The sequence below is a fragment of the Amycolatopsis sp. NPDC043889 genome (assembly GCF_056435645.1).
In genome coordinates, this window is record NZ_JBWKEC010000016.1 from 1 (window position 1) to 55,709 (window position 55,709).

General features: G+C 69.2%; 54 protein-coding genes and 1 pseudogene (1 of these 55 running past the window's edge). 21 read left to right on the forward strand and 34 right to left on the reverse strand.

What is annotated here, in order from left to right; genetic code table 11:
• Positions 1-298: 298 nt before the first annotated feature.
• Positions 299-682, forward strand: a complete 384-nt coding sequence (locus AC0685_RS26225; protein WP_478227932.1) for a hypothetical protein — start codon at positions 299-301, stop codon at positions 680-682.
• A gap of 64 nt (positions 683-746) precedes the next feature.
• Here AC0685_RS26225 and AC0685_RS26230 read toward each other — a convergent pair whose 3' ends face one another.
• From AC0685_RS26230 to AC0685_RS26250, 5 genes are read right to left on the reverse strand one after another with little or no spacing between them, the layout of a single operon-like run.
• A complete protein-coding gene (locus AC0685_RS26230; RefSeq protein ID WP_478227933.1) occupies positions 747-1,145 on the reverse strand; it encodes a hypothetical protein in 399 nt (132 codons plus the stop codon).
• A gap of 20 nt (positions 1,146-1,165) precedes the next feature.
• Positions 1,166-4,153, reverse strand: a complete 2,988-nt coding sequence (locus AC0685_RS26235; protein WP_478227934.1) for a WXG100 family type VII secretion target — start codon at positions 4,151-4,153, stop codon at positions 1,166-1,168.
• The gene (locus AC0685_RS26240; protein ID WP_340688142.1) at positions 4,153-4,464 is read right to left on the reverse strand and encodes a hypothetical protein; all 312 of its coding nucleotides are present in this window, start codon (positions 4,462-4,464) and stop codon (positions 4,153-4,155) included. The genes AC0685_RS26235 and AC0685_RS26240 overlap by 1 nt, the downstream gene beginning before the upstream one ends.
• A 5-nt stretch (positions 4,465-4,469) precedes the next feature.
• A complete protein-coding gene (locus tag AC0685_RS26245) occupies positions 4,470-4,733 on the reverse strand; it encodes an acyl carrier protein (protein ID WP_478227935.1) in 264 nt (87 codons plus the stop codon).
• On the reverse strand, positions 4,726-6,375 hold the full coding sequence (locus tag AC0685_RS26250; protein ID WP_478227936.1) for a fatty acyl-AMP ligase: 1,650 nt from the start codon (positions 6,373-6,375) through the stop codon (positions 4,726-4,728). The genes AC0685_RS26245 and AC0685_RS26250 overlap by 8 nt, the downstream gene beginning before the upstream one ends.
• A gap of 208 nt (positions 6,376-6,583) precedes the next feature.
• On the opposite strand from AC0685_RS26250, the gene AC0685_RS26255 reads away from it, so the two are divergent.
• Positions 6,584-7,708, forward strand: a complete 1,125-nt coding sequence (locus tag AC0685_RS26255; RefSeq protein ID WP_478227937.1) for a S1 family peptidase — start codon at positions 6,584-6,586, stop codon at positions 7,706-7,708.
• A 58-nt stretch (positions 7,709-7,766) separates the two neighbouring features.
• Here AC0685_RS26255 and AC0685_RS26260 read toward each other — a convergent pair whose 3' ends face one another.
• The 4 genes from AC0685_RS26260 to AC0685_RS26275 form a co-directional block, all read right to left on the reverse strand.
• Positions 7,767-8,492 (reverse strand): hypothetical protein, encoded by a 726-nt coding sequence (locus tag AC0685_RS26260; RefSeq protein WP_478227938.1) that lies wholly within the window; start codon positions 8,490-8,492, stop codon positions 7,767-7,769.
• A 22-nt stretch (positions 8,493-8,514) separates the two neighbouring features.
• Positions 8,515-8,886, reverse strand: a complete 372-nt coding sequence (locus tag AC0685_RS26265; protein WP_125681949.1) for a hypothetical protein — start codon at positions 8,884-8,886, stop codon at positions 8,515-8,517.
• Between the two features lie 25 nt (positions 8,887-8,911).
• Positions 8,912-9,280: a roadblock/LC7 domain-containing protein gene (locus AC0685_RS26270; protein WP_219150733.1), complete on the reverse strand. Its 369-nt coding sequence runs from the start codon at positions 9,278-9,280 to the stop codon at positions 8,912-8,914.
• Positions 9,281-9,552: 272 nt separating this feature from the next.
• A complete protein-coding gene (locus AC0685_RS26275) occupies positions 9,553-10,296 on the reverse strand; it encodes a helix-turn-helix domain-containing GNAT family N-acetyltransferase (protein ID WP_478227939.1) in 744 nt (247 codons plus the stop codon).
• A gap of 101 nt (positions 10,297-10,397) precedes the next feature.
• On the opposite strand from AC0685_RS26275, the gene AC0685_RS26280 reads away from it, so the two are divergent.
• Both AC0685_RS26280 and AC0685_RS26285 read left to right on the forward strand, forming a co-directional pair.
• On the forward strand, positions 10,398-11,732 hold the full coding sequence (locus AC0685_RS26280) for an FAD-dependent oxidoreductase (RefSeq protein WP_478227940.1): 1,335 nt from the start codon (positions 10,398-10,400) through the stop codon (positions 11,730-11,732).
• Positions 11,729-12,805 (forward strand): flavin-containing monooxygenase, encoded by a 1,077-nt coding sequence (locus AC0685_RS26285; protein ID WP_478227941.1) that lies wholly within the window; start codon positions 11,729-11,731, stop codon positions 12,803-12,805. Before AC0685_RS26280 ends, AC0685_RS26285 begins: the two co-directional genes overlap by 4 nt.
• On the opposite strand, the gene AC0685_RS26290 is transcribed toward AC0685_RS26285, so the two are convergent.
• Positions 12,771-12,956, reverse strand: coding sequence for a hypothetical protein (locus tag AC0685_RS26290; RefSeq protein ID WP_478227942.1), 186 nt, complete (start codon positions 12,954-12,956; stop codon positions 12,771-12,773). The two genes, AC0685_RS26285 and AC0685_RS26290, sit on opposite strands and share 35 nt — an antisense overlap.
• A gap of 18 nt (positions 12,957-12,974) precedes the next feature.
• Between AC0685_RS26290 and AC0685_RS26295 the strand changes: the two are divergent.
• Positions 12,975-13,640, forward strand: a pseudogene (locus AC0685_RS26295) (aldo/keto reductase); the annotation flags it as partial.
• 158 nt (positions 13,641-13,798) lie between these two features.
• Here the strand turns inward: AC0685_RS26295 and AC0685_RS26300 are convergent.
• Complete coding sequence (locus tag AC0685_RS26300) at positions 13,799-14,425, reverse strand: response regulator (RefSeq protein WP_478227943.1); 627 nt, start codon at positions 14,423-14,425, stop codon at positions 13,799-13,801.
• Entirely contained in the window at positions 14,422-15,591 is a 1,170-nt protein-coding gene (locus AC0685_RS26305) for a sensor histidine kinase (RefSeq protein WP_478227944.1), read from the reverse strand. The genes AC0685_RS26300 and AC0685_RS26305 overlap by 4 nt, the downstream gene beginning before the upstream one ends.
• A gap of 185 nt (positions 15,592-15,776) precedes the next feature.
• Here AC0685_RS26305 and AC0685_RS26310 point away from each other — a divergent pair, with 185 nt between their 5' ends.
• The 3 genes from AC0685_RS26310 (at position 15,777) to sigJ (ending at position 18,161) form a co-directional block, all read left to right on the forward strand.
• On the forward strand, positions 15,777-16,322 hold the full coding sequence (locus AC0685_RS26310; protein ID WP_478227945.1) for a GlcG/HbpS family heme-binding protein: 546 nt from the start codon (positions 15,777-15,779) through the stop codon (positions 16,320-16,322).
• 146 nt (positions 16,323-16,468) lie between these two features.
• Entirely contained in the window at positions 16,469-17,044 is a 576-nt protein-coding gene (locus tag AC0685_RS26315) for an ankyrin repeat domain-containing protein (RefSeq protein ID WP_478227946.1), read from the forward strand.
• Between the two features lie 196 nt (positions 17,045-17,240).
• Positions 17,241-18,161, forward strand: a complete 921-nt coding sequence (gene sigJ / locus AC0685_RS26320) for an RNA polymerase sigma factor SigJ (RefSeq protein ID WP_478227947.1) — start codon at positions 17,241-17,243, stop codon at positions 18,159-18,161.
• A gap of 3 nt (positions 18,162-18,164) precedes the next feature.
• Here the strand turns inward: sigJ and AC0685_RS26325 are convergent, their stop codons facing one another.
• The 7 genes from AC0685_RS26325 to AC0685_RS26355 form a co-directional block, all read right to left on the reverse strand.
• Positions 18,165-18,599 (reverse strand): ester cyclase, encoded by a 435-nt coding sequence (locus AC0685_RS26325; RefSeq protein ID WP_478227948.1) that lies wholly within the window; start codon positions 18,597-18,599, stop codon positions 18,165-18,167.
• Positions 18,596-19,066: a carboxymuconolactone decarboxylase family protein gene (locus AC0685_RS26330; RefSeq protein ID WP_034311532.1), complete on the reverse strand. Its 471-nt coding sequence runs from the start codon at positions 19,064-19,066 to the stop codon at positions 18,596-18,598. Before AC0685_RS26330 ends, AC0685_RS26325 begins: the two co-directional genes overlap by 4 nt.
• A gap of 258 nt (positions 19,067-19,324) precedes the next feature.
• Positions 19,325-22,351 (reverse strand): NACHT domain-containing protein, encoded by a 3,027-nt coding sequence (locus tag AC0685_RS26335; protein WP_478227949.1) that lies wholly within the window; start codon positions 22,349-22,351, stop codon positions 19,325-19,327.
• A gap of 107 nt (positions 22,352-22,458) precedes the next feature.
• Positions 22,459-23,760 carry an MFS transporter gene (locus AC0685_RS26340; RefSeq protein WP_478227950.1) on the reverse strand — a complete coding sequence of 434 codons (1,302 nt, stop codon included), beginning with the start codon at positions 23,758-23,760 and terminating at the stop codon, positions 22,459-22,461.
• A 5-nt stretch (positions 23,761-23,765) separates the two neighbouring features.
• Entirely contained in the window at positions 23,766-24,914 is a 1,149-nt protein-coding gene (gene dgoD, locus AC0685_RS26345) for a galactonate dehydratase (RefSeq protein WP_478227951.1), read from the reverse strand.
• An 11-nt stretch (positions 24,915-24,925) separates the two neighbouring features.
• Positions 24,926-25,522: a 2-dehydro-3-deoxy-6-phosphogalactonate aldolase gene (locus AC0685_RS26350; RefSeq protein WP_478227952.1), complete on the reverse strand. Its 597-nt coding sequence runs from the start codon at positions 25,520-25,522 to the stop codon at positions 24,926-24,928.
• Complete coding sequence (locus AC0685_RS26355) at positions 25,519-26,499, reverse strand: 2-dehydro-3-deoxygalactonokinase (protein ID WP_478227953.1); 981 nt, start codon at positions 26,497-26,499, stop codon at positions 25,519-25,521. Before AC0685_RS26355 ends, AC0685_RS26350 begins: the two co-directional genes overlap by 4 nt.
• Before the next feature lie 55 nt (positions 26,500-26,554).
• Here AC0685_RS26355 and AC0685_RS26360 point away from each other — a divergent pair, with 55 nt between their 5' ends.
• Positions 26,555-27,316, forward strand: coding sequence for an IclR family transcriptional regulator (locus tag AC0685_RS26360; RefSeq protein ID WP_478227954.1), 762 nt, complete (start codon positions 26,555-26,557; stop codon positions 27,314-27,316).
• A 10-nt stretch (positions 27,317-27,326) separates the two neighbouring features.
• Here AC0685_RS26360 and AC0685_RS26365 read toward each other — a convergent pair whose 3' ends face one another.
• Positions 27,327-28,490, reverse strand: a complete 1,164-nt coding sequence (locus AC0685_RS26365; protein WP_478227955.1) for a TetR/AcrR family transcriptional regulator — start codon at positions 28,488-28,490, stop codon at positions 27,327-27,329.
• 196 nt (positions 28,491-28,686) lie between these two features.
• Here AC0685_RS26365 and AC0685_RS26370 point away from each other — a divergent pair, with 196 nt between their 5' ends.
• From AC0685_RS26370 to AC0685_RS26380, 3 genes are all read left to right on the forward strand, one after another.
• Positions 28,687-30,231, forward strand: a complete 1,545-nt coding sequence (locus tag AC0685_RS26370) for an AMP-binding protein (protein WP_478227956.1) — start codon at positions 28,687-28,689, stop codon at positions 30,229-30,231.
• Between the two features lie 43 nt (positions 30,232-30,274).
• Positions 30,275-31,465 (forward strand): oxygenase MpaB family protein, encoded by a 1,191-nt coding sequence (locus AC0685_RS26375; RefSeq protein WP_478227957.1) that lies wholly within the window; start codon positions 30,275-30,277, stop codon positions 31,463-31,465.
• A 188-nt stretch (positions 31,466-31,653) separates the two neighbouring features.
• Positions 31,654-32,514 carry a dienelactone hydrolase family protein gene (locus tag AC0685_RS26380; protein ID WP_478227958.1) on the forward strand — a complete coding sequence of 287 codons (861 nt, stop codon included), beginning with the start codon at positions 31,654-31,656 and terminating at the stop codon, positions 32,512-32,514.
• Between the two features lie 34 nt (positions 32,515-32,548).
• On the opposite strand, the gene AC0685_RS26385 is transcribed toward AC0685_RS26380, so the two are convergent.
• A complete protein-coding gene (locus tag AC0685_RS26385; RefSeq protein WP_478227959.1) occupies positions 32,549-34,837 on the reverse strand; it encodes an ATP-binding protein in 2,289 nt (762 codons plus the stop codon).
• Between the two features lie 131 nt (positions 34,838-34,968).
• Here AC0685_RS26385 and AC0685_RS26390 point away from each other — a divergent pair, with 131 nt between their 5' ends.
• Positions 34,969-35,478 carry a hypothetical protein gene (locus AC0685_RS26390; RefSeq protein ID WP_478227960.1) on the forward strand — a complete coding sequence of 170 codons (510 nt, stop codon included), beginning with the start codon at positions 34,969-34,971 and terminating at the stop codon, positions 35,476-35,478.
• On the opposite strand, the gene AC0685_RS26395 is transcribed toward AC0685_RS26390, so the two are convergent.
• Positions 35,475-35,939: a cupin domain-containing protein gene (locus AC0685_RS26395; RefSeq protein WP_478227961.1), complete on the reverse strand. Its 465-nt coding sequence runs from the start codon at positions 35,937-35,939 to the stop codon at positions 35,475-35,477. The two genes, AC0685_RS26390 and AC0685_RS26395, sit on opposite strands and share 4 nt — an antisense overlap.
• 79 nt (positions 35,940-36,018) lie before the next feature.
• On the opposite strand from AC0685_RS26395, the gene AC0685_RS26400 reads away from it, so the two are divergent.
• On the forward strand, positions 36,019-36,468 hold the full coding sequence (locus AC0685_RS26400) for a MarR family winged helix-turn-helix transcriptional regulator (protein ID WP_478227962.1): 450 nt from the start codon (positions 36,019-36,021) through the stop codon (positions 36,466-36,468).
• Here AC0685_RS26400 and AC0685_RS26405 read toward each other — a convergent pair.
• Entirely contained in the window at positions 36,462-37,427 is a 966-nt protein-coding gene (locus AC0685_RS26405; RefSeq protein ID WP_478227963.1) for an AraC family transcriptional regulator, read from the reverse strand. The genes AC0685_RS26400 and AC0685_RS26405 overlap by 7 nt on opposite strands.
• A gap of 135 nt (positions 37,428-37,562) precedes the next feature.
• Between AC0685_RS26405 and AC0685_RS26410 the strand changes: the two genes are divergently transcribed.
• Together AC0685_RS26410 and AC0685_RS26415 are read left to right on the forward strand one after the other, a co-directional pair.
• Positions 37,563-38,687, forward strand: coding sequence for an FAD-dependent monooxygenase (locus tag AC0685_RS26410; protein ID WP_478227964.1), 1,125 nt, complete (start codon positions 37,563-37,565; stop codon positions 38,685-38,687).
• Positions 38,688-38,722: 35 nt separating this feature from the next.
• Entirely contained in the window at positions 38,723-39,340 is a 618-nt protein-coding gene (locus AC0685_RS26415; protein ID WP_478227965.1) for a carbonic anhydrase, read from the forward strand.
• Positions 39,341-39,498: 158 nt separating this feature from the next.
• Here the strand turns inward: AC0685_RS26415 and chrA are convergent, their stop codons facing one another.
• From chrA to AC0685_RS26430, 3 genes are read right to left on the reverse strand one after another with little or no spacing between them, the layout of a single operon-like run.
• Positions 39,499-40,683 (reverse strand): chromate efflux transporter, encoded by a 1,185-nt coding sequence (gene chrA, locus AC0685_RS26420; RefSeq protein WP_478227966.1) that lies wholly within the window; start codon positions 40,681-40,683, stop codon positions 39,499-39,501.
• 26 nt (positions 40,684-40,709) lie between these two features.
• Positions 40,710-41,093: a VOC family protein gene (locus tag AC0685_RS26425; protein ID WP_478227967.1), complete on the reverse strand. Its 384-nt coding sequence runs from the start codon at positions 41,091-41,093 to the stop codon at positions 40,710-40,712.
• The gene (locus tag AC0685_RS26430) at positions 41,090-41,842 is read right to left on the reverse strand and encodes an arsenate reductase/protein-tyrosine-phosphatase family protein (RefSeq protein ID WP_478228103.1); all 753 of its coding nucleotides are present in this window, start codon (positions 41,840-41,842) and stop codon (positions 41,090-41,092) included. Before AC0685_RS26430 ends, AC0685_RS26425 begins: the two co-directional genes overlap by 4 nt.
• Positions 41,843-41,955: 113 nt before the next feature.
• Here AC0685_RS26430 and AC0685_RS26435 point away from each other — a divergent pair, with 113 nt between their 5' ends.
• The gene (locus tag AC0685_RS26435; protein WP_478227968.1) at positions 41,956-42,177 is read left to right on the forward strand and encodes a three-helix bundle dimerization domain-containing protein; all 222 of its coding nucleotides are present in this window, start codon (positions 41,956-41,958) and stop codon (positions 42,175-42,177) included.
• Positions 42,178-42,282: 105 nt separating this feature from the next.
• Here the strand turns inward: AC0685_RS26435 and AC0685_RS26440 are convergent, their stop codons facing one another.
• Entirely contained in the window at positions 42,283-42,669 is a 387-nt protein-coding gene (locus AC0685_RS26440) for a DUF6223 family protein (protein ID WP_478227969.1), read from the reverse strand.
• A 193-nt stretch (positions 42,670-42,862) separates the two neighbouring features.
• Here AC0685_RS26440 and AC0685_RS26445 point away from each other — a divergent pair, with 193 nt between their 5' ends.
• Positions 42,863-43,969, forward strand: coding sequence for a sensor histidine kinase (locus tag AC0685_RS26445; RefSeq protein ID WP_478227970.1), 1,107 nt, complete (start codon positions 42,863-42,865; stop codon positions 43,967-43,969).
• Complete coding sequence (locus AC0685_RS26450; RefSeq protein ID WP_478227971.1) at positions 43,966-44,637, forward strand: response regulator; 672 nt, start codon at positions 43,966-43,968, stop codon at positions 44,635-44,637. Before AC0685_RS26445 ends, AC0685_RS26450 begins: the two co-directional genes overlap by 4 nt.
• A gap of 5 nt (positions 44,638-44,642) precedes the next feature.
• On the opposite strand, the gene AC0685_RS26455 is transcribed toward AC0685_RS26450, so the two are convergent.
• On the reverse strand, positions 44,643-45,005 hold the full coding sequence (locus AC0685_RS26455; RefSeq protein WP_478227972.1) for a DUF5313 family protein: 363 nt from the start codon (positions 45,003-45,005) through the stop codon (positions 44,643-44,645).
• Positions 45,006-45,235: 230 nt separating this feature from the next.
• Between AC0685_RS26455 and AC0685_RS26460 the strand changes: the two genes are divergently transcribed.
• The gene (locus AC0685_RS26460; protein WP_478227973.1) at positions 45,236-45,490 is read left to right on the forward strand and encodes a Prokaryotic metallothionein; all 255 of its coding nucleotides are present in this window, start codon (positions 45,236-45,238) and stop codon (positions 45,488-45,490) included.
• Positions 45,491-45,674: 184 nt separating this feature from the next.
• On the opposite strand, the gene AC0685_RS26465 is transcribed toward AC0685_RS26460, so the two are convergent.
• Entirely contained in the window at positions 45,675-46,778 is a 1,104-nt protein-coding gene (locus tag AC0685_RS26465) for an Rv2629 family ribosome hibernation factor (protein WP_478227974.1), read from the reverse strand.
• A 199-nt stretch (positions 46,779-46,977) separates the two neighbouring features.
• On the opposite strand from AC0685_RS26465, the gene AC0685_RS26470 reads away from it, so the two are divergent.
• Positions 46,978-47,565 (forward strand): hypothetical protein, encoded by a 588-nt coding sequence (locus AC0685_RS26470; RefSeq protein ID WP_478227975.1) that lies wholly within the window; start codon positions 46,978-46,980, stop codon positions 47,563-47,565.
• A gap of 69 nt (positions 47,566-47,634) precedes the next feature.
• Here AC0685_RS26470 and AC0685_RS26475 read toward each other — a convergent pair whose 3' ends face one another.
• The 5 genes in view from AC0685_RS26475 to AC0685_RS26495 are tightly spaced (at most 1 nt apart) and all read right to left on the reverse strand, a layout consistent with a single transcriptional unit that may run on beyond the window.
• Positions 47,635-50,946 carry a serine hydrolase gene (locus tag AC0685_RS26475; RefSeq protein WP_478227976.1) on the reverse strand — a complete coding sequence of 1,104 codons (3,312 nt, stop codon included), beginning with the start codon at positions 50,944-50,946 and terminating at the stop codon, positions 47,635-47,637.
• A complete protein-coding gene (locus tag AC0685_RS26480; RefSeq protein WP_478227977.1) occupies positions 50,943-51,926 on the reverse strand; it encodes an ABC transporter ATP-binding protein in 984 nt (327 codons plus the stop codon). The genes AC0685_RS26475 and AC0685_RS26480 overlap by 4 nt, the downstream gene beginning before the upstream one ends.
• The gene (locus tag AC0685_RS26485) at positions 51,923-53,824 is read right to left on the reverse strand and encodes a dipeptide/oligopeptide/nickel ABC transporter permease/ATP-binding protein (RefSeq protein ID WP_478227978.1); all 1,902 of its coding nucleotides are present in this window, start codon (positions 53,822-53,824) and stop codon (positions 51,923-51,925) included. Before AC0685_RS26485 ends, AC0685_RS26480 begins: the two co-directional genes overlap by 4 nt.
• A gap of 1 nt (position 53,825) precedes the next feature.
• Positions 53,826-54,806 (reverse strand): ABC transporter permease, encoded by a 981-nt coding sequence (locus AC0685_RS26490; RefSeq protein ID WP_478227979.1) that lies wholly within the window; start codon positions 54,804-54,806, stop codon positions 53,826-53,828.
• On the reverse strand, positions 54,806-55,709 hold the 3' portion of the coding sequence (locus AC0685_RS26495) for an ABC transporter substrate-binding protein (RefSeq protein ID WP_478227980.1). It continues 695 nt past the right edge of the window; only the last 904 of its 1,599 coding nucleotides appear in the window; the start codon falls outside the window, past its right edge — the gene reads right to left on this strand; its stop codon occupies positions 54,806-54,808. The genes AC0685_RS26490 and AC0685_RS26495 overlap by 1 nt, the downstream gene beginning before the upstream one ends.

The following is a 55,709-nucleotide window of genomic DNA, read 5'->3' on the forward strand; positions in this document are numbered from 1 at the left end:
CGTCGCCCAGGCGACCCACCCACCATTTTCACGCGCTCAGCACGCCCCACCAAGGCCACAAGGACTAACCCGAAACGCCACTCACGACCCCCTCGCGAAATCGCCCACCCGGGCATCAATCAGGGGCGCGGTCGACTCCTGTCGGCCAGGGCAACCGAGTGCTTGACCTGCGGCAATCCTCACCGCTTACGATCAAGACCCCCATCCAAGATCAACTTAAGCCACGTGGCATCGGGTTCGAACCCTCTTTGCCACTCACGACCCCTCGCCACACCGCACAAATCGCTCAACTCGGACAATGACACCGGAAAACGTGATCGGCGACCGGCCGATCGGGTCACTGACCACTGTGGACACCGGACTTCCGGTGGTGCTGGCCGATGGCCTGCTCATGATGGTGATCACCCTGATCGCGCTCGGCCTGGCCACGATGATCAGATCGACCGCGGGAACACTGGTCACCATGGCCGTCCTGCTCTTCGCTCTCCCGATGACACCACGGATGCTGGTACCCGCGCCCTGGGACGAGAGGATCGCCGCGGTCATGCCTTCAGAACTCGCGGGCCAGCTCGCCGGCACGGAATCCCAGTTGTCCGCAGTGGGAGCGCTGTTCGTGATGGCCTTGTGGGTGACAGCGGCGATCTGGGCCGGGCTGGCCGCCATCGGACGGCGAGACGCCTGAATCAGCCGGATTCCCGCAGGCCGAGCGCCGCGGGGGCGCTCGGCCCGGTCGTCTGACGGGGAGTTCAGTCGCGCCAGCGGTTGTTGAGGAAGGCGTCGTCCTCGTCGTCCGCCGGTGCCGGGCGTGCGCGGGGAGCGCGCCGGGGCGTGTCCCGCCCCGTGCGGGCAGGCGGCTCCGAAGCGAACGGAGCAGCCATGTCCACAGGGTCGTCTTCGAAAGGTGACGCCGCCCCCGGCTGCGCGTGCAACCGGTCGGTGCTCCAACCGGACTTCGTCTTGCGCTGCCCCAGCTCCCGCCGGTGCTCGACGTAACGCTGAGCGGTCTGGACCTGCTTGGTCATGAACTCCTGCGAGCTCGCCTTGATCTCGTCGGCGCGTTTGTCCCGCAGCGCCCGGCGCTCCGACTGCTCGCGGACCAGGCCGTCCAGGGTCGCCTTCATGGTGGCGGTGTCATCGGCGCTCATCTGTTCTCCCCTGCCCCGGCTCACCGCTTGCGGGTGACCGACTGATCCTCATCGTCCAGCAACGAACCGGTGATCCGGCCGGTGGGTTCGTTGACCTGGTCGAACACCTCGCCCTCGATCCGGTACGCGCGGTTGGTCCGTTCCTGGTCTCCGCCCTGGCCGCCACCTCCGCCGGCGCCCATGCCCATCGGCGGCATCGCGCCGCCGCCGAACGACTGCCCCGACGGGCTGCCCATCGGAGCGGACGGGGCACCCGAAGCCACGGGCTGCGGCTGCTGTGTCCCACCGCCGCCGGTGTGCAGGCCTTCGCTGAGCGACTGACCTGTCGCGGGGCTCGCGGTTTCGAAGGGCATCGACGGCGCCGAGGCACCACCACCACCGCCACCGAAACCACCACCGCCACCGCCGCTGATGTCACCGGCGGGGACGCCGATCCCATCGGGGACGGTTCCGCCGCCACCGTGGTGCGGGGTGAACGCCGGCTTGGAGTCGGGCTGCGCCGTCCCGGTGACGGGCGTCGCGGGGTGCGCTGCCTTGTCCGTGGCGGGCTTGTCCTCGCCGAGGGTGTACGTGGTCGGCTTGCCGGTGCCGTCGTCGACGGTGACGACCGTCGGCCCGGACGGACCGTCGGGGCGTTCGGCGGTGATCTTCACATCGCCGTCCTGGATGTGGATCTTGCCGTCCGGCCCGGGACGATGGACGCCGTCCTTGTCCGGTTTCCCGTCGTCCGAATCCGGCGTGGACCCCAGCTTGGACTCGTCACCCTCGCCGGTCCAGTCGAGCTTGAAGTCCTTGGCGGGCCCGGAACCGTCCCCGACCTTGATCTCCATCTCGCCGTCTTTGTCCGGCTCGGTCATCTCGAAGGTCGTGTCGCCCTGCTTGACCTTGAGAGTCTCGCGTTCGCCGTCTTCGGCCTTGTCGCCGTCCTCACCGGGTTTGTCACCGGTCAGCTTGTCTTCGCCGGAAAGCTCGTCACCGAGCTTGTCCAAGGCGTCCGACGCCTTCTTCTTCGCCTCGTCGGCGGCCTTCTCGCCGTCCTTCGAGTCGCCGTCCTTCGCGTCGGTGTCGCCCATGCCGCCGGGGGCGTCGCCGAGCTTGTTCAGCGCGTCGGAAGCCTGCTTCTTCGCCTCTTCACCGGCCTTTTCGGCCGCCGCCTTGGCTTCGGCCGCGGCGTCCGTGTTGCCACTGCCACCGGGGCCGCCGCCCGGGCCCGAACCACCCGGCCCAGAGCCCCCGGAACCGCCGAGGTCGGACCCGGCCGGACCGTCGCCCAGCTTGCCCAACGCTTCGGACGCCTGCTTCTTCGCGTTCTCCGCCGCCGCGGCGGCCTGTTTCTTCGCCTCTTCGGCCGCGGCCTTCTGCTCGTCGCCGTTCGACGGCGGCGGAGTCGAACCCGAGGGTGACGTCTGGTCCTTGTTCGCGTCCGGACCACCGCCGAGGCCGCCACCGGGGCCGCCACCGGAACCACCCGGCGATCCGGAACCGCTCTCGGGAATCTTCACGTCCGGGACCGGCGGGGGTTTGACATCGCCCGTCGGACCGGTACCACCGCCGCCCGGACCCGGACCACCCGCGCCGGGACCGCCACCGGGACCGCCACCAGAGCCGCCCTCGGGACCGCCGCCCGGCCCACCGCCGGTACCGCCCGTGAAGTCGGGGCCCTTGCCCGAACCACCCGGTCCATCGCCGGGGCCGCCACCGGGTCCGCCGGTTCCCGAGCCGCCAGGGCCGCCACCCGGACCGCCCTGGCCACCGGTGAAGTCCGGGCCCTGACCGCCGCCGGGCCCGCCGCCCGTACCGCCAGGGCCGCCGCCCGTACCGCCGGCTCCACCCGCGCCGCCCTTGTCACCGGCGCCCTCGAACTCGTTCTTGACCTTGCCCATGACCTTGTCGAGCTCGTCGTAGGCCTGGTTGACGAAATCCTTGGTTTCCTTGCAGGACTTGGCGAATCCCTCGTAGATGATGGTCCACATCTCGGGGATGAACTGGTTCTGGATCCACTGCTTGGCGAGGTCCTGGCCCGCCTTCTTGAACTCGTCGTCGTCGCAGCAGCCGTCGTTGTTCAGCTGCTGGACCAGGTTGGAGCCGAAGTTGACGTCCATCCAGCCCGCGATCGCGCCGAGGTCCTCCTTGCCGCTCTTCTCGCCGGCGGCGATGGCGATGACCTTCTGCGCCATCGCGAAGTCCGCTTTGCCGACGACCTCCTTGTAGAGGTCGACGACCGTGTCCGCCTTGCCCTTGCACAGTTTGAACACCGTGGCGGTGGTGTGCAGTGTCGCTTCGCTCGCGTTGTTCAGCGTCTCGGAGAGCTTTTTGGCCTTGGGGAGGATCTTCTCGTTGTAGTTCTCCGACGAGGCGTCCGCGGCCTTCCCGGTCCAGGTCCCGTAGAGGGTGTTCAGCTGGGAACCGGTGTCGTCGATGGCCTTCTGCACGGTCTTCGAACCGGTCTTGAAGTGGGCGGCGTCGTCGACGAAGTTCTTGAAACTGATCCCGCGCTGCTCGTCGAACGGCTTCTTGATGTCCTTCTCGAAATCGAGCGCGCGAGAGGTTCCACGGCAGTCTTCCGGGACCTTCGCCAGCAGCGAGCCGAAGGTCTGGAAGACCTTGAGCGCGGGCGCGGCGGCGTCGAAGATCTCGTCCGACGTCTTGGTCCCGGCGCCCTCCGCGGTGGGTTCCTTCGCGCCGTCCAGCTTCTTGCCGCCCTCGTCGACGGCCTTCGTCTCTTCGTTCTGGGTGAAGCTGGCCTGATCTCCGGCCTTCTTCGCTTCGCCGTAGATCTTGTCGACGTCGTCCGAGGCCAGAAACGGGATGGCGTTGTAGGACTCCGCGTACTTCTCGGCTTCCTTGCGCTTCTGCTTGATCTCCTCCGGCTCCTGGTCCGCCGACCACGGCGGGGGCGCCGGATGCGTCCGCATCCACGAGCCGATGAGCTTGGTCTTCTGCTCGGCGGGAACGGCCGGGTCGTCGAGAACGGCTTTGACGTCGGTCCAGGTGGTTTTGTCGGCCACTAGCGCATCCCCGTCTTGGTGATCTTGTCCTTCTGCTCGTCCTCGTTGGTGCCGTAGGCGGTGGCGGCGGTACCGAGGTTCGTGCCGAACGAGCCGAGCGTGGTGCTGTACCCCTGGACCGACGCCCACAACGCCGCCACCCCGTCGGTGTACTTCTTCGCGTGGTCGCCGTGCGCCTGGCCGAAGCCTGCCGCGTTCACCGGTGTGCTCGACAGATCCGGGTTGTCTTCGAGCAACTGTTCCGTCAGCTTTCCGATGTTCTTCGATGCCGATGAAAGCGCATCGGTCGCCGCGGTGAAGCCCCCGCTCATTCTTTTCAGCGCCTTTCGTCGGAACCGTCGGCCTTACCGCCGAGTGCCTCTGCGAGCACTTCGGCCACCGACCCGATGTCGGTGAACCGGTCCAGCTGGTCCAGATCAATCCTCACGTCGTGGTAGACCTCCAGCGCCGACAGGAGTCTTATCCGTCCCTTGGAGTCGATACCCAGCTCTTCGAGCGGCGCGTCGGACTCGATTTCGGCGGGATCAAGCCGAAAAGTCTCACTGACGACCTTCACGACCTCCGCGCGGTGATCACCCACGGGGCCGACTATAACGCGCCCTCGCCGCGGCCCGCGCGACCTTGCCACTGGAAGTGCGCGGAAGGTCACCGGAAGGAACCAGACGTACCGATCGCAACGTCAGATCATGTTCGCGGGAAACCGCGCGCAATACCACTCTCGTCACTTCTTTGACATCCGCTTCGGCGTTCTTTGCCCATTCGGCCACCAACATCGCCCCTTCTCCCCTTTCGTCCGTGACACCGAACGCGGCGACGCGGTCGCGGCGGATCGCCGGATGCGCCTCGCCCGCCACCGCCTCGATGTCCTGCGGGTGGAAGTTGCGGCCGTCGATGACGATGAGATCCTTGAGCCTTCCGGTGATGTAGAGGTCTCCGCGATGGACCACGCCGAGGTCGCCGGTGCGCAGCCAGCCGCCGACGCCGTCGAGTTCGCCGCCGAACGCGGCGGCGTCGCCACGGCCCCAGTACCCCGCCGCGACGTTCGGCCCGTGGATCCAGATCTCCCCGGCCAGGCCGTCGGGCCGCACCACTCCGTCCCGGACGATCCGGACCCGTTGGCCGAGCGGACGGCCGACCGAGACGAGTTCCTGACCTTCCGGCACCTCGATCGCCTGGCCCTGCGCGAGGGCTTCGCGGTCGAACACCGCGCTACGCGGTCCTTCCGCGCCCGCGCTCGCGACGTACACGGTGGCCTCGGCAAGGCCATACGACGGACGGTGTGCCTCGGCACGGAATCCACGCGGGCCGAAGGTCGCCAGGAAGCGCGCGACCGTGTCCGGCCGCACCGGCTCGGCGCCGTTCAGCGCGACCCGGACATCGGAGAGGTCGAGGTCGTCTCCCACTTCTCCGGCCGCATCGACGGCCAGGTCGAACGCGAAGTTCGGCGCTGCGGTGAACACGGCCGGGTGATCGGCGAGCTGACGCAGCCATCTCACCGGACGGTGCACGAATTCGGCGGGCGACATGAACACCGATCGCGCCCCCGCGTGGACCGGCAGGCACAGCAGCTGGATCAGGCCCATGTCGTGGAAGAACGGGATCCAGCCGGCGCAGGTCGTGCCCTCGTCGACGGCGTAGGCCCGGCTCGCCTGCCAGCAGGCTGCGGCGACCGCCCGGTGCGGGATCACGGCGCCGGCGGGCTCCCGTGTCGACCCGGACGTGTACTGCAGATAGGCGGGGCTTTCCGGTGCGACCGGAACCGGATCGGCCGGAGGTCCGGAAAGTTCGTCGACCACGATCAGGTGGTCCGGTGTGCCCGCTTCGCGTACCTTCGCGGCGGCGGCCGACGAGGTCACCCACACCCGTGCGCCACTGTCCTCCAGCACACCGGTGAGCCTGGCTCGCTGGGAAGGACTGCCCGGTGCCATCAACGGCACGGCGACGAGCCCGGCGGCGAGCGCTCCGAAGAACGCCAAGGGGTAATTCAGGTCCTGGCCGGTGAGCACGGCGACGCGATCACCCGGCCGGGCGACCAGGCGCAGCGCGCCCGCGACCACTCGCACGCGTGAGACGAACTTCGTCCAGGTGACGGTGCTGTCCACACCGGCACTGTGGTCCTGGTGCGTGAACAGCGGGCGCGAGTCGGCTTCACGAGCGAACAACCGCTCCACGATCGAGGTGTGCAGCACCTGCTCCGGCACTTCCTCCGGCGACGCGGTCATATCCGGCAACGTACTGGAACCCTTGCGAGGGCGCTCGGAGGGCCCGCGCCGCTGTTCGTCCTAAGTAGACGATTCCCGACCCGGTCCGCCGGAATTCGCTCTTGTGAATTCCGGACAGAAGACCGGACATTCCTCGCTCTTTCCCGGACCACGGCCGCACACTCGGCGGGCAGTGTGTTTCTTTCCCCCGGCCTTGGAGGACTAGACCATGCGTCGAAGAATCGCCCTGGCAGTCGGTGGCGCCGCCGTACTGACCGCGAGTCTCACATCCGCCGCCCTCGCCCCGGTCGCGCAGGCTTCCCCCGGATTGCTCGCCGCCATGCAGCGGGATCTGGGGCTCACCGCCGCGCAGGCCTCGACCAGGCTCACCCAGGAGATGACCGCGTCGCGGGTGATGCCCGTCGCCCAGCAGGCCGCCGGTGCGGCGTTCGGCGGCGCCTGGTTCGATCCGGCGCGCGGCAAACTCGTCGTCGGCGTGACCGACCCCGCCGCCGCTTCCGCCGTCCGGCAGGCAGGCGCCGAGCCCACCGCCGTCGCGATCAGCGCGGCCCGGCTCGACGCGGCCAAGGCCGAAATCGACATGTCGGCCAAGACCAAGCCCGCTCCCGCCGCCGTCAGCGGCTGGCGCGCCGACCCGCGCAGCGGCAGCGTCGTGGTCGCGGTGCGGCCGGGCGGGCACGGTTCCGACGTCGACGACTTCCTCGCCAGGGCGAGGAAATCCGGTCCGGTCACGGTGGTCACCGCGCCCAAGGCCGAGCCGTTCGCGGCGGGCACCGTCGGCGGCGACCCGTACTACATCAACGGGAACACCCGCTGCTCCATCGGATTCTCCGTCCACGGCGGTTTCGTCAGCGCCGGCCACTGTGGCGGCACCGGCAGCTCCGTCGTCGGCTGGGACGGCTCGGCGATGGGCAACTTCGCCGGTTCTTCCTTCCCCGGCAACGACTACGCCTTCATCCGGATCGGCAACGGCTGGTGGACCGCGCCGGTCGTCCTCGGCTGGGGCACCGTCAGCGACGCGCTCGTCCGCGGCTCGTGGGTCGCGCCGGTCGGCACCTCGGTGTGCCGGTCCGGTTCGACGACGCACTGGCACTGCGGCACCGTGCTGGGGCACAACGAGACGGTCAACTACTCGCAGGGCGCGGTGCACCAGATGACCCGCACCAACGTCTGCGCGGAACCCGGCGACTCCGGCGGCTCCTTCATCACCGGTGACCAAGCGCAGGGAGTCACCTCCGGCGGCTGGGGCAACTGCGGCTCCGGCGGTGAGACCTGGTTCCAGCCGGTGAACGAGATCCTGCAGAACTACGGCTTGTCCCTCGTCACCGCCTGACACGATCGTGAGCGGCGATCCGGGGCCGCCCCGGATCGCCGCTCACCACCATCCGGGGCTAGCGCCAAGGCCTCGGCGGTAGTTCCACTTCGAGTCCCATGATCCTCGCGGTCGGCTTGCGTCGAAGCCACCGGCCCGCGGTCGTCACATCGATCAAATCGACGGCGAAAGCCTTGCGCTGCGCGGGTGTCACCGCGTGCCAGCGCATCTTGAACGCGGGACGGACGGGGGCGATGAACGGCCTGACCGGACCATGGGCTCGCGCGAACACGGCCTCGAAATCCCGGTCCGGCACATAGTCCAGCTCCAGGTCGATCAGTGGTTCCGGTCCGCCGGCCCGATGGCGGCACCGGGCGAGGATCCGCGCGATCTCGTCCATCGCGAGCCGCACGGATCCGGGAACCTGATGCTGCCAGCACCCGAGATACGGTGCGTTGAGTGACCCGGCCGTAAGCTCGTCCGGCAGCACGATCACCGCCCGCACCGCGAGTCCGGTGAGCTCCACGTGCAACCGCGTCCACCTGTTGGTGGTGTCGAGAAAGAACCGCGGTGGCGGTATGCCGGTGCCGGCACTGAGCCGGATCCGCTCCTTCACCGCGACGAACGGATGGTCCGACGGTGCGGAATCCGTGGCGTGGCGGTCGGTGCCGCCGCCCGGCAGGGCGAACACCAATTCGAGCCGATCGCCGATGAGCTTCAACCCCGCCGGGAACAACGGACCGAGACCGCCCATGAGCGCCGAGCCGGCGACGAGCACGTGGTGACTGGACGCGACTCCGGTCATCGCCGGCTTCCTCCGTTCCTGTTCAGACCTGCAGTTCCGCCTCGATACGCTTGAGGTAGTGCCGAGCCAGCGCGAGATTCGCCTGATCCCGGTCCAGCACCAGGTACAGGAAAAGGGAGCTCCTGGCGTTCATGGAATCCAGCAGCCGGATCAGATGGTATTGGCGATGCAACGTGATGAGGATGTCCTCGATGCTGTCGTTGAGCGACAGCGCGGACATGACCCGCATCTTCGACCTGACGACATCGGTGTTGCCCGCGGCCGCGACCTCCAGGTTGAGCCAATCACCGCCCCCGCTCGTGCCGAGCGACATCCCGCTCTCGTAATCGACCAGCGCGACACCGACCGCTCCGGCGATCGACATGGATTCCTTCAGCGCGTTTTCGATGTTCATCGAACTCACTTTCTTCGTCTGGCTGCTATGCGGCCAATATCGAGCTGATCCGGTCGATGACAGGGCGGCATTCAAAAAGAAGCCGGCCGACATTCAGCTGCCGGTCTCCCATGATCACCATGAGCGCCATCCGGTCGATGGCGTAGACGGCCATGTAGCCGTCGCTGCTGAACACCACGGTCTGCCGGAGTGTCCCCTTCCCGGTCACCTCGGCCGCCTGGCGCGCGATCCCGAGATTCGCGGCGGCCAGCGCGGAGACCTCCGCGGGGTCGATGTTCTTCGCCGCGTCGGCGACTATCGGTATTCCGTCGACCGCGGCTATCACCGTGTCGGTCACCCCGGTGACGTTGTCCCGCAGGTTTCGCAATTCGGCGATCAGTGCGTCGAAATCCACTACTCATACTCTCTTTTTCCGAAGGCCCATCACTGAATGACACGAGGCAATGATCACTCGACGAGGTTCTCGACCGCGATGGACCGTACCACCGAAGTCCGCCGTGACCTACGCGTCCAAGAAACTGGGTATCGGCATCACGCGATCGGCTCAAGCACTTTCCGTGTACGCAGCAGGTCGCCGGAACATTCGCACCGGCGACACCTGATACCGGCACGGTCTGCGACTACCCGACGACTTCGAAATGGGCGATCAGCGACAACGGGCGGACTTCAGTCGACGGAGCTGCGGCGTTCCAGGAAAACGGTGTCGCACCAGACGCCGTCACGCTCGACGATGCGTTCGCGGATGCCGACCGTGCGATAGCCGGCGCTGCGATGCAACGCGATCCCGGCACGGTCGTCGGTGAGGACCGAGGTCTGCAAAGTCCGGATCCCGGCGGCATCGGCCTCCGTGACCTGTTTGTGGATCAGGGCCTTGCCCACCCCGCGACCGCGGTGACCTTCGACGACGTGGACAGAGGTTTCGGCGACGCCTCGATGACCATCGCGGCCCGAGACCGGGGTCGCCGCGCTCCAGCCGACGACTTCGCCATCGACCTCGGCGACCCAGCAGTGCCCCGGCAGCCAGTCCGCGTCGAGCCTTTCGCCGCCGACCGCCGGCCGGACGACGACGTCATCGGGCACGTTGTCCGGACAGCAGGGCCGTGGGGCGAGCAGGCCCATGACGGCGTCGGCCGCGTGCGGGAGCCCGCTGCAGCAGGCCTGGTTGATCGTGACGACCGTGGCGGTGCCCTCTTTCCGCAGGTGCAAGAAACCGACTTCGGCGAGTTTCCGGACGTGGTGCGAGCACGTGGATTGACTCGTTCCGAGGATTTCGGTCAGGGCGCCGACGGTGAGGCCGCCGGACGACGTCGCGACCGCGTGCAGCAGTTTCACCCGCATCGGCTCAGCCAGGCAGGCGAACCAGCCGGCGTACGTCGCGGCTTCGCTTTCGGGCAGGGCGCCAGTGGTCATGCACCCAGTATCGACCAACATCGATGGTTGCGTCAATCGATGCCTGTCGATACAGTCCTCCGCGTCGGTTCAATCGAACCAGATCGATGAAAGGTGCGGGGATGAACGAGTTGCCTGTGGTGGTCGTCGGAGCTGGGCCGGTCGGGTTGGCGGCGGCCGCCGAACTCGCCGAACGGGGCCTCGAGCCGTTGGTGCTGGAACGCGGCACGCACGCGGGTGCCGCGGTGGCGGAGTGGAATCATGTCCGGCTTTTCTCGCCTTGGTCCGAGCTCGTCGCTCCGGCGGCCGGGCGGCTTCTGGCGGCGATCGGCTGGTCCGGCCCTGCCGCCGACACGTACCCGACAGGTTTGGAATGGGCGGAGTCCTACCTGCGCCCGCTGGCGTCAGCACTCGGCGACCGGGTCCGGTTCGGCGCCGAGGTGGTCGGCGTGGCGCGCCGCGGCCGGGACCGTGTCGTGGACAGCGGCCGCGACGACGAGCCGTTCACCGTGCACGTCCGTACCGCCGACGGCACGGAGGAACGGATCACGGCACAGGCGGTGATCGACGCCTCCGGAACATGGCCGACCCCGAATCCTCTTGGCGGGGAAGGACTTCCCGCCATCGGCGAACGAGCGGCGGTAGACCGGATCGGCTACCGCGTCCCGGATCTGGGCGACCCGGCGGTGCGGGCACGGTACGCGGGCAAGCACGTGGTGGTCGCGGGAAGCGGACACTCCGCGCTGACCGCGCTGGTCGCGTTGTCCGGTCTGGCGAAGGAGTCCGCGGACACGCGGATCAGTTGGGTGCTGCGCCGCGGTTCGGTCGGCAACACCTTCGGCGGCGGCGACGCGGACCAGCTCCCCGCTCGGGGTGCTCTCGGCCTGCGTGCGCGGGCGGCGGTGGAATCCGGGCTGATCACCGTCCTGACCGGATTCCGCACCGAGACGGTCGAACGCGACGGAGACGGGCGATTGAGCCTGATCTCCTCCGCCGGGCAGCGCCTCGACCGGGTCGACGAAGTGGTGACGCTGTCGGGATTTCGCCCCGATCTGGGCCTGCTCTCGGAAATCCGCCTGGACCTGGACCCGACCCTGCAGGCGCCGGTCGCGCTCGCGCCGCTGATCGATCCGAACGTGCATTCCTGCGGGACCGTGTACCCGCATGGCGCGAAGGAACTCGCTCACCCGGAGAAGGACTTCTTCCTGGCGGGCATGAAGAGCTACGGCCGTGCGCCGACGTTCCTGGCCATGACCGGGTACGAACAGGTGCGCAGCATCGCCGCGGAGCTCGCCAGGGACCACGAGGCGGCCGCTCGCGTCGAACTCCGGATGGCTGAAACGGGTGTGTGCGGTGGCGCCGGTCTGTTCGACGAGCCCGAAGACACGGCATCGGCCGGCTGCTGCGCGGAAGTCCTGCCCCTGGCGGCGGCACCTCAACGGGGAAGGACCTCATGACCGCGCACGACGCGATCATCGTGGGCGGCGGCCAGGCCGGCCTCGCCGCCGCCCACGCCCTGCGCACCCGCGGCTCGAAACCGGTGATCCTCGAGGCCGGCACCGAACCGGTCGGCTCATGGCCCCGCTACTACGACTCGCTGACCCTCTTCTCCCCCGCCCGCTACAGCAGCCTCCCCGGCCTGCCCTTCCCCGGCGATCCCGAGCACTACCCGCACCGCGACGAAGTCGTCGGTTATCTCCGCCGCTACGCCGACCGCCTCGGCACCGACATCCGCACCGGACACCGCGTCTCCGCCGTCACCCACGAGGGCGGCGTGTTCACCGTGCACACGGCCGGAGGAGCCGCCCTGTCCGCGCCCGTGGTCATCGCCGCATCCGGCGGCTTCTCGCGGCCCCGTCTTCCCGCTCTGCCGGGGCTGGACGGCTTCACCGGCCAAGTCCTGCACAGCAGCGACTACCGCGATCCCGCCCCGTTCGCCGGGCAGCGCGTCATCGTGGTCGGCGCGGGCAACTCCGCCGTCCAGATCGCCACCGAGCTCGCCGGCCACGCCAGGGTCACCCTCGCCACCCGGGCACCGATCAAGTTCGCGCCGCAGCGCCCCTTCGGGAAGGACGTGCACTTCTGGTCCGCCGCCGTCGGGTTCGACCGCCTGCCGATCGGCCATGTGCTGAAAGAACCACTCACCTCACCTGTCAACGACCCCGGCGGCTACAAAGCCGCGATTCTCGACGGAGAACCGGATCAGAGGCGCATGTTCACCACCATCGACGGCGACGGTGTGCGCTGGCCGGACGGAACCCGCGAACACGTCGACACCATCCTGCTCGCCACCGGCTTCCGACCCGGACTGTCCTATTTGGACGGACTCGGCGCACTGGACTCCGATGGACGGCCGCTGCACGATCGCGGCCTGTCCACCACCCACCACGGGTTGGCCTTCGTCGGCCTGGAATGGCAGCGCAGCTTCGCCTCCGCCACCCTGCGCGGTGTCGGACGCGACGCGCGGTACGTGACCAAACGCCTTCTGGTCAGGCCTACGGGTCGCCGCCGGTCACCAGCATGGCTGTGAGGTCGGCGACCGCGGCCCGGGCGGTCATGCCGACGCCGATGAGCGTGGCCGAGGCGGGACCGGTCCAGTCGCCGTAGCCGAGAAGGTGCAGCCGTGGCTCGGCCACCACGCGGGTGCCTTCGGTGGGGATACGACCGCGGGTGGTACGCAACCGCAACGACGCGAGATGGATTTCACGACGCCGGTCGAGGAGATCCTACGCGGGATGGACGATCTGGTCCGGCAGGGCAAGCTCCTGTACGTGGCGATCTCCAACGCGCCGGCCTGGGAGGTTTCGCGGATGCAGGCGATCGCCGACCTGCGCGGCTGGTCACCGCTGGTCGCGCTGCAGATCGAGTACAACCTGATCGAGCGCACCGGGGAACGCGACCTGATCCCCATGGCACGCGAGATGGGGCTGGGCGTGGTCCCCTGGTCACCGCTGGCGGGCGGCCTGCTCACCGGGAAGTACAACAGGGACGACGTGACCGCGGTGCCGTCCGAAGACGGCACCCGCAAGAACCTCAACTTCGCCTAGGGCACGCTCACCGAACGCAATCTCGCGATCGTGGACGTGGTGAAGGAGGTCGCCGCGGAGCTCGGCCGCAGCCCCGCCCAGATCGGGCTGGCCTGGACCCTGCTGAACCCGGGCGTGACGGCACCGATCATCGGCGCCCGCACACCCGCCCAGCTGGAGGACAACCTCGGCGCGCTGGAGGTCGAATTCACCGGCTCGCAACTGGCCCGCCTCGACGAGGCCAGCGCGATCGATCTCGGATTCCCGCACGAGATGCTGTCCCGCGACACGACCCTCGCGCTGACCCGTGGCGACATGACGATCGAACCGCGCCGCTGACCCTCACCGTGGTCGTGAGTGACAAGTGACGTTCTAACGACACTTTCCACTCACGACCCCCTGTACCGATGCCCTGCCAGCCGGAAAGGTCCGAACCCAGACCGCGGGTTCGAGCCGATTGGCGCCGGCCTTTCGGACGCGAACCCGGAGCGACGCCTTCAGTTGCGGATGATCCTCCGTTCCGTGGCGACGGCCACCGCACCGGCACGGCTGTCGACGCCGAGTTTGTCGTAGATGTGGACCAGGTGTGTCTTCACCGTGGCTTCGGAGATGAACAGCCGCGCGGCGATCTGCCGGTTGATCAACCCTTCCGCCACCAACTGCACGATCTCGGTCTCACGGGGGCTCAACGCGGGCGCCGGTGCCCGCATGTGCCCGAAGAGCCGGGCCGCGACCTGAGGTGCCAGCACGGTCTCACCGCGCGCGGCCGCGTGGATGCCCTTGAAGAGGTCCTCGGGCGGCCCCGCCTTGAGCAGGTAGCCGGTGGCGCCGGCGGCCACCGCCCTGGTGATGTCCAGCTCGGCGTCGTAGGTGGTGAGCACCAGTACCTTCGGCGGCTCCGGCAGCGCGGTCAGGCGTTCGGTGGCGTTCACGCCGTCCGGGCCGTCGCCGAGCTGCAGGTCCATCAGCACGACGTCCGGCTTCTCCGCGCTGGCGAACAGCACGGCCTCATCGGCCCCCGCGCATTCGCCGATCACCTCGAAGCCGGGCTCGCCGGCCAGCAGCGCGGCTATTCCCGCCCGCACCACCGGATGATCGTCGACGATCAGTACCCGGACGGTCATCGAACCTCCCTGGTGGGCACGGCGACGGCGAGCGCGGTGCCCTCTCCCGGCGCGCTCTCGACGACCATCTCACCACCGAGTTCGGCGAGCCGCTCGCTGATCATCCGCAGCCCGTTCCCCCGGTCGCCGGTCGCGCGAGTCGAAGCCGGATCGAAGCCGACACCGTCGTCACGGATGTCGAGGACGACCTTGTCCACCAAGTAAGTCAGCGTGACGGCGGCCTTCGTCGCCCTGGCGTGCTCGCTGACGTTCGCCAGCGCGCCCTGCGCGACCCGGAGCAGACCTGCCTCCACCTCGGGCGACAGCGGATAGGGGTCTCCGCTGGTCTCGAAACGCACAGCGTGCATGGCGGCGAACATGACCTGCTCGGCGAGATCCTTCAACGTCTCGACGAGATCCCCGGCGTCGAGCCGCGGTGACCCGAGGCCTTTGACGAACCGGCGCGCCTCGGCGAGGTTGTCCCCCGCCGCCTCGACGGCGCGGGACACATGGCCTTTCGCCAGTTCCGGGTCCGTGTCCCACGACCGCTGTGCCGCCTGCAGCAGCATCCGCGTACTCGAGATCCCCTGGGCGAGGGCGTCATGGATCTCTCGCGCCAGCCGCTCCCGTTCCTGCATCATCCCGGCCAGTCGCTGGCTCTGCGCGAGATCGACCCTGGCACCCAGGAGTGCCTTGACGGCTTCCCCCAGCTTCCTCCGGTCCCCGTCGAGTTGCAGGAAGGTCATCGTGGCCATCAGCGCGACCGCGATGGGCGCGAGCACGAGGCTCGGATCGAACCCGCTCGCGATCCTCAGCTGGGCCAGGATGGTCGCGGCGGTCAGCAGGACCACCACCGCGATCATCATCCGCGGGCGCAGCATCTGCAGGCAGACGAAGAACAACGGTACGGCGCACCAGGCGAAACTCGGCGCGGCCACCACCAGTGCGAGCCAGACCGCGATCACCGCCGTCAACCACACCGGCCGCCACCGGTCGAGCATTTCCCAGCTCAGCACACCCGCCACGTAGACCAGCGCGAGCGCGCCGGTGAGCACGAGGATCAACGGTGTGGCGCCGCTCAACCCGTGCCCCGCGACGAACCTGGCCACCGACGCGGCGAGCAGCAGGAAGAACCCGGCATGCATCGCGGCGGTCAGCCGGGTGGCCGCGCCGAGGTGCGATTTCATCCGGTCCTCCCTTCGTCGCCGATGATCGTAAGCAGGGAGGCGGGGTGCCCCGCATCAATCGTTCGGTTGATGCCCCTACCGATCACTCGACGTCCGATCGATGTCCACTCTCCCGATTCGCCGGGCCCCGCCGGCAGGGAAAGTCGTAGGGGAAAGCAACACCCCCTCACCGCAAAGGAAATCCGATGAACGCCAAGCTCCCCCGCACTCGTCTCATCCTCGGCATGACGGCCGGTCTCGCGACCGTCGCGCTGGCCACCGGGGTGGGCGCGGCGCAGGCACAGGACCACAAGCCGCAGCCGCCCGCCCAGCAGTCCGTCGTGCAGACGAGCGTGCTCAGCGTCGACGCCGCCACCCGCGCCGCGCAGGCCACGCTGGACGCAGCCGAGAAGGAGGGCCAGCGGATCACCGTGGCCGTGGTTGACCGCTCGGGTGACGTGCGTGTGCTGCTCAAGGGCGACGGCGCCGGGCCGCAGACGGAAGAGTCCGCCAAGCGCAAGGCCTTCACCGCGGTCTCCTTCGGACAGCCCACGTCCGCGCTGGCCAAGAACGCCCAGGGCGACGGCCCGACCATCCGCGACATCCCCGGCACGCTCTTCCTCGGCGGCGGTGTGCCGGTCGCCGCGAACGGCGGCCCGATCGCCGGGATCGGTGTCGGCGGCGCGCCCAGCGGCGACCTCGACGAGCGCTTCGCCACGGCCGGGCTGCGCGCCATCGGGGAACTTCGCTGATGATCGGTGAGCGGGCGATCGTGGCGGTGCTCGCCGCCCTCGTGCTCGGTGCCTGCTCCCCGCAGGCACCGAGCGCACCACCCCGGACGGCGCCGAGCACCGCCTCGCCGCCCGCCTCGTCCCAGCCGCCCCGCCAAGGAGTCCCCATGAGCCAACTCTTCGAAGCCGACGTGAACCGCGTCCGGCAGGCTGTCGACGCGGGCGTCGACCTGGAGACCCGTGACGATCACGGCCGGACCCCGTTGCTCGTCGCCGTCACCGAGAACCGCGTCGACGTCGCCGAAGTCCTCGTCAAAGCGGGCGCCGACCCGAACGCGCTCGACGGGCGGCACGACACGCCGTGGCTCGTCACCGGAGTCACCGGCAACGTCCCGATGGCGAAGCTGCTGCTCGAGGCCAAGCCGGACCTGACCATCACCAACCGGTACGGCGGTGTCTCGCTGATCCCCGCCTCCGAACGCGGGCACGCCGAGTACGTGCGGTTGGTGGCCGGCAGCGGGATCAACGTCGACCACGTGAACGACCTCGGCTGGACCGCCTTGCTGGAAGCGGTCATCCTCGGCGACGGCGGGCCGCGTCACCAGGAAGTGGTCCGGGCGCTCGTCGCCGCCGGGGCCGACGTGAACCTCGCCGACAATCAGGGCGTCACTCCCCTCGCGCACACTCGGGCCAAAGGCCAGACGGCCGTCGCCCGGATCCTCACCGAAGCGGGCGCACGCTGACCGCCACTCACGAAGTCCGTGAAGGCAAAGGGCTATCGGGCCAAGTGGTCGTGCCGATGTTGAATGTCCCTATTTCCACACACCCATAACGCCCGGTCACCGCGGACCGCCCACCGCCGCCGGAGGTGGCCTCACATCCGGCGGCCGTGTCTCGTCGTACCCGGGACAGCGCACGAGACCCAGGGGGCGAATTCCCATGAACGAACGCACGCACGGCCCGCTCGACCCGGCGTTGAAGGCGATCGTGAGTGAACGGCGTCAGCTGATCGGGCTCGCGTATCGCCTGGTCGGCTCGCTTTCCGAGGCCGAGGACGTGGTGCAGGAGACCTATAGCCGCTGGTACGCCTTGTCCCCGGCACAGCGGGAAGCGATCGACTCCCCCGGCGCCTGGCTGACAACCGTCGCCGGTCGCATCTGCCTGGACCTCCTCGGCTCGGCCCGCGCACGGCGGGAACGCTACGTCGGCGAGTGGCTCCCCGAACCCTTGCCGGGGCATGTCGAATGGACGACCCTGCGTCCGCCCACCGACGATCCGGCTGACCGGATCACCCTCGACGAGTCGATCAACATGGCCTTTCTCGTCGTGCTCGAGTCGCTGACACCGGCCGAGCGGGTCGCGTTCGTCCTGCACGACGTCTTCCGCTACCCCTTCGCCGAGGTCGCGGAGATCGTCGGCCGCACCCCGGCGGCCTGCCGTCAACTGGCCACCTCCGCCCGCCGCCGCATCCGCGCGACGCGGCTCATGCCCGCCCCGATCGCCCGGCAGGCGGACCTCGTCAAGGAGTTCAAGAAGGCGTGGGAAGCCAAGGACATCGAAGCCCTCATCGGTCTCCTCGATCCGGACGTCAAGGCGGCCAGTGACGGCGGAGGTGTCGTCAGGGCCGCGCTGCATCCGTTCGAAGGGCGCGAGGAGGTGGCGTCCTATCTCATTTCGGTGGCGCATCTGACGTCCGGCCTCGACCTGGTGGAGCGGGAGGTCAACGGCCGGCCCGGCCTCGTGCTCCAGCAGGCCGGGCGGACCGTCGCCGTCTTCGCGTTCCACGTCGCCGACGACCGCATCCAGCGCATCTGGGGGATGCGGAACCCGGAGAAACTCCGGCCGTGGGCCGACGCCTGACCGCTACGCCGCTAGGGCGCCGAGTTGCCGCAGCTGGGTGAGGACGTCGACGACACCCCAGATCTCGGCGACGCGCCCTCCGGCGAAGCGGAGGATGAAGATCTCGCTGTAGGAAACCGGCTTCCCGGTGGCGGGCATCCCCCTGAACTCGCCCCGGTGGGTACCGGTGACGGTGTTCCGGCAGACGATCTTGTCGCCGTCGGCGAGCACGTCCTCGGCCGAGACCCGCAGATCGGGGAACGCGCGCAGCAGCACCGTCCACACCTGTTTCAGTGCCTGCGCCCCTGTTGTCTCCAACGGCACCGGCGCGTGGAACACCACGTCCGGCGCGACGACCTCGTCGATCGTCTTCTCGATGACGTCGTAGCTGCCGCTGTTCGTCGCGTCGTGAAAGCGGCCGAACACCGCCCGGTTGCGTGCTGTCTCAGTGGCGGTCATGCGAACTGGCCGACCCGGTAGTCGCCGCCGGGGTTCTGGACGATGGCGTTCACCCGGTTGAAGGCGTTGATCAGCGAGATCACCCCGACCAGCGCGGCGAGCTGGTCCTCGTCGAAGTGCTTGGCGGCGTTCGCCCACGCCTCATCGGTGACGCCGCCCCCGTCGGCCATCCGGCAGGCCTGTTCGGTCACCTCCAGCGCGGCACGCTCGGCCTCGGTGAAGACGTTCGCCTCCCGCCACACGGCGACCAGGTTGATCCGCACATCCGTTTCGCCCGCGGCGGCGGCTTCCTTGGTGTGGATGTCCAGGCACACCGCGCATCCGTTGATCTGGCTCGCGCGCATCCGGACCAGTTCCTGGATCGTGAGCGACAGCGGTGAATCGGCGAGTCCCCTCCCCGCCGAGATGATGGTCCTCATGAACTTTCCGCCGACCTTGTTGCCGAAGTAGTCGAGCCTGGCGTTCATCGCGATCTCCTTTGCCTTGGTGGTGTTCTGCCCAACCGACGACACGGCACCACGAAATGTGAGCCCAGCCCCGAAAACGCCGTGTGGAGGGCGGACCTCGAACGGTCTCGCCCTCCACGCGGTGGTACAGCCGGTCATCGCACGACCGCCGGGTCACCTCCGGCGACTTCGCTCGGCGCGCTCCGGGGGAAGCGCAGGGTGGCCATGGCCAGGAAGCCACCGGCGACCGCGATACCCGAGGAACGCCGCCGAGTCTGCTCAGAAGAACTGGAGTTCGACCTGCGGCCCCAGCGAGTCCAGCCCGGCGCACCGATGATCGCGATCCAGCAGGACACGGATACGCCGATCGGCCAAGGGACTCAGATCCAGCTTCGGCAGGGCACCACGCAGGTCGATCCTCTCCAGTTTCGACAGACCGTCCAGCTCGGAGAGGTCGAGCTCCGCACGGCAGTCCTTGAGACCGAGCCGTCGCAATTCGGCGAGGCCGCCGACCACCGACAGGTCGGCATCCGGTTCGACACCGGAAAGCTCCAGCCTCGTCAAACCACCGAGCGCGATGCCGATGAAGGACAAGTCGCCCAGCCCCGAAGCCGGCGCCAGCGCGAGCTCCCGCAGGGACCGGAAATCGGTGAGCGTCTCCAGCTCCACGAAGGACCGGTCACAAGTGAGATTCAGGTACCGCAAGTGGTTCCGGTGCTCCCACAACGGTGTGACGGCACAGTCACCGGCAACATGCGCCAGCAGTCCACGCAGGGCCCGGACCCGGCGAAAAGGCCGCAGATCCTCGACCTTCTCCGGGTAGATCTTGATCTCGACACTTTCCAGCTTGCGCAGCTTGTAGAGATGTTCGACCCACTCCATGCTCCGGATTTCCATACCGTGGTCGAACAGCGGAGCATCCCTCAGTACGCGATCACAATAATCACCGAGGTCGAAGTAGCGGGCACAGGCGACGATCTCCTCCTGGACCTCCCAGCGCGGATCCCGCGCATACTCGCCGAGCACCCTCAGCACATCGATGTCGTTCGACAGTGCGACCGTGCGCACCAAGAACACCGCTTGCGAGTTCGAAAGGTCACTGAGATCGGAGGGCAGGACGCGGAACAGCGGCCGTCCCACGGTGGCCAGCGCGCTCACTTCGTCCGAGCTCGTCGGAGGCAGCAGCTCATGCAAGCAGGCCTCCACACGTTCGATGGTGTCGGCGGATAGCTCCACGGCGCTTTCCAGGCACGACGCGGCGAGAAGCATGAGCCGGTGCCGGGACTGCCCCTCCTCCTCGCGATAGAAATCGTAGGCCCTGTTGACGATCCCGTTCAGCAGCCGATCGCGCTGGACCGCGGTCGCATGGGAGCAGGCCATGAGAACCGTCTCACGCCACAGATCCGAGCTCGCGTTGTTGATCAGCAGATCGATGCTGTCGCGTTCGACGACCTCCTTGGCCGCGAGGAACTCCTGGAAGGTCCGGTGCACGAAATCGATCCGGCCGATGACCGGCTGCCGGATCAAGCCGCTGCGCTCCAGGAGATGCCGAAGGACTTCTTCGGGAGCCTGGGTGACACCGGGCATCGTGCCGATCTTGAGCCGCAGCTGGTGAATCGCCTCTTCGCGGGACATCTCCGCGCGCCCGTTCTCGTTCAGCCACCAGGCCAAAGCCCTGAGCATGGCCCGTTTCTCGACCGCGCTCAGCTGGGTGTCTCCGTCGACGCGCACCTTCTTGTCAGCGTCACGGCGCTCGAGCAGCATGTCGAGAGCCGCCTCGTAGAGCGTCATCCGATCACGCGGCAGATTGGCCCGGCGGTCCAGGTTCAGCGCGCAGATCATCGCGCACAGGAGCGGGTTCCGAGCCAGCGCGCGGAGGTGCGGCCTCGAATCCAGGTGCAGCAGAAGACTTCGCTGATGGACGGGGACGTCGTCCCTCGGGCACGGCAGCGCGATGTCCCGGCCGGCCGTCGAATCCAGCAGCGCGTTGTGCCAGCGTTCGATGAAGATGCGGACATCCTGCGGATTCATCGGCTCCAGCGTCACCGGGTGGAATTTGTCGGCCACGAGCCACCGCTCGGTTCGCTCCGAAGGCCGCGACGTGACGACGATCAGGCATTCCGGGAAGCGGGCGCAAAGCACCCGGAGCCATTCCCGCACCTTCGCCCGCTCCTGCTCCGGGAGTTCGTCCACGCCGTCTATCAGGAACAGCGCTCGCCCGCTCTCGGCGACACGGTCCACCCAGCCCTGCGGCACCGGACCCCACTGCGGCGCGTTGGCGTGCAGCAGGAACTCGTCCCCGTTCGGCAGGCGGTTCTCCGAGAAGTCCCGGAGCCGCAGGAGGAAGGGGACCTTCCCGTTCCACTCCGAGAGCCTGCCCACGAACCTGCGCCGCACGGCCGTGATGGCGATCCATTGGAGAAGCGTGCTCTTGCCCGCGCCGGCGTCGCCCTGCAGAAGCACGAGGCGTTTACCGCCGAGGGCATCGCCCACCCGGACGACGTCCTGCTCCCGCTCCCCGGTACCGAATCCCACCGGAGCTTCCGTCTTGTCCCTCGCCGAGGGGAATTCGTGCCCCTTCGAAACCGTGGACGCGGTGAGGCTGAGATAGGCGACCGTCAAGGTCATGGTCGGCTCGTAGTAGTTCGTCGTGATGCCGAGAATCTCCAGCCGGTCGTACAGATTGCTGACCAGCTCGAAGTAGGCGTCCCGGAACTCCTCGTCCTGGTCTTCCTCGCTCGACGCGCTCAGCTCGGTCACCGGAAGCCGGTCGAGTATCTCACCGAGCTGGCCTGCGATACCGCTCAGCCTGGACAGCATCTCGACAGACGCTCTCGCGTCGAACTCGGGCAGGTCCCGGATCAGATGGGCCAGGTAATAGCAGACCTGATCCAGAAGGAGATCGAAAAGCTTGCCCGCGGGCTCCGACAGATCGCCGTTGCGCACCGTCTGCGGCGCGTGCTCCCTGATCTCGCGCGCCAGGCCGAGGGGGTTCAGATCCACCCGGAAGATCACCGCGTCGGTCAGTTCGGCCCGCTCGAGCGCATCGGCGACCGCCAAGGTCGCGGCCTCGCGTTCGTTCTCCGGCAACCCGGGGAACTCGTTCTCGCACAGGGGTTGCAGGCGATCCGCGACCTGCTCTTCGATTTCCTCCATCTTCCGCCGGAATTCACGCTGATGCCGTAGGACCGGGTACCGATACGCGACCAGTTCGGCGAGCTCCATCTCTCGACGGTCCGCGCTGGTCCGGCTCGTCAGCCACGCGCGCACCGCTCGGCTCGCCAGCGCACCGCCGACTTTCAGCAAGGCAGCCTCTAACCCGGCGATGTCGGCACACTCCCTCGTCGCAGCCCGAAAAGATGGCTGTACGGTACACCCGGCCGGTATCGGAGTCGCCCGAACGACGACCGCCGTTACGTGACCCGCTCGGCGACGCGCTCGACCTTGCCGACCAGGAAGACATAGGACAGGATCCCCGCGATCGTTATGACGGTCATGTAAGCGAAACCGGGGGCGAAGCTGTCGTCGGTGACGATCAGGCCGATGACGATCGGGGTGGCGATCGACGACAGGTTCCCGATGAAGTTGAACATCCCGCCGGTCAGCCCGAGCAGCCGTCGCGGGGCCAGCGCGGAGACCAGTGACCAGGTGATCGACGCGAGCCCGTTGCCGAAGAAGGCGATCGACAGGATGACGATGACCAGCGTGGTCGAGTCGGTGAAGCCCGCCGTGACCATCACGGTGCTCAGCAGCAGACCGGCGATGATCGGGCCTTTCCTCGCCACCCCGAGCGAAGCACCACGGCGCACCAGGAAGTCCGACAGGACACCGGAAGCCAGCACACCGACCAGCGCCGCGATGAACGGCAGCGACGCCAGGAAGCCGGACTTGATGTAGTCCATTTCCCGGTATTCGACCAGATACGTGGGGAACCAGGTGAGGAAGAACCAGAGCGTCGAGGTCAGGCAGAACTGTCCGAAGTAGATTCCCCACAGCTTCCGGCTGCCGAGCACGGTCGCCAGATCCGCTCGCGTGACGCGTGTCCGCTCGGGGCGCTCACGCGGCAGGTCCACCAGGCCGCCGCCGGAGCGGATGTGCTCGACCTCGGCCTCATTGGCCCGCGAGTCGCGCGGCTCCCGGTACTTCGCGTACCAGAGCACCGCCCAGAGGATGCCGACCAGACCCGTGGCGATGAACACCCAGTGCCACGAAAGCACGGTCTGCAGCCAGGACAGCACGGGCGTCAGCAGCGCGAGGCCGATGAACTGGCCCGAGGTGTAGAAACCGATGGCCGTGGCGCGTTCGCGTTCCGGGAACCAGACGGTCGCGATCTTGCTGTTGATCGGATAGGCGGGCGCCTCGAAGACCCCGACCATCAGCCGCAACGCGATCAGCGCAACGAATCCGCCGATCACCCCCATGAAGAACGTCGCGAGCGACCACAGGATCAGACAGGCCGGATAGAGCAGCCGCGGCGGGATCTTGTCGACCAGCCAGCCGCCGGGCAGCTGCAACGCGGCGTAGGTCCAGCCGAAGGCCGACAGGAGCAGGCCTTGTTCCGCTTTGGACAGCTCGAGTTCGCCGGCGATCGCGGGCATCGCGATCGACAGGTTCGAGCGGTCCAGGTAGTTGATGACGACGGTGATGAACAACATCACCGCGATGAGCACCCGGAACCGGGTCGGGCGCACGGTGGCTTGGACGGAAGTCGTCATCGCGCTCACCATTCCGCGAACGAGCCGTCGGCGTGCCGCCACACCGGATTCCGCCAGCGATGTCCCTCGGCCGCGCGTTCGGCGACGTACTCCTCGTCGATCTCGATGCCCAGCCCCGGCCCGCGGGGGATGGCGACCTGTCCGTCGTCGTAGGCGAACACCGACGGATCGGCCAGGTAGTCGAGGAGATCGTTGCTCGTGTTGTAGTGGATGCCGAGGCTCTGTTCCTGGATCGTGGCGTTGTAGCAGCCCGCGTCGATCTGCAGGCAGGCCGCCAGCGCGATCGGGCCGAGCGGGCAGTGCAGGGCCAGTCCGACGTCGTAAGCCTCGGCCATGTGCGCGATCTTGCGCGCTTCGGTGATGCCGCCGCAATGGGACGGATCCGGCTGGATGATGTCGACGGCGCCCGAGGCCAGGACCGCCTTGAAGTCCCACCTCGAATACAGCCGTTCGCCGAGCGCGATGGGGATCGGCGAGGTGCGGAGGACGTCGGCGAAGCCGTCGACATGCTCGGACAGCACCGGTTCCTCGACGAACATCAGCCGGTACGGCTCCAGTTCACGGAGCAGGACCTTGGCCATAGGTTTGTGCACGCGGCCGTGGAAGTCCACCCCGATGCCGATGTCCGGGCCCACCGCCTGGCGCACCGCGTCCACGTTGGCCACACAGCGGTCGACCTTGCCCCAGGTGTCCAGATAGGACAGTTCCTCGGTGCCGTTCATCTTCACCGCGCTGAATCCGCGATCCACCACCTCACGCGCGGCGCGGGCGGTCTCGGCGGGCCGGTCGCCGCCGATCCACGAGTACACCTTGATCTTCTCGCGCACCGGGCCGCCGAGCAGTTCGTGGACCGGGACGCCGAGTGCTTTGCCCTTGATGTCCCACAGGGCCTGGTCGATCCCGGCCAGCGCGCTCATGTGGATGCCACCGCCGCGATAGAACCCGCCGCGGTAGAGGACCGTCCACAGATCCTCGATCCGCGAGGGATCCTTGCCGATCAGGTAATCGGAAAGCTCTTCCACGGTGGCGGCCACCGAAGCGGCCCGGCCCTCCAGGACCGGTTCACCCCAGCCGGTGACGCCCTCGTCGGTCTCGATCTTCAGGAACGACCAGCGCGGCGGCACCTGGTATGTCGTCATTGACACGATCTTCATGGGTTTCTTCCTTAGTCCTGGTGCCAGATCTCAGAGAATTCGCGGGCACGGACGCCGACCGCGTCCGCGCCGTCGCCCGGCCGGTAGAGGCAGGAACCCAGCCCCGCCCCGGCCGCCCCGGCGGCGGCCCAGGCCGCCAGGTTCGTTTCGTCGACGCCGCCGACAGGCAGCAGCCCGACCTCGCGCGGCAGCACGGCGCGCCACGCCTTCATGCCCCCGATCCCGACCGCGTCGGCGGGGAACAACTTGAGATTCCGCGCTCCCGCCGCCACCGCGGCGAAGGCCTCGGTGGGCGTGGCCACACCGGGATACGGCGTCATCCCCTCGGCCACGGCGGCGGAGATCACCGCGGGGTCGGTGTTGGGCGCCACGATCATCCGCGCCCCGGCCGCCCGCGCCCGGCCGACGTCTTCGATGGTGAGCACGGTGCCCGCGCCGATCTCGCACCATTCGCCGAACGCGTCCGCGAGCAGGCGGACGCTCTCGAACGGCTCCGGCGAGTTCAGCGGTACCTCGATGGCGGGGAATCCCGCGTCGACGAGCGCCCGGCCGATGCCGACGACCTCGGCCGGGGTCACTCCGCGCAGGATCGCGATCAAACCGGTCACGGCTTCAGTGTCCTTTCGAGACGGTCTTCGAGCAGCCCGGCGGCCGTCGCGATACGCCACAGCCCCCGCGCGGTGATCTCCTCGGAAAGCACGGTGGCCTCCACCCCCCTTTCGGCGAGGGCGGCGGCATAACGACGGCAGAGTTCGACGGCTCCGCAGAGCACGACGGGGTCGTCCGAGTCCCGCAGCAGATGCGAGACCTCGTCGGCGATCAGGACGCCGGAGAGGTAGTCGGGCAGCGACTCCGGTCCCAGTACGCCGTCGAGCACGAGCGGGCGGGCGCCGAACGCCTCGGTGGCGAGCCCTCGCGATCGCCGTCCCGCGGCCAGGCCCCGCGAGAAGGCCGCGTCGTCGGCGACCGGATCGGCGGCCGTGCGGGCGAGGATGCCGTGTGCGATCAGCAATCCGTACAGTTCGCCGGTCATCGCGGTGGTGAAGCCGGTGACGATCCCGTTCTCGACGCGGACCCATTTGCTGTGCGTCCCGGGGAGCACCACGGTGAGCGGTCCGTCAGGGTGCCCGAGCGTCTCGAGCGCGCCGACGAGTTGCGTTTCCTCGCCGCGGATCACGTCACCCGGATCGTCGCCGGATGGGATCCGCAGTCCCGGCACGAGGTGGAGCACGCCGTCGCGGTGGGAAACCGGGACGAGCGAAGGGAAGTCGAGCGCCGCTGGGACGGTGCGATAGCCGGAGTCGGTCCAGCCCTGCGCGCTGCCCACCATCCCGGACGCGAGCGCGGGAAGCCCGGGATACGCGGTCAGCCAGTCGCCGCAGGCCTGCCGGAAGGCCGACTCGTAGGCGGCCGCCCTGGCTCGCGGGTCCCGGAGGTCCACGGCCTCGGTGGTGGTGAACAGTCCGCGCCCGGCGTCGCGGGCGGCCAGGATCTCGCCGTCCCTGCCGAGCAGCCAGGCGCGCTGACCGGAGGTCCCCCAGTCGAGCGCGATCAAGGCGGGTTCAGTGTCCGTCACGAGCGACATCGTGCGGTCGTGTTCCCGATAATGCGATCACCGTCCCTATATGTAGGATCCGGGGATGTCCGAGACGGCACCGCCCGGCACCCAGACCCTCGCCCGCGGCCTCGCGGTGATCCGCGCGGTCGCGAACGGCGCGACCGACCTCCGCACGCTGGTCGACCACACCGGCCTGGGCCGCAGCACCGCGCACCGGCTGGTCCAGCTGCTGGTCAGCGAGGGTTACCTGCGCAGCGGACGGGACGGCTACACGCTCGGGCCCACCCTGATCGAACTGGGTTTCCAGGCCCTGCACGGGAGTCCGCTGCCGGTGGTCGCCCGGCCGGTGCTGGAGGAGCTGGCCGAGCAGTTGCGGGACACGGTTCACCTGGCCGTCCGCGACGGGGATTCCGTGCTGTATCTGGACAAGCTGCCGGGTTCGCGAGGCGCGGAGATGCGCTCCCGCATCGGTCACCGGATGCCGTTGACCCGCACCGGTGTCGGCATGGCACTGCTGCTGGACTCCGCCCCCGAGTGGCGGGAGCTGTACCTGGCCGAGTCCCCGGCGGAACCAGGCCGGGTGCACCCGGAGGACGTCGACGCGTTCCTGGCGCGAATGCGCGAGTACGCGGAGTCCGGGGTGGCGATGGACCTGGAGGACAACGAACCGGGTATCCGCTGTGTCGCGGCGCCGATCCGGGACGCCACCGGCGCGATCGCCGGCGCCATCAGCGTTTCGGCGACCCGGCCGTACATGCCCGCCGCCCGGATGCGCGGTCTGAACCGCGTCGTCGGCCGTGCGGCACGCCAGGTCTCCGCCGGGCTGGGCCACCGCGAACCGTAGGGACGGTTCGTCAGACTCCCAGCGCGCCCACGAGCAACGCGCTCACCGCGTCACGGTTGGCGGGGACGTCCTCCCAGCGCAGCCTCCGGCCCGCTTCGACCACCACCCCGAAACCCGCGTGCACGAGAACCCTCGCCTGACGCTGGTCGAGTTCCGGCCGCGCCGACCGCAATTCCCGTTCCCAGACGGCGATGTGCTCGCGCTGCGCGCTGACCAAAGGCCGCCGCAGAGCCGCGGGAAGGCCTGCCAGTTCGGCGTTGGCGACGCTCGTGAGCGCGGTGTGCTCGAAGCTGTACGCCACATACGTCCGCGCCAGTGCGAGCAGGGTGTGGCCCGGGTCGTCGACGCCGCGCAGGTTCTGTTCCACGGCCTGGGCCAGAATCCCCGCGGCCCGCAGGCACGCGGCGGCGAGAATGTCGGCCTTGCCGGGGAAATACCGGTAGAGCGCGGACGGCACCAGCCCCACGGCTTCGGCGATCCGGCCGTTCGTGACGTTGGCGAACCCGTCCTGTTCGAACAACGGGATGGCGGCCGCGATGATCTCCGAACGCCTGGTGCGCGACGCCGGGCTGGACGGCAGCTCGACGGCGTGCGTGCCCGCGCCGCCTGTCGCCGGGTCGGTCGCGGCCACCCGCAGCGCCGACTCCACCAGCACCTCTTCGACCCGGCGTTGGGCGATCGACGTGCGGTGCATCGTGATGGACCCGATCACGCCGAGCGCGGCCACGGCCCGCAGGCCCGCGTCGGGGAGCGGGTACTCCCGCCGCACCGCTTCGGTCACCCGGTCCACGATCTGCCCGAACTTCACCGCAAGTGAGTGCCGGTCTTCGCGGTCGAGATATCGGGATTCCCAGCGGTACAGGCCGCTCGACGCGCGATGGGTGACCGTGCCCCGCGTGACGGCGGCGAGCACGTCCGCCAGCGGCGCGCCGGGCGCGACCTCGTCGAGGGTGGCGGCGAGCCGGTCGGCCATGACGTTCGCGCACGCGGCGAACAACGCGTACTTGTTCGGGAAGTGCCGGTACAGGGCCGCTGCGGTGATGCCCACGTCGGCGGCGATCTCCTCCATCGACGCCGCGTGGTAGCCGTGTTCGCTGAAGATCCGCCCGGCCGCGTCGACGATCGTCTGCTTGCGGTTGCGGGGCCGGACGGCCGCGGTCGAGTCGGCGCTCATCGCGGGTTCCGAGCGGCTGCGGACGGGAACGGGGCCATGCGGGGAAGTCAACCACGAACCGGATCACCGCCACGGGATCTGTCCGGCGACAACGGCGTCCCGATGTGATTCCCGATTAACTTATGGGTTCTCAACCGGCGGCTTGGCATGCATACTGGCTTCGCGACCAGTCCCGCTCCGACACCTGAGGATGGCCATGTCGACCGCTTCGGCTCCCGCCTCGTCCTTCCGGCATCACTGGATGGCGCACGCGGCGACGCACGCGATGATGCGACCGGACAAGCCCGCCCTGCGGTACCTCGGGGAGACGACCACCTGGGCGGGGCTCTCCCGGCGGTCGTTGCAGTTGGCCGCCGGTCTCGCCGCACGAGGTGTCGCCGAAGGCCATCGGGTGGCCACGCTGACCCTGAATCACCCGTGGTTCGTGGAAACCGTATTCGCGGCGAACAGCCTGGGCGCCATGGCCGTCCCGCTCAGCTTCCGGCTCGCACCGGCGGAACTCGACTACATCCTGGCCGACTGCGCACCCTCCGCCATCGTCGTCGACGAGCGGCTTCTGCCCCTGCTCGACGCCGCGCCGAACGCGGCGTCGATCGGGACGGTGCTCGTCCTCGGCGAGTCGTACGAGGAATTCCTGACCGCGCACGAACCGCTGGAACCGCCGGACGCCAGCGAGGAGTCGACGGCACTGATCATGTACACCTCGGGCACCACCGGCAGGCCGAAAGGGGTGATGCTCTCCCATCGCAATCTGCAGATGCAGGCGATCACCTGCATCCGGGCGATGAAGATCTTCGACGACACCGACGTCGCCTTCCTGACCGCGCCCTTCTTCCACATCGCGGGCCTGGGGTCGATCGTGGCGAACTTCCTGGTCGGCGGCGTGGTCGTGATCCACCCGCTGGGCGCCTTCGATCCGCGCGCGGTGCTCGACGCCTACGAGCGCGAAGGCGCAACCGTGGTGTTCAACGTTCCCCAGCAATGGGATCTGATCTGCGCCCAGCCGGATATCGCCGAGCGTGACCTGAAACTACGAATCATCAGCTGGGGTGCGGCTCCCGCGACCAGGGCGACACTCCTCGCCATGGCCGAAAGGTTCCCCGGCGCCCTCAACGTGGCCGTGTTCGGCCAGACCGAGACATCCCCGATCACGTGCGTCCTCAGCGGCGAGGACTCGATCCGCAAACTCGGTTCCGTCGGCAAACCGATCCCGACCCTCCAGTACCGCGTCGTGGACGACGACATGAACGACGTCGCACCGGGCGAGGTGGGAGAGATCGTCTATCGCGGTCCGACGGTGACCAAGGGGTACTGGAGGAAACCGCGGGAGACCGCGGAAGCCTTTTCCGGTGGCTGGTTCCACTCCGGCGATTTGGTTTCCCAGGACGAAGACGGCTTCATCTGGGTGGTCGACCGCAAAAAGGACATGATCATCAGCGGCGGCGAGAACATCTATTGCGCCGAACTGGAGAACGCGATCTCCGCGCATCCATCGGTACGGGAGGTCGCCGTGATCGGCCGGGCCGACGAGCGCTGGGGCCAGGTGCCGGTCGTGTTCGTCACCACCCCGCCGGACGCCGCACCGTCCTTGGCGGAACTGAACGAATTCCTCGACGGCAGGCTCGCGTCCTTCAAAATGCCCAAGGACCTCGTGGTGCTCCCCGAACTCCCGCGCAACGCGGGCGGGAAAGTGGTCAAGGGTTCGCTTCGCGACCTGGACAGGAAACGCGCACATCACTAGCGAATCACTCATCGGATGCCTACCAAGGAAGTTAGGTCAGTAAATGAGCGATCTCAGCAGGAGGAATGTTCTGTCCCTCGGCGTCGCCTTGGGGCTGGTCGGCGCCGCGAGTGTGGCGCCGGCTTGGGGCGCGACACAGACCGGTCCGGCGGCCGACCCGTGGTGGGTCTGGGACGACGAAATCGACCGCATCATGGCGAGGACGCTCGAAGCGGGCCAGGTTCCGGCGGTCAACACCGCGATGAAATCCTGGGTGGACAACAACGATCCGCTGCCCGGCGGCCTGCCCGCCGATCTGGCGGGCTTCCTCCAGGGCGTCCACAAGCTGCCGTCCTGGGCCGATCCCGCGAAGTTGCGCCGCGCGGCCGATTTCAACCGGCGCAAGGACACCTACCTGTTCATGCTGTACGGGCTCGGCAGCGGCATCATGAGCACCGTCATCCCACGTGAGGCCAAATCGGTCTACTGGTCCGCCGGTGGGGCAGACATGCAGGACCGCGCGGCCAAGACGTTCACCTTCGGCTACGACCTGAGCGATCTGAACGCTTTCGAGCCCGACGGCCAGTTCGTGGTCACCGCCAACAAGACCCGGCTCGTGCACGCCGCGGTGCGGCATCTGCTGCCGCAGTCGGCGCGCTGGAAGGCCGTCGCGGACGAGCGGATCCCGATCAGCAACGGCGACATCCTGGTCACCTTCCACAGCCTCGGCACCTACGTGCACCGGAAGCTGCGCGAGTGGAAGGTCCCGATGTCGGCCGCCGACGAGGACGTCTTCCTCCACATGTGGCAGGTCGCCATCCACCTGCTCGGCGTACGGGAGGAGTTCATCCCGAAGACGTGGGCCGCCGCGCACGCGCAGTCGGCGCAGGTGCTCACCCCGATCCTTTCCCCGTCGCACGAAGGAAAAGAGCTCGCCGAAGACCTGCTCGGGCTGACCGCGCAGATCGATCTGGGCGTCACTCGCGGATTCCTCAACGAATTCGTGCGCTACGTGCTGAGCGACGCGATCGGCGACTGGCTCGGACTGCGCCGCGACTACGCGTCCGCCGCCCTCATCCGCACCGCGTGGCCCGCCTACATCGCCTTCCGCGAGGGGCTGATCCCCGTCATGCCCGCAGGGTTTTACATGTTCGACCAGCTGGTGCGCGCGCTGGCGATGTTGTTCCTCAACAAGGGCACCTCGCCGACGACCACCCCCATCACGATCCCCACCGGGAACCGGCCGGGCGCCTGACCGCACCGCCGCCTCGTGAGTGGTAAGGACGGTTCTAACCGTCCTTACCACTCACGAGCCCGAAATCCACCTTGGCGTGACAATTTTCCGCGTCTCAGTAGTTTCCACGACGCGCGCCCCGACGGGGTCCCGCTATATCTGGGAATCCGTTCCGGCCTCGGAACGGTTCTCCCGAGAGGACATGCGCGATGAAGCGTGGATCACAGTGGGGCGCCGCGGTTCTCAGTGCGGTGACCGCACTTGTCGTGGCGGCGGTACCGGCCGCCGCCGAAGAGAGTCCCTATGCCCGCGGCCCGGCACCGACGAAAGCCAGTATCGAAGCGGATCGTGGCTCGTTCCAGACCGCCACCGAGAAAGTCCCCGCCGGGCAGGGTTTCGGGGGCGGGACGATCCACTACCCGACCGACACCGGCCAGGGCACGTTCGGCGCGATCGCGATCGCGCCCGGCTTCCTGGAGTCGGAGGCGGCGATCGCCTGGTACGGCCCGCGGCTGGCTTCCCAGGGTTTCGTCGTCATCACGTTCTCGACCAAGAGCACCTGGGACACCCCGGACAAGCGATCCGACCAGCTGCTCGCGGCGCTGCGTTACGTCACCGACTCGAGCCAGGCCAAGAGCCGCGTGGACCGCGACAGGCTGGCCGTCATGGGGCATTCGATGGGCGGCGGCGGAGCGTTGATCGCGTCGCAGAAGGCGCCCACGTTGAAAGCGGCCATCCCGCTGACGGGCTGGAATCCGAACACGACGTTCTCCGACCTGAAGGTCCCCACCTTCGTCGTCAGTGCCCAGAACGACTTCATCGCCCCGGACGGCTCCCACTCCCGGCCGTTCTACCAAAGCCTTCCCGCGTCGCTGGACAAGGCGTACATGCTGCTGGCCGGGGCAGGCCACATGGCGCCCACGAACCCGAACGTGACCATCGCGAAGTACAGCCTTTCGTGGCTGAAACGCTTCGTGGACCAGGACACCAGGTACGACCAGTTCCTGTGCCCGCTTCCGGCGAACGACCCGAAGATCGCCGTATACCAGGGAACCTGCCCGATCGGCTGACACTCCGTCCCGCGGCCGCTGTGCTCCCCCGAGGTCACAGCGGCCCGCGGGCGGCGTCACGCTGCTCGACCCAGACGGCCAGCTGGGTCCGGTTGACGAAGTCGAGCTTGTGCGAGATGTGCTGCAGATGCGTCTCCACCGTGCGCCGGGCGATGACCAGCCTCGCCGCGATCTCCCGGTTGCTCAGCCCGGCCGCCACGAGCCGCGCGATCTCCGATTCGCGGGGCGTCAGCGGCGCGAGCACGGCCGGTTCGCCTACGGGCACGGACGGCGGACCGCTCAAGGCGTCATGTGGGTTCCGCCGCCGCCCCTCGGCGAACGCGGCGTCGAACCGCCCCTCCCCCAAGGCATCCCGGGTGGCCTGGTGGAACATCCGGTGGCTCATGGTGACGGCTACGTCGGGCTCGGCACCGCAGCGGCCCCAAAGCGTGGCGGCCGTCCCGAACAGTTCCGCCGCACGCACCCAATCCTCGCGCCGTGCGGCCACCCAGGCCAGGCCGTCCACCCGGTATGCCGCGGACAGCACGTCGGAGGCGCGGAGGTCGATCTCCAGCGCGGCGCGGATGCAGCGGTCCCCTTCGTCGAGGTCTCCGCCGAAACAGACCTCGGCGACCCCCAGCCCGAACAAGGCCATGGAGCGATACCGGTACTCCCCCGCTTCCTCGCACAGACGGCGCATCGAGCCCAGCAGCGCCCGCGCTCCCGGAAGATCCCCTCGGTAGGCCAGAGCGACCCCCTGGATGAACATCGGGTGCATCTGACGTCGTACGTCGCCTCGCTCACCGAACAGCCGCACGGCCTCAGCCGCACGGAACATGCTGTTCGGTTCGGTCGACAGCATTCTCACGAAGGCACTCGCGTGTGCGATGTAGGGAGCCGCGTCTTCGTCCTCGATCGCCTCGGCGGCGGCCAGCCGCCGCCGGGCACGCGGCAGGTCCGCGTGCAGCGCGGCGCACAGGGCCGCGATCGCCAGCCCCCTGGCCCGGCCGGGGGTCTCCGGCGGCGCCACGTCGAGCGCGCGATCGATCCAGTCCCGCAGTTCCCAAGCCGCACCGCGGGCCACCCAGTACTCGATCGTGCCGGTGGCCATCTCCAGCGCCACCGGGCTTTCACCGGGAGCGCGAAGCGACCACGACAACGCTTCGCGGATGTCGGCGTGGGCGGCTGTCAGGCGGTCGTACGTCTCGTCCTGCCCCGGCCCGAACCAGGTGTCGGCGGCCTGGGCGATAAGCCGGGCATAGTGGTCACGGTGCTTCCTCGCCACGGCGAGCTCGTCTCCGGAATCGGCGAGCTGTCGTCCGCCGTATTCACGGAGGAGCCGGAGCATCCGGTAGTGGACCTTGTCCGTGCCGTCGATCCGGCCCAGCACCGATTTGTCGACCAAACCGTCCACCGCGTCCAGTACGGCCAGGGAGCCCAGACCGCCGTCCTCGGCACAGACGGCCTCGACCGCGGACAGGTCGAACTGCCCCGCGAACACCGAACAGCGTGCCCAGACGAGCCGCTCGGTCTCGGTGCAGAGGGAGTGACTCCACTCGATCGTGGCGCGAAGCGTCCGATGCCGCTCGACGGGCATCCGGAGGCCGCTGGCCAGCACCCCCGAGTTCTTCTCGACCCGATCGGCGATCTGCGACGGCGACAAGGCACGGATCCGGGCCGCCGCCAATTCGATCGCCAGCGGCAATCCGTCGAGGCCACGGCAGAGGCGCACGACATCCGCGACATTGCCTTCGGTGACCTCGAACGCGGGCAGGACATTGGCGGCACGCTCCGCGAACAGCCGTACCGCGCCGAACGTGAGCGCCGCTTCAGCTGTGGTGATCTCGTCGTCGGGGGGCACGGCCAAGGGCGGGAGCGTCAGAACCTGCTCACCGGCGAGCCCCAGGGAGCAGCGGCTGGTGGCCAGGACCACGAGGTCCCGGCAGTCGCGCAGCAACGCCGTCACCAGGTCCACGCTGCCGTCGCGGAGATGCTCGCAGTTGTCCAGCAACAGCAACGACCGCCGGGGACGCAGATACGCGACGACGGCGTCCAGGTCGGTGTGGCCCGCCGTGTCGTGCAGGCCGAGGCTGTCGGCGACCGCGCGCGGGACGAGCCGTTCGTCTCGCAACTCCCCCAGCCCGGCGACGGCGACGCCGCCGGGGAAGTCCCGGGTGAGCGAACTGGCCACCTGTGCGGCCAGCCGGGTCTTGCCCACCCCGCCGGCGCCGGTCAAGGTCACCAGACGTCCCGCGCCGAGCAGCCGCCGGACCTCGTTCTCGTCGACCGCACGGCTGACGTAACTCGTCAGGGGCCGCCGCCGGACCTCACTGTCGCTCGTCATGTCGTCATCACCCGCCGAACCGTTGATCCCCTATCGAAGCATGCCTGCCGGGGAGGCGTGGGCTGTTCACACCACAGCCCGGACCCTGCCGCATAATGCCGCGGTGACGACCTGACACTTGGGGGCAGTCCATGAACGACCGGCTGGCCATCTCCAGGGAGCAGGCCGAACGCACGCTCGGCCCGAGGGTCGCAAAACGACTCGACGCGTTCGACAACGGGACCCTCTACGTCTCGGCGGGCGGGTGGGCCGAGTTGCTGGCCTGGCTCGTGGACTTCGCCGTCTACCTGCTGGGCGCGGGAGCCGGTTTCGTGGTTTTCGCGGTCGCCACCCGGAACAGTGCGATCCCCGACAGCGCGGCCCTGCTGACCCTGCTCGGCCTGCTGATCGGTGTCCCGGTGCTTTACGGCCTGTTCTTCGGTAACGGCCGCGTTGTCGGCGCCGCGCTCACCGGGACCCGGCTCGTCCGGGTCAAGGACGGCGGGCGGATCGGCGCGGCGGCCTGCTGGGCCATGCTCGTGCGCACCCTGCTGTTCCCCCTCCTGCTCGTCGCGATGGTGCTGGCCGGATCGGGCGGTGTCGGTTCGGTCAGGAGGGTCAGCATCGACGAGGAGGCCACCCGGCGGCTCCGTAGCGGCTAGGCGATGTCCCACTCCGGCGCGTCGACGAAGTGGACGTCGTACCGCTCGTGCAGGCGCTCGACCTCCTCCGGCGCGACGTTCCCGCGCAGGATCTCGGGCAGGACGCGGAAGTAGCCGAACCGGTCGACCCCCGGCGCCAGCGTGATGAGGACATCCGCGGCCCGCTCCGGCGGCGCGGCGAACGCGTGCCGCACCCCCGGCGGGATCACCACGTATCCACCGCGCTCGATTGTGACCGTTTCCGCGCCGACCAACATGCGCAGTGCTCCTTCCAGCACGTAGAAGGCTTCCGCGGATTTCTTGTGATAATGCGGTCTCGTGCCGGGTTCACCGGCTTGGAGGGACAACCGGTTCGCGCCGAGAAAACCGCCCGTGTGCTCGCCGTCGGCCAGCAACCACAACGCGGGCTTCTCGATGACCTCCGCGTCCTTCTCCTGCATCACCCAGGCTTCGTTCGCCATCGCGTTCCCCATCTAGTTGAAGTCTTCAACCAAAGCTAGACCGAAGTGGTTGAAGCCGTCAACTGTTACCGTGTGTGCCGTGACCGACTGGCTCGACACGGAACAGCAGCGCGACTGGCGGGCGTTCATCGAAGGCTCCGTGCGCTTCATCGACCTGCTCGACCGGCGGCTGCGCGAGGAGCACGGCCTTTCCCTGGCCGAGTACGAACTCCTGGTGCGGCTGTCCGAAGCCACCGGCCGGTCGATGCGCATGGCGGACCTCGCGAAATCGGCGTACTACTCGCGCAGCCGGCTGTCGCACCGCGTCAGCGGGCTGGAAACCCGCGGGCTGGTCCGGCGGGAATCGGCCGCCGACGACGGCCGTGGTGTGCGGGCGCGGCTCACCGACAAGGGACACGAGACCCTGCTGCGCGCGGCGCCGGACAATCTCCGCACTGTCCGCGAACACTTCGTGGACGTGATCGCGCCGGAAGACCTCCAGGCCGTCGGCCGCGCCATGCGCGCCGTCACCGCGCGACTCGATCAGTGACGCGTCGCCGAAGGAAGCTCACCGAACCGCGCGCGGTACTCCCCCGCGAACCGGCCGAGATGGGTCATGCCCCAGCGATGGGCTATGTCGCCGATCAGGTCGCCGGTCGACAGGATGTCGTGGCGGATCCGGTCCAGCCTCAGGTCGCGGACGTAGCCCATCGGTGTCGTCCCGAGTTTCTCCCGGAACGCGTCGCCGATCGTCCGCGCGCCGCACCCGGCCGCCTGCGCGATCCGGCCGAGGGACATCGGCTCCGGCAGGTTCGCTTCGATGTACGCCACGGCGGCGCGCAGCGCCCTGGGCGGCGGCGTCCGGGAAGCGCCTCGCAGCACGGCGGTGTGGTTATGCGGCTGGGCCAGCAGAAGCGCGGTCACGACGCACCGCATCTGACTCCGCCGCAATTCCTCCCGCTGGAAGAGCGGATCGGCCGAGTCGAGTTGTCCGATCAAGGAGCCGATCAGCAGTCTCACCGTCCTCCCCCGCGGCCCGGACAGGTCCAGGGGAAGGTCGAACCGCACGGCGGGACCGGTCGGGCGCCCGGCGAGCGCCGCGAGTTCCCGCTGGACCAGCCCGGCGTCGATGCGCAGGGCCAGGAATTTCGTCCCCGTCCCGTTCGGGCGTAGTTCCTGGACGTCGCCCGGGTTGACCACCCCGGCCTTCGTCTGGCCGAGGACGGCTTGACGGCCGCCGCGGCTCGCGGAGATCTCCCCCGCCAGCCCCAGATTGACGAAGTACGAGTCCCCGCCGGGCAGCGGGCCGACCCGCACCGCGAGCGAGGAGGCGAAGTACCCGACCGCGAAATCCTCCGCGACGACTCCCCGTACCTCGTGCTCGCTGCCGTCGAAGGGACCAAGTGGGCTGGTGGCGACCGCCCCGCCGAAGAGCCGAGCCGCAAAATGGAGCAGGTTCACCGGATTTCCGGACTTCGTGAGGACGAAGTCGCGGAGCGGGCTCGACAACGCCGATCACCTCCTTGTCGACGAGTCGATCATGTCACCGATCGCCCGCCGGATCCGGACAACAGCCGCCGGAAGCGGACAGGACGGCCTGGACAACCGGCCTAACTTGGCCGCATACAACGGCTTGGAGGGTCCATGGACGACAAGGACGGCACCCGTTCGGCACTGATCACCGGCGCGGGGATCGCGGGCTTGACGGCGGCGAGCGCGCTGGCTCGGCGAGGCTGGCGTGTCGAGGTCATCGAGGCGGGCGACGAGGCCGCCACCGCCGGCTGGGGGCTGAGCCTGACCGGCCCGTCGCTTCGGGCACTCGACGCGCTGGGGCTGGCCGAGCGGTGCCTCGCCCGCGGGTACGGCATGAGCGTGATCACCAACGTGGACCTGGACGGAGCGGAGACCACGATCGATCTCCCGCGCCTGATCGGCCGCGATCGTCCGGCCATGGCGGGGATCGCGCGCCCGGAACTGCATCGGATCCTGCGCGCGGAGGCACTGCGACTCGGCGCGCGAATCCACTATGGACTCGGTGTTTCCCGCCTGCTCCCGGGAAACGGAGGGGCGCGAGCCGAACTGACCGACTCGACGACGCGAACCGTCGACCTGCTCGTCGGCGCCGATGGCATCCGGTCCGTCGTCCGCGATCTCCTCGGCCGCTCCGCCCCGATCCGGTACCACGGCCAGATGGTGTGGCGGGCGCTCGTGCCCCGCCCGGGCTGGGCCACCGGCATCCACACCTTCGCCGGTGGCCGCCATCAGACCGGCGTCGTGCCGATCTCGGCGAGCCGCGCCTACGTCTTCCTCACCGAGAACGGGGTGCGGCCGGGCGTGCTCCCGGACGCCGTCCTCGCCTCGCGGATGGGGGAACTGCTGGCACCGTTCACCGGCCGGGTCGCCGAGATCCGGCCTCACGTGGCACGGTCCGATTCGCTCGTTCGCCGTCCCGTGCGGACCGCCTTCGTCGACGCGCCGTGGTCCGACGGGCCCAGCGTCCTCATCGGCGACGCCGCGCACGCTCCCTCACCGCAGATGGCCGGCGGGGCCGCGCTCGCCATCGAGGACGGCGTGGTCCTGGCCGAGGAGCTGGATCGCCGCCAGGACATCCGGAAGGCGCTGAAGGCCTTTGTGGACCGCCGCCGGGAACGCTGCGCGCTCCTGGTCGAGACCTCGGTCACGATCGCCGCCCTCGAGCAGGAGCAGCGGCATCGTGACGCGTATCCGCTCATCGAGGCATGTCACCGGCGGATGGCGCGACCGGCGTGATGCCCGTCTTGGCGGCAACCGGTAATGTCCGGATCATGAGCGACGCGCCGCCGACCCCTTCCGAGGCCTTCGACCTTCTGCTCTCCGGTAACCGACGCTTCGTCGCCGGCACCCCGGAACACCCGAACCAGGACGCGGTACGCCGCGCCGAAACCGCTCCTGAACAGAGCCCCTTCGCCGTCCTCTTCGGCTGTTCCGACTCGCGACTGGCCGCCGAGATCATCTTCGACCGCGGGCTGGGCGACCTGTTCGTCGTCCGCACCGCGGGCCACGTCGCCGGTTCGGAGGTGCTGGGCAGCATCGAGTACGCCGTCAGCATCCTCAAGGCTCCCCTGGTCGTCGTCCTCGGCCACGACTCCTGCGGCGCCGTCGCCGCGACCCGCGCGGCGCTGACCGACGGACTCGGCACGAACAGCTTCGTCCGCGACGTCATCGAGCGGGTCACCCCGAGTGTCCTCGCCGCCCAGGCCGCCGGGCTCACCGAGAACGACGACATCATCGACGAGCACATCCGCCACACCGTCGACCTCCTCGTCGACCGCTCCAGGCTGCTCGCCGACAAGATCGAGGCCGGCGAGACCGCCATCGCCGGGCTGTCGTACCACCTGGCCGACGGCAACGCGCGGGTCGTCACCACCCGGGGGTTGGAGTAGGCGCTGTCCTGTAAGTCTGTTCGATGGGCTTCGTGATCCAGGCGGTTCCTGGCGATGCGGGCGGTTCGGCCTCGTACCGGGTTGTACTCGGCTGAGCCCCCGTGCCGTCAGGGGCCGCTTGGGCGCGAAGACCGCGGACATGACTTGCAGGACAGTGCCTAACTCGGCAGGAGCGCTCCGGCCAGCGCGAGGACGGTTCCGGCACCGGCCGCGATCAGGATCGTGGTCACCACTCCGCGCCGTAACACGAACAGCAGGACCCCGGCGCCGGCGAGTACGGCGTACTGCCATGCCTGGGTCAGGCTGAGCGCGAGCGGGATCGCCGAGCCGAGGATGGCGCCGACGGCGGCCGGTCCGGCGCCGTCGAGGAACGCCCGCACGTTCGGGTTGCCGCGCAGCCGGTCGAAATGCTTGGCACCGAAGAGAATGAAGAGGAACGACGGGGTGAAGGCGACCAGCGAGGCGAGGATGCCGCCGGCGAGCCCCGCCGCGGCGTAGCCGACGACGGCGACCGTCTGCACCACAGGGCCCGGGGTGACCTGGCCGAGCGCGACCGCGTTGAGGAACTCCCCCGCGGTCATCCAGTGGTAGGTGTTCACCGCGTCGTCCTGCATGAGCGGGATGATCACGAAACCGCCGCCGTAGGACAGCATCCCGACCTTGAGCGCCACCCACGCCACCGACGCGAAGACGCCGACGCCCGCTGCCGCGGCGGCCAAGGATTGGACGGGGACGGCGAACAGGGCGGCCGTGGACTCGCCGCGGCGTGAGCGGTTCACGGTCAGCTCGATCAGGCCGCAGCCCAGCAGGACGAGCACCAGCCACGGACCGAGCAAGGCGGCCGACGCGACACCCGCGACGACGTACAGAGCCCAGCGCACGCGCCCCGTCGTGGCCGCACGCCGCCATCCCGCCGGGATCAGGCCGACACCCGCGTGCACCGCGACGGCGGCGACCGCCGCACCCGCTCCCGCACCGGCGCCACGGACCCACGCCGGCGGCGATCCGGTGAGGAACAGCGCGGCCAGCGCCAAGATCACGATGAGACCGGGCACGATGAACGCCGCGCCGCCGATGAGCGCCCCCGCGCGGCCGCGCACCCGCCACGCCGTGAAGATCGCCAGCTGGGTCGAAGCCGGGCCGGGCAACAGGTTGCAGGCGGCGATCGCGTCCTCGAACTCCTGATCCGAGAGCCAGCCCCGGCGCTGCACGCACAGCTTGCGGAGCAGGGCGATATGGGTGGGCGGACCGCCGAAACCGATGCAGCCGATCCGGCCCCATTCCCGCAGGACGGTTCCCAGGCCAGGTGTGGCGACGGCGTCCTGAGTGGACTCGTCCGGCATCGCGGGCTCCTGCTCGCCGTGCGGGGTCAACGGGCCGTGGGCTGGAACAGTTCGACCGGATTGCCCGCCGGGTCGTCGAACACGATCTGGCGGCCGCCCGGACCGGTCACGACGTCACTGCGGAACCGGACGCCCGCCGCACGCAGCCTGGCGACTTCGGCGTCGATGTCGCCGACGACGAGATGGATGCGGTTCCAGCCGCCCGGCGCCGGTTTGGTCCCGTCCGGCATCGGACGGCCCGCCGAACTCTCCGGACCGCTGAGCAGCAGCCGGAGATTTCCGCGCACCACGTCCGCGAACGCGGGCAGCACACTCGAGCGCACGGTGAATTCCAGGTGCCCGGTGTAGAACTCGACGGCCGCCGCGACGTCGTCGACCAGGTAACGCACACTCACCAGATCCGAAGTCATGTCCACTTCACCTCATCGTTCAGGTTCTTCAGCTGGGCGGTCAGGAACCCGATCCGCCGGTCCAGTTCGGCGGCGAGGCGACGGAACGCCGGATAGGTCTCGCCCGCGTCGTCGATTTCCCGTGCCGGGTCCGGCAGGCTCCAATGGACGACGCGCGGATGCCCGGGGAACTCCGGGCAGACCTCGCGGACCCGGTCGCAAAGGCTGATCACCCAATGGAATCGTCTGTTCCGTAGACCATCCACATGGGACGGCTCGTGGTCGAGGGCGATGCCGCGCTCGGCCATGGCGCGCACGGCGTCCGGATGCAGCGGTTTCGGATGGCTGCCCGCACTGGCCACCTCGACCGTCGAACCGGCCCGGTGCCGCAGCAGCGCCTCGGCCATCGGGGACCGTCCGCTGTTGCCGGTGCACACGAAGAGCACCTTGAGCCGGGAACCGGCGCTGTTCACGTCCGCCGGGTTCGGCACGAGCGCGGGATGCAGCGAACTCCCCGCCTCAGCAAGCGCGTCCGCGCACCGCCCGAGGTCCAGGTGGTAGTAGGTGTCACGACCGTCGAAACTGCTTCTCCGCCCCCTGACCAGCTCCGCCGCTCGCAGCTTGCGCAGGTGATAGGACACCAGGTTCTGCGGCTGCCCGACCAGTTCCACCAGTTCGCGCACCCGGCGGTCGCCGTGGGACAGCTCGCGCAGCAGCCGCCAGCGCAGCGGATCACTCGCCAGCCGCACGAACGGCGGCGGCTCGGACATCTCAACGGTCGCCACGTGCCCAAGTTACATCAATACAGGTTGATATATCTAGACCTCGGCGCCAGGGAACGTTATCGTCGCGTGGTGCCGTCTCCCGAGATCGTGGAGTTGTCATGACCGCAGACCCGCCACACCTCCCACCCAGCGACGAAAACCTCGAGAAACTGATCGACGCGCTGACCGAACGCTTTCCCGCCCGACGCGAGGAGGTCGAAGCGATCGTCCACCGGCACTTCACCGAACTCAGCTCCCACGCCCCGGTGGACGCCTATCTCCTCCAGCTGACCGAAGGCAAGACCGCGGACGAACTTCGCACCCGCTACCCGGCGCATTGAGCTTCCGCATCACGATGGGTACTCGGCTGAAGGTGCTGCCGGTACGCGGGTGGCCGTTTCGCGTGCGCTGGGTCTCGTGAGTGGTAAGGACGGTTCTAACCGTCCTTACCACTCACGAGACCGCTCCCTCCCCGAAGAGTGTCCCTTGTGGACAGTCGAGACGGCGCGACGGGCACGTGACAGGGCAAGCCAGCCGAGGATCGCGGCGAGCGACCCGATCACCAGCGCGACGAAACCGCCGACGATTCCGTAGCCGGTGCCGGGCCCGCCCTCGGCGGCGGCCACGACGAAACCACCGCCCGCCATGCCGGACAGCCCCGCCGTCAGTGCCACGATGGCCGCGCGCCGGGTGGTGCCGGAGCGGAGACGGGCGAGGGCGAACCCTCCGGCGATCACCCCGATCACCCCCGCCAGCGCGGCCACCAAGGACCAGAGACGCCCGGGAGTCAGGTAGGCGGCGGCGAGCGGCTCGGACAGCAGATGGACCGACATGGGGCATTCCTTCGTTCGATGGCCGGATGTCCCTTGATGGTGTCCGCCGGGGCCGCCGAGGGCGTCCGGTGAACGCAGGCAATCCGGGCTGCCGCCGATGCGGCAGGAACGCCGGGACTACCGCGTGCGCGGTAGACCGCGGATGGTCCGCGTGGAGGAGTCGCCAAGGCGGGCAGCTGGCTAGGGTGCACGCGTGAGCAGGGTGTGGGACTGGGTGATCGCCGCCGGGGTGACGGCGGTCCTGCTCGTCACGGGACTGTCCGGTGTGGACTCCACGACGAGCCTCGACCCGCTGGGCCACGTGGTGCTGGTCGCCAGTGGCCTGGCGCTCGTCGCCCACCGCCGGGCGCCGGTCACGGTGCTGGCCGTGACCGGGGTGTGCGCCTTGGGATACCAGGCCCTCGGCTTCGAGGTTCCTGTCGTCGCTTACCTGGTCGCGGTCTACGCCGCCGTCCGGGCCGGTCACCGGGTCGTCGCCGTCGCGGGATCGCTGCTCATGGTCGCCGCGCTCCCGCTCGTCCTCCTGGCCTCCGCCAACGCCGTCACCGTGAGCGAGGCACTCGCACAGAGCCGGGACGCGCTTCAGCTGGCCTGGCTGATCGCCGCCGGAGCGGCGGGTGAGGCGATGCGCCAGGCAGAACGGCGGGCCGACGAGGCCGAACGCACCCGCGAAGAGACTGCGCGGTGCCGGGCCGACGAGGAACGCCTGCACATCGCGCGGGAGCTGCACGATTCGCTCACCCACCAGATCTCCGTCATCAAGGTGCAGGCCGAAGTCGCCGTCCACCTGGCGACCAAACGGGGTGAGCCGGTGCCGGAATCCTTGCTGGCGATCCGGGAAGCCGGTCGTGAGGCGACCCGGGAGCTGCGGGCGACCCTGGAAGCCCTGCGTGACGAGGGAACGAATCCGCCGCACGGGCTCGACCGGATCCCCGACCTGGTGGAACGCGCGAAGGCGACCGGCCTGGACGCGACGCTCGTCGTCGAAGGGCGGCGGCACGACCTGCCCGTGGCGGTGGACCGCACCGCGTACCGGATCGTCCAGGAATCGCTGACCAACATCGCCCGGCACGCCGCGGCCACGACCGCGTCCGTCCGGATCGACCACCGCCCCGGCGCTCTCGCCATCCGGGTCGACGACGACGGCCGGGCCGCTCCGGACACCGCACCGGTGCCCGGCGTCGGACTGCTGGGGATGCGTGAACGGGTCACCGCCCTGGGCGGCAGTCTCCACGCCGGACCGCGAAACTCGGGCGGTTTCTCCGTCCGGGCCGAACTGCCCGTTGAGCGAACCGCATGATCCGTGTCCTGCTGGTCGACGATCAGCCGCTTCTCCGCAGCGGCTTCCGCGCGCTGCTCGACGTCGAGGACGACATCGAGGTCGTGGCCGAAGCCTCCGACGGGAGTGACGGCGTGGCGCTCGCCAGGGAGCACCTGCCCGACATCGCGCTCATCGACATCCAGATGCCCGTCGTCGACGGCATCGAGGCGACCCGGCGCATCGCCGCCGATCCGGCCCTGTCCGGCGTGCACGTCGTCATCCTGACCAACTACGGCCTGGACGAGTACGTCTTCGACGCGCTGCGGGCGGGCGCGGCGGGATTCCTGGTCAAGGACATCGAACCCGAAGACTTCCTGCACGCCGTCCGCGTGGCCGCACGTGGCGACGCGCTGCTCGCGCCATCGATCACCCGCAAGCTGATCGACCGGTACGTCACCCTGCCGCCGGGCGCCGGCACGGGCACTGGGCTGAAGGAGCTGACCAACCGCGAACGCGAAGCCGTCACCCTGGTCGCTCGGGGCCTGTCCAACGACGAAATCGCCGACCGCATGGTGATCAGCCCGCTGACCGCGAAGACCCACGTCAACCGCGCCATGACCAAACTCCACGCCCGCGACCGCGCGCAGCTCGTCGTGCTCGCCTACGAATCCGGCCTGGTAGTGCCAGGCGACCCGGCTCCGGGCTAGCCCGATCAGGGCCAGCTGCCCGAGCCTCCCCGGGCGGACCGGACCGCTTTGCCGGTGCCGCGCGGAAAACCGTGTTTGCCGAGCCGGACCTCGGCCAGTTCGTCCGCGCTGGTCATCGTGAAGAACAGCGCGAGGAACAGGCTCAGCACGAGCGCGCCCAGCACCGGCGCCACCGGCAACGGCGTCAGCGTCACCAGGAGCACGAACGCGGCCACGAGCCACGGCAGCGCCTCGAAACAGATCCGGACGGCGAAGCGCAGCAGCCACGTGCGCGCCGTCGCGTCGTGCAGGACCCAGTCCCGGTATCGCTCGGGCAGCCGCCGTCCGTAGACGTACTGCATCCAGCGGATCGGACCTGGTCGTTCCATACGAATCACCTCCTGGTGATTACCCCTTTTCGCCTCGATTCATGTACGCGGCCGTGATTGCCGGAGAACCGAGCCGGGTAGCCCATCGACATGGCTGACGCGCGCACTCCGGCCCGCTCGTTCGCCAGGACTACGCTGTCGGCCCCCGGCCGGCTCGAAGCCGTCCTCGCCGGTGGCCGGATCCCTTTGCTCGCCGAGAAATGAACACCGAACCGGAGGAGGAAGCCCCGATGGCCACCTGCGAAGTCTGCGGAAACGACTACGAGAAGACGTTCGAGATCCAGACCGTCGAAGGAGCGAGGCATACCTTCGACTCCTTCGAATGCGCGATCCACCAGCTGGCGCCGAGCTGCGAACACTGCGGATGCCGCGTCATCGGGCACGGAATCCAGGTGGAGGACCGGTTCTTCTGCTGCGCCCACTGCGCGCGGGAAAGCGCGGTCGCCGGCGGCGAGAAGGCACGCGACGCCGTCGCCACGTCCTGAGCATTACGTCGTTCGGGTGACAAGGGCTCCTCGGGGGCATGGCGAAACCGAGCCAGGGTATTCGGCAGGGCCACCGCCCGCCCTCCGAGGAGACAACTGTGGTGAGGTCGGGCACGTTCTGCCGTCCTCACCGCGCGGACCGGGCCAGCCGCGAGGAACGCGACGGCACCGGCGCGCGCTGAAATCAGACCGCGAACCTCAGGATCGCGCCGACGCCCTCGGCCAGGCCCTCACCGCTGACGGGGACGAGATCCGCGCCTTCGGCCAGCACGGCCGCCGGAAGCGCTTCGTCCGCGCGACACCGCGTGAGAGCTTCCGCGCCGGTCCCCGACAGTTCGAGATCCTCCTTCGTGGTCGCGACCTGCGTCGGGTCGCCCGCGACCCAGACGAGCCGGTCGGCCAGCGACTCGCCGTCGATCAGCAGCGTCTCGACGGCGGCCGACCGCAGGGCCGCCGTCGTTCGCGCGAGCCCGTCCACCGCCGGCCCGCCGTCGCGCCCCTGTTCGGCGCGGAACCGGTCGATCACGTCCTGGCGACGGCGTTCCGCGTGCTCCGCCAGCACCCGCCGCACCTCGGCTTCGAGCGCCTCGGGCGCGCTCCCGTCCGCCCGGCCGCCTTCTTCGAGCTCGACGACCTTCGCCGTCCCCCGCGGCGGGAGTTCGTCACGTACCAGCGCCCGCGCCTGCACTTCGCCCGCGAGCACCAGCACCTCGGCGCCGACTGTGTCCGCGAGCTTGACCGCCTCCCGCGCGACCTCCGCGGCGTTGCGTTCCGCGACGGCTTCGACGCGATGCTGGATGTTCCAGTAGGCCGAGCCACCGCCGCGCACCTTGTGCACCGGGTGGTCCTCGCCCTCGACGGTCCGCTCCTCGGCACCGTCCTCGCCGACCGCGTACAGATCGGCGCCCGTCTTGTCCACGACCACCACCACATGCGGCACGACCGCCGGGGAAAGCCGCAGAAGCGGGAGCAGATACGGCTGCGGCGCGACCCGGACGACCTCACGGAGCGGCGGCTCCACGAGCTCCTCGTCGAGCACGATCTCCCCGCCCTCGGCGACCAGGGCACGCCCGGCCCTGCCTTCGGATGGCGGCGCGGCAGTCACGGCCGCGTCGAGCGCGCTGAGTGTCCGCTCCTCGGCGCCTTCGTCGGCCAGCTGCTTGCGGATCGACCGCCAGCGCAGGTCCAGTCGCGCGGCGGCGTCCTCGGTGTCGTGCGAGTTGTCGAAATAGACCGACGCGAACGGTCCTTCGCGCACGGTGACCTGCCGGAGCGTTGAAGTGTGCACGGTATCTCCTGTCTCGTCGGTTCCGCTTTCGATCTTCGGGTACCCGGGAGAAGGCCGGTGAACCATGGCTCTGGCGTCGGGCGGGAAGTCCGTGAAGGCCTCCTTGCCTACCCTGACGGTAGGGAAGGAGGCCTTCACGGACTTAAGAGCGGCGAATTCTTCTTTCCGTCACAAGGGGGTCTGCCCGTAGAATGGGGCGATGTCGGGGGACGAGTCGAAGAAGACCGATGACGAGCCGGACTACAAGAAGTGGGGCGTCATCGTCGGCACGATCAGTGGGGTCTTCGCCATTCTGGCGGCCGTCAATACGCTGACCGGGTTCAATCCGTTGAAGGGCCTCGCGCCCTCCCCCACCAGCCAGACGTCGGCTTCACGGCCGCTCGCCGCGGCCACGAGCGTGCCGCGGACCACCGTGTCGCGGCCGATCCGGGAACCGGCGCGGACCACGGCGGAAGCGCCCGCCACCCGGGCCGCCCGGACGACGCCACCGGCACGACCCGATTTCCAGGTCCGCTCCTCGCAGTGGAACGGACCGTGCAACGACAACGCCTGCTCGATGAGCGCCGTCTTCCGCAACAACGGCGGCACGGGTTCCGGAACCGCGACGTTCTTCGTGCTGTGGCCGGACAAGTTCAGCTATCTCGCGCAATGTTCCGTCGTACTTCCCAGAACGGGCGAGAACGATTTCACCAGTGCCGGATGCGTCGCGAGCAGCGCGCAGTTGCAGAACTATTTCCGCACCCATCGCGGCGGAACCGTGCGCCTGTACGTCAAGGCCGAAAGCTGACCTGTCCGTGAAGGCCTCCTTGCCTACCCTGAAGGTAGTGAAGGAGGCCTTCACGGGCATCACGGGCGGCTAGGACGTCTTCGGCGTCGCACGCACGCCGTAGTGCATGTACTGCTCCCCGGTCGGCAGCGTGTAGAAGGTGACCGGCATCCACGTCCGCGTCCCGGGCTCTCGGCAGAGGAAAAGCGAGTCGGTCACCGGGACCAGATCGAACTCCTGCGTCTTCTCCGCCAGGAGTTCGGCGAGCGGTCCGGTGGCGGTCTGCCGCAGCCGCAGCCCCTCCCCCGCCGCCAGCACGTCCATCCGCGCGCCTGCCCGTTCGTAGCCGCCCACATGCCTCGACCCGTCGACGGTGACCGGAGTCGCGGGCGGTTCGAGCGGCCGCGGCATCGCCACGTCGGCGAGTTCGGCGACGATCTCCCGGTACAGCTCGACATACAGGTCCCGGGTGTTGCCCCCGTTGGTGAGCAACGTGATGGCGAGCCCCTGGTCGGGCAGGAGCCGGAGGAACGCCGACTGGCCGATCGTGTTGCCGTCGTGGCCGATGACGCGCTGCCCGCTCCAGGTGTCACGGATCCAGCCGAGCCCCCACGAGTCGCCGAGCGAATGCTTGTCGGGGATGTCGGTCTGCTTCTCGGCCATCGCGGTGGCCGAGTCCGTCGTCAGGATCCGTTCCCCCGCCGGGGTCAGCCCGCCGGTGAGGTGCAGCCGTGCGAAGCCGAGCACGTCCTTCGCGGTGGCGGTGATCAGCCCGGCGGGCCCCATGCTCCGGGGCAGTCCCCAGACGGGCGCCGGCGCCGGATCCTCGTCTCCGTTGGCGACGTGACCGACGGCCGCCCGGAAGAGCAAGGCCTCCTCCGGAAGGGTCACGGTGTGGGTGAGACCGAGTGGGGCGAACAGTTTCTCGCGCATCGCCGCGTCCCAGGTCAACCCGGTGAGCTTCTCGATCACCCGGCCCATGACCACGAAACCCGAGTTGCAGTAGGAGAACGTCTCGCCGAGAGGATGGTTCTGCGCGGCCTGGTCGAGGATCTCGACGTAGCGTTCGAGACAGTCGTCGCCGCGGCCGGTGTCGGTGAAGACGTCGCCGTCGATACCGCTGGTGTGCGTCAGCAGGTGCCGCATGGTGACTTTCCCGGCCACACCGGGATCGGCCAGCCGCAGTTCCGGCAGGACGTCCGCGATCGGCGCGTCCAGTTCGAGGAGACCTTCGTCGACCAGCCGCATCACCACGGTCGCGGTCCATACCTTGGAGATCGAGCCGATCTGGAACACCGAGTCGTCGGTGACCTCGACCCCCGTCTTCGTGTTCAGCACGCCATAGGAGGCGAGCACCTCGGTGTCATCACCGATCCGGGCGATGCCGAGCGCCGCGCCGGGAACGCGGTGCTTGCGGGCCAGTTCGGCCAGCCGTCGCCGCCAGTGCGCCGCCTCGATCGGCACCCGTGAAGGCCCGTCGGCCGGCGCCGTGTACTGCTCGACCCAGCCGAGGACACGCCGGTTGAAGTCGAGCCGGTGCGACGGCGGCCCGTCGAGGATGAACAGGTGCGAGGCGTCCGGGTACAGCACCAGCCGGGACGGGACGCCCCGTGCGCGCAGGGCACCGAACCACTGCTCGGCCTGCCCGACCGGGCACCGGTCGTCCTTCGCGCCCTGGATGACGAGCGTGGGCGTTCGCACCCGCTCGACCTGGGCGAACGGCGAGAACCGCTCGTTGGCCTTGTCCCACGCCGGACCACCGAGTTCGCCGACGGCGAGGTAGTGCCCGGCGTCGGACGTGCCGCCCATGCTGGTCAGGTCGCTGACCACCCCACCGGCGACGGCGGCGGCGAAACGGCTGTCGCGGCTGGTCAGGTAACAGGTCATGAAGCCGCCGTAGCTGTAACCCGCCACGGCCAGCCGGTCGGCGTCGGCGATCCCTTCGGCGACAAGGTGATCCAGCGGTTCGAGGAAGTCCGCCGCGTCGGCGACACCCCATCCGCCGACGGCGGCGGTGTAGAAGTCCTCGCCGTAGCCGTCGCTGCCCCGCGGGTTGATCAGCAGTACCGCCCAGCCCCGCGCGACGAGCGCCTGGTGATAGAGATGGATCGAGTCGGCGGCGCCGTTCCAGGCGTTGTGCGGTCCGCCGTGGATGTCGAGCAGCAGTGGCGCGGCGCCGGATCGCGCCGGGTCCCGCAGCAGCCAGCCGTGGACGACGGTGCCGTCGCCAATGGTGAATTCCCTCTCCTCGTGGCGGAAAAGCTCGACCTCGGCCACGGAGGCGCCGTGCTTCGTGCGCACGTCGACGGCGCCGGTGGCCCGGTCGACGACGGCGACTTCGCCGAACGAATCTCCGGTGGCCATGACGACCACGACCCGCCCGGCCGCGATGTCCATTCCGGACACCACGCGATCCGCGCCCGCCAGTACCGCACGCGAGCTCTCACCGTCCACTTCGTACAGATGGGTGCAGCCGCGGTCCCGGACGCCGAACAACACGGCGCCGTCCTCCGTCAGCTGCGGCAGGGCTCCCGGATAGCCGGGGCCACCGGGCATCACGTTGCGGTCCAGGGACGCGGTCAGCTCGACCGGGGCCCCGCCGTCGAGCGGGACACGCCACAACCCGAGATGACCGACCTGGGTGTCGGCCCGGCCCACCACCAGCAGCGCGGCACCATCGGCGGACCAGCCGACCGTGCCCGCCATGCCCTCACCGGAGCCGATCAGCCGCGGCTCGGCGGTCCTGGCGGTCACGTCGACCACATAGGCACCGGAACGGAAGGTCAAGTCTGCGTCGCCGTCCTGCCCGGACGAGAAGGCGAGGTGCGTGCCGTCGGGCGACCAGGCCGGATCACTGGCGTGCCAGTCGCCGGAGGTGACCTGCCGGACTTCGCGCGTGGCGACGTCGAGGACGTGCAGATGCTTGCGGACGGTCTTGATCAGCCCGGCGCCGTCGGCCTTGAAGTCCAGCCGATCGGCCGTCACCGGGGCGTTCGGCGCGGCTTCTCCGCCGGCCAGGTCGACCGCGGCCGAGAAGGCGATCTTGCCGCCGTCCGGACTCCAGACCGGGGCGCCCGCCCCGAGCGGGAGTTCGGTGACCTGCTCGGCCTCCCCGCCCGACGACGGCAGGAACCACACCTGCGGCGGCCCGTCCTGGGCGCGGAGGAACGCGATCCGCGTGCCGTCCGGCGCCCATTTCGGCGCCATGTCGGCGGTTCCGCGGGTGAGCCGCCGGGCTTCGCCGTCGGTCGCGCCGACCTCCCAGAGCGTGCTCACGTTCCGGTCTTCGTCACGGTCCGCGGTGCGCAGGACGTAGACGATCCGGTCACCGTCCGGGGACAGCGAAGGCTGGCTGGGGACGGCGATGTCGTACAGGTCGTCGAGACCGAGACGTCGGGTCATGATGCGCTTGCTCCTCTGGAGGTCGTGAGCTCGTTGTCGCTGAAGTGGCAGGCCGCCGAGTGACGCCGGTGTGCCGCGCCGTCGGCGGGATCCGCCTGGAGGCAAAGGTCGCGGTCGGCCCGCACGAGCGGGCCGACCGGGCAGCGTGGGTGGTACCGGCATCCGCCGGGCGGATGGTGCGGGTCGGCGGGCTCGGCGTCGGCGGTCGCCTCGTCCGCGCCGGTGCCGAGCAGCGAAGCGGTCGCCGACGGCGCCGCGGCGAGCAGGTCACGCGTGTACGGATGCCGCGGATCCGTGAGCACCTGCTCGGCCGGGCCGACCTCGACGATCCGGCCGAGGTACATCACGGCGACGATGTCGCTGAGATAGCGGATCACCGCGAGGTTGTGCGAGATGAACAGCATCGACAGGCCGAGCCGCCGTTGCACGGACCGGACGAGGTTGAGCACCGCGCCCTGCACCGAGACGTCGAGCGCGGAGGTGATCTCGTCCGCGATCAGCACCTCGGGCCGCCCGGCCAGCGCGCGGGCGAGCGCCACCCGTTGCCGCTGGCCGCCGGAAAGCCGCCCCGGCAGGTGGACGGCGCGTTCGGGATCGAGGTTGACCAGCTCCAGCAGCCGGGCGACCTCGTCGCGGCGTGCCGCGCGCCCGGGGAGGACGCCGCGCGGGATCGCTTCGGTGATCGATTCCCCGATGCTCATCCGGGGGTCCAAAGAGGAATACGGATCCTGGAACACCATCTGCAACGGCGGGCGGCGGGGCAGTTCGCGGACGTCCACGCCACCCAGCAGAACCCGTCCGGCGCTGATCGGCGAGAGCCCGACGGCGGCGCGGGCCAGCGTCGACTTCCCCGATCCCGATTCGCCGACCAGTCCCACGACCTGTCCGGAAGGGACGGTCAGCCCGACCCGGTCGACGGCGGTGAGCCCGCGCCGTCCACCGTAGCGCACGCTCACCGCGTCGAAGACGAGATCGCTCACTCCGCACCTCCGGCGGTCACGGTTTCCTTGACAGGCTGGGAAAGCGGCGCCGGATACCAGCAAGCGACGCGATGCCCGGGTTCCACGCGCTCCAGCACCGGGTCCTCGAGACGGCATCGATCGGTCACCGCCGGGCACCGGTCGGCGAAGGCACAGCCGATGGGAACCCGATCCGGTTCCGGCGGGCGGCCGGGGATCACCGCGAGCGGCGCGTCACGATCGGTCTCGAGGTCGAGTGTCGCGGCCAGCAAGGCCCGCGTGTACGGATGCCGCGGCGTCCCGGCGGTCGGCAGGTCCTCCACCAGCCGGCCCGCGTACATGACCAGCATCCGTTCGCAAGTCTGCGAAACGACCGCGATGTCGTGGCTGATCAGAACGATCGCCGTGTCCCGTTCGGACCTGGTCCGCGCCAGCAGGCGCAGCAGCTGCCGCTGCACGGTGACGTCCAGCGCCGTGGTCGGCTCGTCGGCGATGATGAGCTTCGGGTCGCCCATCAGGCCCATGCCGATCATGGCGCGCTGCCGCATCCCGCCGGAGAACTCGTGCGGATACTGCCGCGCCCGCCGTTCGGCGGCGGGGATCCGCACCGCGCGCAACCGGTCCACGGCCCGCTCGAAGGCCTTGGCCCGCGGCAGTCCCTGATGCTGTTCGGCGACTTCGGCCAATTGGCGGCCGATCCGCCTGGTCGGGTTGAACGAGGTCATCGGATCCTGGAAGACCATCGCCAGTGACGTGCCGAGCAGACCGCGCAGCTCCCGTTCCGGAGTCGTCAGCAGCGGTTTCCCGGCGAATTCGAGTCTGTCCGCGGTGACCACGGCCGGCGCTTCGACCAGCCGCGACACCGCCAGCCCCGTCAGGCTCTTCCCCGAGCCGGACTCGCCGACGACACCGATCGCCTCACCGGCGCGGACGGTGAAACCCACCCCGCGCACCGGAACGGTCCAGCCCGCCGGGTTCGGGAACGCGACCTGGAGGTTCTCCACCACCAGCACGGCGTCGTCGCGACTCTCGGCGGCGTCTTCCCTGGCCGGAGCGACCGGCCGCGGTGCGAGCTTGCGCAGCCCGGTGCGCACACCGATCACCCCGGCGACGGTCTCCCCCACCAGATTGAAGGCGAGCCCCGCGAGGACGACCGCGACACCGGGCGCCAGCGCCGCTGCGGGGTTGACGTAGATGCCGTTGAGTCCTTCGCCGAGGATCCGCCCCCAGTCGTATTCGGGGGCCTGCACACCGATGCCGAGGAACGACAAACCGGCGAAAGCGAGCAGTGCCCCGCCCGCGCCGATGGTCGCGTTGACCACCAGCGGTTCGCCGATGTTGGGCAGGATGTGCCGGAACAGCAACCGGATCCGGCCGACACCGGAGATCCTGGCCGCCGCGACGAAATCCCGTCCCGCCACCGAAGCGGCCATCGTCTGCGCCAGCCGCGCGAACGCCGGAGCCAGCGCGAAACCGACCGCCAGCACCGCGCCGTGCGTCCCGACACCGAAGATGACCGAGAAGAACAACACCAGCAGCAGCCCGGGAAAGGCGACCGCGATGTTGACCGCCGCGATCACCAGCCGGGCGAGCGGACGCGGCAGCACCGAGGGCAGTGTGCCGAGCACGAGCCCGGTCACCACCCCGATCACCGTGGCGAGCAACGCCAGCACGATCGACAGCCTGGTCGCCACCAGCACGCGGTAGAGGATGTCGCGGCCGAGGTCGTCGGTGCCCAGCCAATGCGCCGCCGACGGTCCTTGGCCGATCGCGTTCGTGTCGATCTCGAAAGCCTTGTCGTGCCACAGGATCGGGGCCAGCACCGCGAGCACGATCACCAGTGCCAGCAGTGCGGCCGAGCACGCGCCCAGCGGTGTGCGCAGCGCCCCGAGCCATTTCGCTCCGCGCGGATTCGCCATCTCAGTTCTCCCGGATCGTCGAACGCGGATCGAGGACGGCCAGCAGCACGTCCACCGTCAGGTTCACCAGCAGCACACCGATGCCGTAGACGAGCACGATTCCCTGCACCTGCGGGTAGTCCTTCTGCAGGATCGACTGCGCGATGGTGGAACCGAGCCCCGGCCAGGCGAACACGTTCTCGACCAGGACGGTTCCCGCCACCATCCCGGTCAGCATCAGCCCGCCCATGGTGAGGGTCGCGGTCACCGCGTTGGGCAACGCGTGCCGCAGGTACACCAGCCGCGCGGGCAACCGTTTCGCCCGCGCCGTGCGGATGAAGTCGTTGCCCAGCACGGAAAGCGTTTCCACACGGACGATGCGGGCGAGGACCGACGCCGGACCGAGCGCCAGCGCGATCACCGGGAGCACTAGCGCGCCCGGACCCTCGCTGCCCGCCACCGGGAACCAACCCAGCTGGACCGCGAAGAACGCCACCAGTGCCACCGCGACCAGGAACTCCGGGATCGCGGCCAGCAGGACCGTCGTCGAGGTGAACGCCAGTTCCCCGCCGCGACGGCGGCCGCCCCGGGTCAGCACGGCGAACAGCAGGCCCAGCGGGATCGCGATCGCGATGACCACCACGAAGGCGGGCAACGCCAGCTCCAGGGTCGCGGGGAGCCGGTCGCCGATGACGTCCGCGACCGGCACCCCGGTGGTCATCGACGTACCCCAGTCGCCCGAGAAGAGACCGGCGAGATAGTCGACATACTGCTTCCACAGCGGGTCGTCGAGGCCGAGCGCGGCCCGCCGGGCGTTCACCAGCTCGGCGGGCGCGGTCAGCCCGAGCGCCGCGCGGACCGGATCGCCGGGGATCAGCTGGATCATCAGGAACGCCGTGGTGACCAGCACCCACAGCGAGACCGCGAACCGGCCGAGGCGGCGGATCCCGAACGACAGCCAAGGACTGCTCCGCGGGCCTGCCGTCGCGACGGCGCTCGTCATCAGGAGTACATCCGGATCGACGACGGCAGGATCTGGCCTTGGTTCATCTCGAACCGCGCACCGTTCGCGAAGGTCGGGATGGTCGAATTCACGAACGGCACCACGTCGAGTCGTTCGAACAGCGCGGATTCGGCGGCCAGCCAGTCCCCGCAACCGGATTCGCCCGCCTGCGCCGACGCCTTGCCCACGAGCTCGGTGTACCGGGGATTCTCGATATGCGCGAAATTCGTGCCCTCCGGCGGTTTCGCGCCGGAGACGAACGGAACGGCCTGGCTGGGCAGGACGAAGCCCAGCGGTGCCAGCGACACCTCCCACTCACCGGTGCCGAACAGCACCTGGCTGGTACCGGGACCGTCGACGGCCTTGATCGTCGCCTCGACCCCGATGTTCTTCCAGGACTGCAGGACCAGCTCCGCGGCCGAGACCATCGTCGGCCCGACCTGGGTGCCGTAGACGACGGTGAGGGCGAGCCGCTTGCCGTTCTTGGTCCGCACTCCGTCCGGGCCGGGCGTCCAGCCCGCGGCGTCGAGCCCGGACGTCGCCGCGGCGACGTCGAAGGCGGGCAGCTTGCCGTTGATCGAATCACCCGGGCACGCCAAGGGTTCTCCGGTGACGAGTCCCTTGGCGGGCTGCCCGTTGCCGGTGGTGAGCACCTTGCCGATCTGGCCGAAATCGAGCGCCTGGGTCAGCGCCCGGCGCACCGCCTGGTCCTGACCGGGCCTGCCGGGTGCCTGGTTGAAGAAGATCTCCCCCATCGGCACGACGATGTCGGCGTGGAACAGCTTCTGCGACCGCAACCGCTGCTGGTCCTGTCCGGTCACTTGCGCGGCGCTGAGCTCCCCGGACAGCAGCAGGTTCGCCGTCGTCGTCATGTTCGGCACGACCCGGAAGACCACTTTCTCG

Excerpts from the sequence above, each read along its gene's own strand:
- AC0685_RS26225 (WP_478227932.1), top strand. The coding sequence starts at position 299 with ATGACACCGGAAAACGTGATCGGCGACCGGCCGATCGGGTCACTGACC.
- AC0685_RS26230 (WP_478227933.1), bottom strand. The coding sequence starts at position 1,145 with ATGAGCGCCGATGACACCGCCACCATGAAGGCGACCCTGGACGGCCTG.
- AC0685_RS26240 (WP_340688142.1), bottom strand. The coding sequence starts at position 4,464 with ATGAGCGGGGGCTTCACCGCGGCGACCGATGCGCTTTCATCGGCATCG.
- AC0685_RS26250 (WP_478227936.1), bottom strand. The coding sequence starts at position 6,375 with ATGACCGCGTCGCCGGAGGAAGTGCCGGAGCAGGTGCTGCACACCTCG.
- AC0685_RS26255 (WP_478227937.1), top strand. The coding sequence starts at position 6,584 with ATGCGTCGAAGAATCGCCCTGGCAGTCGGTGGCGCCGCCGTACTGACC.
- AC0685_RS26260 (WP_478227938.1), bottom strand. The coding sequence starts at position 8,492 with ATGACCGGAGTCGCGTCCAGTCACCACGTGCTCGTCGCCGGCTCGGCG.
- AC0685_RS26265 (WP_125681949.1), bottom strand. The coding sequence starts at position 8,886 with ATGAACATCGAAAACGCGCTGAAGGAATCCATGTCGATCGCCGGAGCG.
- AC0685_RS26275 (WP_478227939.1), bottom strand. The coding sequence starts at position 10,296 with ATGACCACTGGCGCCCTGCCCGAAAGCGAAGCCGCGACGTACGCCGGC.
- AC0685_RS26280 (WP_478227940.1), top strand. The coding sequence starts at position 10,398 with ATGAACGAGTTGCCTGTGGTGGTCGTCGGAGCTGGGCCGGTCGGGTTG.
- AC0685_RS26285 (WP_478227941.1), top strand. The coding sequence starts at position 11,729 with ATGACCGCGCACGACGCGATCATCGTGGGCGGCGGCCAGGCCGGCCTC.
- AC0685_RS26300 (WP_478227943.1), bottom strand. The coding sequence starts at position 14,425 with ATGACCGTCCGGGTACTGATCGTCGACGATCATCCGGTGGTGCGGGCG.
- AC0685_RS26305 (WP_478227944.1), bottom strand. The coding sequence starts at position 15,591 with ATGAAATCGCACCTCGGCGCGGCCACCCGGCTGACCGCCGCGATGCAT.
- AC0685_RS26310 (WP_478227945.1), top strand. The coding sequence starts at position 15,777 with ATGAACGCCAAGCTCCCCCGCACTCGTCTCATCCTCGGCATGACGGCC.
- AC0685_RS26315 (WP_478227946.1), top strand. The coding sequence starts at position 16,469 with ATGAGCCAACTCTTCGAAGCCGACGTGAACCGCGTCCGGCAGGCTGTC.
- sigJ (WP_478227947.1), top strand. The coding sequence starts at position 17,241 with ATGAACGAACGCACGCACGGCCCGCTCGACCCGGCGTTGAAGGCGATC.
- AC0685_RS26325 (WP_478227948.1), bottom strand. The coding sequence starts at position 18,599 with ATGACCGCCACTGAGACAGCACGCAACCGGGCGGTGTTCGGCCGCTTT.
- AC0685_RS26330 (WP_034311532.1), bottom strand. The coding sequence starts at position 19,066 with ATGAACGCCAGGCTCGACTACTTCGGCAACAAGGTCGGCGGAAAGTTC.
- AC0685_RS26340 (WP_478227950.1), bottom strand. The coding sequence starts at position 23,760 with ATGACGACTTCCGTCCAAGCCACCGTGCGCCCGACCCGGTTCCGGGTG.
- dgoD (WP_478227951.1), bottom strand. The coding sequence starts at position 24,914 with ATGAAGATCGTGTCAATGACGACATACCAGGTGCCGCCGCGCTGGTCG.
- AC0685_RS26355 (WP_478227953.1), bottom strand. The coding sequence starts at position 26,499 with ATGTCGCTCGTGACGGACACTGAACCCGCCTTGATCGCGCTCGACTGG.
- AC0685_RS26360 (WP_478227954.1), top strand. The coding sequence starts at position 26,555 with ATGTCCGAGACGGCACCGCCCGGCACCCAGACCCTCGCCCGCGGCCTC.
- AC0685_RS26365 (WP_478227955.1), bottom strand. The coding sequence starts at position 28,490 with ATGAGCGCCGACTCGACCGCGGCCGTCCGGCCCCGCAACCGCAAGCAG.
- AC0685_RS26370 (WP_478227956.1), top strand. The coding sequence starts at position 28,687 with ATGTCGACCGCTTCGGCTCCCGCCTCGTCCTTCCGGCATCACTGGATG.
- AC0685_RS26375 (WP_478227957.1), top strand. The coding sequence starts at position 30,275 with ATGAGCGATCTCAGCAGGAGGAATGTTCTGTCCCTCGGCGTCGCCTTG.
- AC0685_RS26380 (WP_478227958.1), top strand. The coding sequence starts at position 31,654 with ATGAAGCGTGGATCACAGTGGGGCGCCGCGGTTCTCAGTGCGGTGACC.
- AC0685_RS26385 (WP_478227959.1), bottom strand. The coding sequence starts at position 34,837 with ATGACGAGCGACAGTGAGGTCCGGCGGCGGCCCCTGACGAGTTACGTC.
- AC0685_RS26390 (WP_478227960.1), top strand. The coding sequence starts at position 34,969 with ATGAACGACCGGCTGGCCATCTCCAGGGAGCAGGCCGAACGCACGCTC.
- AC0685_RS26395 (WP_478227961.1), bottom strand. The coding sequence starts at position 35,939 with ATGGCGAACGAAGCCTGGGTGATGCAGGAGAAGGACGCGGAGGTCATC.
- AC0685_RS26410 (WP_478227964.1), top strand. The coding sequence starts at position 37,563 with ATGGACGACAAGGACGGCACCCGTTCGGCACTGATCACCGGCGCGGGG.
- AC0685_RS26415 (WP_478227965.1), top strand. The coding sequence starts at position 38,723 with ATGAGCGACGCGCCGCCGACCCCTTCCGAGGCCTTCGACCTTCTGCTC.
- chrA (WP_478227966.1), bottom strand. The coding sequence starts at position 40,683 with ATGCCGGACGAGTCCACTCAGGACGCCGTCGCCACACCTGGCCTGGGA.
- AC0685_RS26425 (WP_478227967.1), bottom strand. The coding sequence starts at position 41,093 with ATGACTTCGGATCTGGTGAGTGTGCGTTACCTGGTCGACGACGTCGCG.
- AC0685_RS26430 (WP_478228103.1), bottom strand. The coding sequence starts at position 41,842 with ATGTCCGAGCCGCCGCCGTTCGTGCGGCTGGCGAGTGATCCGCTGCGC.
- AC0685_RS26435 (WP_478227968.1), top strand. The coding sequence starts at position 41,956 with ATGACCGCAGACCCGCCACACCTCCCACCCAGCGACGAAAACCTCGAG.
- AC0685_RS26440 (WP_478227969.1), bottom strand. The coding sequence starts at position 42,669 with ATGTCGGTCCATCTGCTGTCCGAGCCGCTCGCCGCCGCCTACCTGACT.
- AC0685_RS26450 (WP_478227971.1), top strand. The coding sequence starts at position 43,966 with ATGATCCGTGTCCTGCTGGTCGACGATCAGCCGCTTCTCCGCAGCGGC.
- AC0685_RS26455 (WP_478227972.1), bottom strand. The coding sequence starts at position 45,005 with ATGGAACGACCAGGTCCGATCCGCTGGATGCAGTACGTCTACGGACGG.
- AC0685_RS26460 (WP_478227973.1), top strand. The coding sequence starts at position 45,236 with ATGGCCACCTGCGAAGTCTGCGGAAACGACTACGAGAAGACGTTCGAG.
- AC0685_RS26470 (WP_478227975.1), top strand. The coding sequence starts at position 46,978 with ATGTCGGGGGACGAGTCGAAGAAGACCGATGACGAGCCGGACTACAAG.
- AC0685_RS26475 (WP_478227976.1), bottom strand. The coding sequence starts at position 50,946 with ATGACCCGACGTCTCGGTCTCGACGACCTGTACGACATCGCCGTCCCC.
- AC0685_RS26485 (WP_478227978.1), bottom strand. The coding sequence starts at position 53,824 with ATGGCGAATCCGCGCGGAGCGAAATGGCTCGGGGCGCTGCGCACACCG.
- AC0685_RS26490 (WP_478227979.1), bottom strand. The coding sequence starts at position 54,806 with ATGACGAGCGCCGTCGCGACGGCAGGCCCGCGGAGCAGTCCTTGGCTG.